Annotated in this window: 57 protein-coding genes (2 of these 57 cut by a window edge); 24 read left to right on the forward strand and 33 right to left on the reverse strand. The window is 65.4% G+C overall.

Annotated elements, in window-relative coordinates; all coding sequences use genetic code 11:
• The 4 genes from U1737_RS04005 to U1737_RS04020 all read right to left on the reverse strand — a co-directional run.
• A protein-coding gene (locus U1737_RS04005; RefSeq protein ID WP_187504463.1) for a CsbD family protein crosses the window boundary here: on the reverse strand, nucleotides 1-99 show its 5' portion. Its footprint begins 186 nt before the window's first position; the window shows 99 of its 285 coding nt (coding positions 1-99); the start codon lies at nucleotides 97-99; its stop codon lies off the left edge, out of view.
• A 40-nt stretch (nucleotides 100-139) separates the two neighbouring features.
• Entirely contained in the window at nucleotides 140-1,531 is a 1,392-nt protein-coding gene (locus U1737_RS04010; protein ID WP_248521885.1) for a mechanosensitive ion channel, read from the reverse strand.
• Between the two features lie 94 nt (nucleotides 1,532-1,625).
• On the reverse strand, nucleotides 1,626-1,991 hold the full coding sequence (locus U1737_RS04015; RefSeq protein ID WP_332795721.1) for a hypothetical protein: 366 nt from the start codon (nucleotides 1,989-1,991) through the stop codon (nucleotides 1,626-1,628).
• Between the two features lie 199 nt (nucleotides 1,992-2,190).
• The gene (locus tag U1737_RS04020; RefSeq protein ID WP_332795722.1) at nucleotides 2,191-4,779 is read right to left on the reverse strand and encodes a PAS domain-containing protein; all 2,589 of its coding nucleotides are present in this window, start codon (nucleotides 4,777-4,779) and stop codon (nucleotides 2,191-2,193) included.
• A gap of 155 nt (nucleotides 4,780-4,934) precedes the next feature.
• Here U1737_RS04020 and U1737_RS04025 point away from each other — a divergent pair, with 155 nt between their 5' ends.
• The 11 genes from U1737_RS04025 to U1737_RS04075 all read left to right on the forward strand — a co-directional run bounded on the left by U1737_RS04025 (nucleotide 4,935) and on the right by U1737_RS04075 (nucleotide 23,764).
• Entirely contained in the window at nucleotides 4,935-5,771 is an 837-nt protein-coding gene (locus U1737_RS04025) for a type 1 glutamine amidotransferase (RefSeq protein WP_248521888.1), read from the forward strand.
• A 95-nt stretch (nucleotides 5,772-5,866) separates the two neighbouring features.
• A complete protein-coding gene (locus U1737_RS04030) occupies nucleotides 5,867-6,547 on the forward strand; it encodes a DUF6445 family protein (RefSeq protein ID WP_248521889.1) in 681 nt (226 codons plus the stop codon).
• Between the two features lie 329 nt (nucleotides 6,548-6,876).
• A complete protein-coding gene (locus tag U1737_RS04035; RefSeq protein ID WP_332795723.1) occupies nucleotides 6,877-9,873 on the forward strand; it encodes a TonB-dependent receptor in 2,997 nt (998 codons plus the stop codon).
• Nucleotides 9,874-9,952: 79 nt separating this feature from the next.
• Nucleotides 9,953-11,467, forward strand: coding sequence for a tryptophan halogenase family protein (locus tag U1737_RS04040; RefSeq protein WP_248521891.1), 1,515 nt, complete (start codon nucleotides 9,953-9,955; stop codon nucleotides 11,465-11,467).
• Nucleotides 11,468-11,502: 35 nt separating this feature from the next.
• Complete coding sequence (locus U1737_RS04045; protein WP_332795724.1) at nucleotides 11,503-13,104, forward strand: alpha-amylase family glycosyl hydrolase; 1,602 nt, start codon at nucleotides 11,503-11,505, stop codon at nucleotides 13,102-13,104.
• Nucleotides 13,101-14,633 (forward strand): tryptophan halogenase family protein, encoded by a 1,533-nt coding sequence (locus U1737_RS04050; RefSeq protein ID WP_332795725.1) that lies wholly within the window; start codon nucleotides 13,101-13,103, stop codon nucleotides 14,631-14,633. Before U1737_RS04045 ends, U1737_RS04050 begins: the two co-directional genes overlap by 4 nt.
• Nucleotides 14,630-17,140 (forward strand): glycoside hydrolase family 31 protein, encoded by a 2,511-nt coding sequence (locus tag U1737_RS04055; RefSeq protein WP_332795726.1) that lies wholly within the window; start codon nucleotides 14,630-14,632, stop codon nucleotides 17,138-17,140. The genes U1737_RS04050 and U1737_RS04055 overlap by 4 nt, the downstream gene beginning before the upstream one ends.
• Before the next feature lie 506 nt (nucleotides 17,141-17,646).
• Nucleotides 17,647-18,288, forward strand: coding sequence for a Crp/Fnr family transcriptional regulator (locus tag U1737_RS04060; protein WP_332795727.1), 642 nt, complete (start codon nucleotides 17,647-17,649; stop codon nucleotides 18,286-18,288).
• A gap of 536 nt (nucleotides 18,289-18,824) precedes the next feature.
• Complete coding sequence (locus U1737_RS04065) at nucleotides 18,825-20,507, forward strand: ShlB/FhaC/HecB family hemolysin secretion/activation protein (RefSeq protein WP_332795728.1); 1,683 nt, start codon at nucleotides 18,825-18,827, stop codon at nucleotides 20,505-20,507.
• A 67-nt stretch (nucleotides 20,508-20,574) separates the two neighbouring features.
• Nucleotides 20,575-23,100 carry a two-partner secretion domain-containing protein gene (locus U1737_RS04070; protein WP_332795729.1) on the forward strand — a complete coding sequence of 842 codons (2,526 nt, stop codon included), beginning with the start codon at nucleotides 20,575-20,577 and terminating at the stop codon, nucleotides 23,098-23,100.
• Between the two features lie 43 nt (nucleotides 23,101-23,143).
• Entirely contained in the window at nucleotides 23,144-23,764 is a 621-nt protein-coding gene (locus U1737_RS04075; RefSeq protein ID WP_332795730.1) for a L,D-transpeptidase, read from the forward strand.
• A gap of 151 nt (nucleotides 23,765-23,915) precedes the next feature.
• Here U1737_RS04075 and U1737_RS04080 read toward each other — a convergent pair whose 3' ends face one another.
• Nucleotides 23,916-24,668, reverse strand: a complete 753-nt coding sequence (locus tag U1737_RS04080; RefSeq protein ID WP_248521906.1) for a prolyl hydroxylase family protein — start codon at nucleotides 24,666-24,668, stop codon at nucleotides 23,916-23,918.
• 216 nt (nucleotides 24,669-24,884) lie between these two features.
• Between U1737_RS04080 and U1737_RS04085 the strand changes: the two genes are divergently transcribed.
• The 10 genes from U1737_RS04085 to U1737_RS04130 all read left to right on the forward strand — a co-directional run bounded on the left by U1737_RS04085 (nucleotide 24,885) and on the right by U1737_RS04130 (nucleotide 34,972).
• Nucleotides 24,885-25,592, forward strand: coding sequence for an endonuclease/exonuclease/phosphatase family protein (locus U1737_RS04085; protein ID WP_332795731.1), 708 nt, complete (start codon nucleotides 24,885-24,887; stop codon nucleotides 25,590-25,592).
• Nucleotides 25,593-25,611: 19 nt separating this feature from the next.
• Complete coding sequence (locus tag U1737_RS04090) at nucleotides 25,612-27,900, forward strand: patatin-like protein (RefSeq protein WP_332795732.1); 2,289 nt, start codon at nucleotides 25,612-25,614, stop codon at nucleotides 27,898-27,900.
• 105 nt (nucleotides 27,901-28,005) lie between these two features.
• Nucleotides 28,006-28,368 (forward strand): LapA family protein, encoded by a 363-nt coding sequence (locus U1737_RS04095; RefSeq protein ID WP_332795733.1) that lies wholly within the window; start codon nucleotides 28,006-28,008, stop codon nucleotides 28,366-28,368.
• Nucleotides 28,365-29,039: an orotidine-5'-phosphate decarboxylase gene (gene pyrF, locus U1737_RS04100; protein WP_332795734.1), complete on the forward strand. Its 675-nt coding sequence runs from the start codon at nucleotides 28,365-28,367 to the stop codon at nucleotides 29,037-29,039. The genes U1737_RS04095 and pyrF overlap by 4 nt, the downstream gene beginning before the upstream one ends.
• Nucleotides 29,040-29,156: 117 nt before the next feature.
• Nucleotides 29,157-29,789 (forward strand): phosphoribosylanthranilate isomerase, encoded by a 633-nt coding sequence (locus U1737_RS04105; protein ID WP_248521916.1) that lies wholly within the window; start codon nucleotides 29,157-29,159, stop codon nucleotides 29,787-29,789.
• Nucleotides 29,790-29,886: 97 nt separating this feature from the next.
• Nucleotides 29,887-31,128: a tryptophan synthase subunit beta gene (gene trpB / locus U1737_RS04110; protein WP_248521917.1), complete on the forward strand. Its 1,242-nt coding sequence runs from the start codon at nucleotides 29,887-29,889 to the stop codon at nucleotides 31,126-31,128.
• Nucleotides 31,129-31,330: 202 nt separating this feature from the next.
• The gene (gene trpA, locus U1737_RS04115) at nucleotides 31,331-32,143 is read left to right on the forward strand and encodes a tryptophan synthase subunit alpha (RefSeq protein ID WP_248521918.1); all 813 of its coding nucleotides are present in this window, start codon (nucleotides 31,331-31,333) and stop codon (nucleotides 32,141-32,143) included.
• Nucleotides 32,140-32,991: an acetyl-CoA carboxylase, carboxyltransferase subunit beta gene (gene accD / locus U1737_RS04120; RefSeq protein ID WP_056486848.1), complete on the forward strand. Its 852-nt coding sequence runs from the start codon at nucleotides 32,140-32,142 to the stop codon at nucleotides 32,989-32,991. Before trpA ends, accD begins: the two co-directional genes overlap by 4 nt.
• 116 nt (nucleotides 32,992-33,107) lie before the next feature.
• Nucleotides 33,108-34,427: a bifunctional folylpolyglutamate synthase/dihydrofolate synthase gene (locus tag U1737_RS04125; protein WP_332795735.1), complete on the forward strand. Its 1,320-nt coding sequence runs from the start codon at nucleotides 33,108-33,110 to the stop codon at nucleotides 34,425-34,427.
• 68 nt (nucleotides 34,428-34,495) lie between these two features.
• Nucleotides 34,496-34,972 (forward strand): DUF6628 family protein, encoded by a 477-nt coding sequence (locus U1737_RS04130; RefSeq protein ID WP_332795736.1) that lies wholly within the window; start codon nucleotides 34,496-34,498, stop codon nucleotides 34,970-34,972.
• Nucleotides 34,973-34,974: 2 nt separating this feature from the next.
• Here U1737_RS04130 and U1737_RS04135 read toward each other — a convergent pair whose 3' ends face one another.
• Together U1737_RS04135 and U1737_RS04140 are read right to left on the reverse strand one after the other, a co-directional pair.
• On the reverse strand, nucleotides 34,975-36,306 hold the full coding sequence (locus U1737_RS04135) for an MFS transporter (RefSeq protein ID WP_332795737.1): 1,332 nt from the start codon (nucleotides 36,304-36,306) through the stop codon (nucleotides 34,975-34,977).
• Between the two features lie 85 nt (nucleotides 36,307-36,391).
• Nucleotides 36,392-36,823, reverse strand: coding sequence for a response regulator (locus tag U1737_RS04140; RefSeq protein WP_332795738.1), 432 nt, complete (start codon nucleotides 36,821-36,823; stop codon nucleotides 36,392-36,394).
• Between the two features lie 119 nt (nucleotides 36,824-36,942).
• Between U1737_RS04140 and U1737_RS04145 the strand changes: the two genes are divergently transcribed.
• Together U1737_RS04145 and rsmD are read left to right on the forward strand one after the other, a co-directional pair.
• A complete protein-coding gene (locus tag U1737_RS04145; RefSeq protein WP_332795739.1) occupies nucleotides 36,943-38,514 on the forward strand; it encodes a pseudouridine synthase in 1,572 nt (523 codons plus the stop codon).
• Nucleotides 38,514-39,056 (forward strand): 16S rRNA (guanine(966)-N(2))-methyltransferase RsmD, encoded by a 543-nt coding sequence (rsmD, locus tag U1737_RS04150; RefSeq protein WP_332795740.1) that lies wholly within the window; start codon nucleotides 38,514-38,516, stop codon nucleotides 39,054-39,056. The genes U1737_RS04145 and rsmD overlap by 1 nt, the downstream gene beginning before the upstream one ends.
• 33 nt (nucleotides 39,057-39,089) lie before the next feature.
• On the opposite strand, the gene U1737_RS04155 is transcribed toward rsmD, so the two are convergent.
• From U1737_RS04155 to rpsJ, 26 genes are all read right to left on the reverse strand, one after another.
• On the reverse strand, nucleotides 39,090-40,349 hold the full coding sequence (locus U1737_RS04155) for an MFS transporter (protein ID WP_332795741.1): 1,260 nt from the start codon (nucleotides 40,347-40,349) through the stop codon (nucleotides 39,090-39,092).
• Nucleotides 40,350-40,523: 174 nt separating this feature from the next.
• Nucleotides 40,524-41,873 (reverse strand): sensor histidine kinase, encoded by a 1,350-nt coding sequence (locus tag U1737_RS04160; RefSeq protein WP_332795742.1) that lies wholly within the window; start codon nucleotides 41,871-41,873, stop codon nucleotides 40,524-40,526.
• Between the two features lie 6 nt (nucleotides 41,874-41,879).
• Nucleotides 41,880-42,572: a winged helix-turn-helix domain-containing protein gene (locus U1737_RS04165; protein ID WP_187504653.1), complete on the reverse strand. Its 693-nt coding sequence runs from the start codon at nucleotides 42,570-42,572 to the stop codon at nucleotides 41,880-41,882.
• Between the two features lie 579 nt (nucleotides 42,573-43,151).
• Nucleotides 43,152-43,802: an adenylate kinase gene (locus tag U1737_RS04170; protein ID WP_332795743.1), complete on the reverse strand. Its 651-nt coding sequence runs from the start codon at nucleotides 43,800-43,802 to the stop codon at nucleotides 43,152-43,154.
• Nucleotides 43,803-43,854: 52 nt separating this feature from the next.
• On the reverse strand, nucleotides 43,855-45,219 hold the full coding sequence (gene secY, locus U1737_RS04175; RefSeq protein ID WP_055872627.1) for a preprotein translocase subunit SecY: 1,365 nt from the start codon (nucleotides 45,217-45,219) through the stop codon (nucleotides 43,855-43,857).
• 300 nt (nucleotides 45,220-45,519) lie between these two features.
• On the reverse strand, nucleotides 45,520-46,062 hold the full coding sequence (gene rplO, locus U1737_RS04180) for a 50S ribosomal protein L15 (RefSeq protein ID WP_332796037.1): 543 nt from the start codon (nucleotides 46,060-46,062) through the stop codon (nucleotides 45,520-45,522).
• A gap of 117 nt (nucleotides 46,063-46,179) precedes the next feature.
• Nucleotides 46,180-46,356, reverse strand: coding sequence for a 50S ribosomal protein L30 (gene rpmD, locus U1737_RS04185; RefSeq protein ID WP_055872633.1), 177 nt, complete (start codon nucleotides 46,354-46,356; stop codon nucleotides 46,180-46,182).
• A 6-nt stretch (nucleotides 46,357-46,362) separates the two neighbouring features.
• Nucleotides 46,363-47,154: a 30S ribosomal protein S5 gene (rpsE, locus tag U1737_RS04190; RefSeq protein WP_248521938.1), complete on the reverse strand. Its 792-nt coding sequence runs from the start codon at nucleotides 47,152-47,154 to the stop codon at nucleotides 46,363-46,365.
• Nucleotides 47,155-47,157: 3 nt separating this feature from the next.
• Nucleotides 47,158-47,514: a 50S ribosomal protein L18 gene (gene rplR, locus U1737_RS04195; protein WP_031393749.1), complete on the reverse strand. Its 357-nt coding sequence runs from the start codon at nucleotides 47,512-47,514 to the stop codon at nucleotides 47,158-47,160.
• Nucleotides 47,514-48,047 (reverse strand): 50S ribosomal protein L6, encoded by a 534-nt coding sequence (rplF, locus tag U1737_RS04200; protein WP_056047628.1) that lies wholly within the window; start codon nucleotides 48,045-48,047, stop codon nucleotides 47,514-47,516. Before rplF ends, rplR begins: the two co-directional genes overlap by 1 nt.
• Nucleotides 48,047-48,442, reverse strand: coding sequence for a 30S ribosomal protein S8 (gene rpsH / locus U1737_RS04205; protein WP_031393751.1), 396 nt, complete (start codon nucleotides 48,440-48,442; stop codon nucleotides 48,047-48,049). Before rpsH ends, rplF begins: the two co-directional genes overlap by 1 nt.
• A 10-nt stretch (nucleotides 48,443-48,452) precedes the next feature.
• A complete protein-coding gene (rpsN, locus tag U1737_RS04210; protein ID WP_056015537.1) occupies nucleotides 48,453-48,758 on the reverse strand; it encodes a 30S ribosomal protein S14 in 306 nt (101 codons plus the stop codon).
• 128 nt (nucleotides 48,759-48,886) lie between these two features.
• The gene (gene rplE / locus U1737_RS04215) at nucleotides 48,887-49,507 is read right to left on the reverse strand and encodes a 50S ribosomal protein L5 (protein WP_332795744.1); all 621 of its coding nucleotides are present in this window, start codon (nucleotides 49,505-49,507) and stop codon (nucleotides 48,887-48,889) included.
• Nucleotides 49,500-49,817 (reverse strand): 50S ribosomal protein L24, encoded by a 318-nt coding sequence (gene rplX, locus U1737_RS04220; RefSeq protein ID WP_056047623.1) that lies wholly within the window; start codon nucleotides 49,815-49,817, stop codon nucleotides 49,500-49,502. The genes rplE and rplX overlap by 8 nt, the downstream gene beginning before the upstream one ends.
• Nucleotides 49,817-50,185 carry a 50S ribosomal protein L14 gene (rplN, locus tag U1737_RS04225; RefSeq protein WP_031393755.1) on the reverse strand — a complete coding sequence of 123 codons (369 nt, stop codon included), beginning with the start codon at nucleotides 50,183-50,185 and terminating at the stop codon, nucleotides 49,817-49,819. Before rplN ends, rplX begins: the two co-directional genes overlap by 1 nt.
• 236 nt (nucleotides 50,186-50,421) lie before the next feature.
• Nucleotides 50,422-50,694: a 30S ribosomal protein S17 gene (gene rpsQ, locus U1737_RS04230; RefSeq protein ID WP_031393756.1), complete on the reverse strand. Its 273-nt coding sequence runs from the start codon at nucleotides 50,692-50,694 to the stop codon at nucleotides 50,422-50,424.
• Nucleotides 50,695-50,704: 10 nt separating this feature from the next.
• Entirely contained in the window at nucleotides 50,705-50,911 is a 207-nt protein-coding gene (gene rpmC, locus U1737_RS04235) for a 50S ribosomal protein L29 (protein ID WP_055872644.1), read from the reverse strand.
• Nucleotides 50,912-50,915: 4 nt separating this feature from the next.
• Nucleotides 50,916-51,350, reverse strand: coding sequence for a 50S ribosomal protein L16 (gene rplP / locus U1737_RS04240; protein WP_031393758.1), 435 nt, complete (start codon nucleotides 51,348-51,350; stop codon nucleotides 50,916-50,918).
• 15 nt (nucleotides 51,351-51,365) lie between these two features.
• Nucleotides 51,366-52,073 carry a 30S ribosomal protein S3 gene (gene rpsC, locus U1737_RS04245; RefSeq protein ID WP_055872646.1) on the reverse strand — a complete coding sequence of 236 codons (708 nt, stop codon included), beginning with the start codon at nucleotides 52,071-52,073 and terminating at the stop codon, nucleotides 51,366-51,368.
• Nucleotides 52,073-52,450 carry a 50S ribosomal protein L22 gene (rplV, locus tag U1737_RS04250; protein WP_056047621.1) on the reverse strand — a complete coding sequence of 126 codons (378 nt, stop codon included), beginning with the start codon at nucleotides 52,448-52,450 and terminating at the stop codon, nucleotides 52,073-52,075. The genes rpsC and rplV overlap by 1 nt, the downstream gene beginning before the upstream one ends.
• Nucleotides 52,450-52,725 carry a 30S ribosomal protein S19 gene (gene rpsS, locus U1737_RS04255; RefSeq protein WP_031393761.1) on the reverse strand — a complete coding sequence of 92 codons (276 nt, stop codon included), beginning with the start codon at nucleotides 52,723-52,725 and terminating at the stop codon, nucleotides 52,450-52,452. Before rpsS ends, rplV begins: the two co-directional genes overlap by 1 nt.
• A 1-nt stretch (nucleotide 52,726) precedes the next feature.
• A complete protein-coding gene (rplB, locus tag U1737_RS04260) occupies nucleotides 52,727-53,566 on the reverse strand; it encodes a 50S ribosomal protein L2 (protein ID WP_055872649.1) in 840 nt (279 codons plus the stop codon).
• A gap of 4 nt (nucleotides 53,567-53,570) precedes the next feature.
• Nucleotides 53,571-53,885 carry a 50S ribosomal protein L23 gene (locus U1737_RS04265; RefSeq protein ID WP_031393763.1) on the reverse strand — a complete coding sequence of 105 codons (315 nt, stop codon included), beginning with the start codon at nucleotides 53,883-53,885 and terminating at the stop codon, nucleotides 53,571-53,573.
• A complete protein-coding gene (gene rplD, locus U1737_RS04270) occupies nucleotides 53,878-54,516 on the reverse strand; it encodes a 50S ribosomal protein L4 (RefSeq protein ID WP_332795745.1) in 639 nt (212 codons plus the stop codon). Before rplD ends, U1737_RS04265 begins: the two co-directional genes overlap by 8 nt.
• Before the next feature lie 2 nt (nucleotides 54,517-54,518).
• Entirely contained in the window at nucleotides 54,519-55,265 is a 747-nt protein-coding gene (gene rplC, locus U1737_RS04275; RefSeq protein ID WP_056060507.1) for a 50S ribosomal protein L3, read from the reverse strand.
• Nucleotides 55,266-55,553: 288 nt separating this feature from the next.
• Nucleotides 55,554-55,862, reverse strand: a complete 309-nt coding sequence (gene rpsJ / locus U1737_RS04280) for a 30S ribosomal protein S10 (protein WP_007406109.1) — start codon at nucleotides 55,860-55,862, stop codon at nucleotides 55,554-55,556.
• Nucleotides 55,863-56,203: 341 nt separating this feature from the next.
• On the opposite strand from rpsJ, the gene U1737_RS04285 reads away from it, so the two are divergent.
• Nucleotides 56,204-56,522 carry the start of a hypothetical protein gene (locus U1737_RS04285; RefSeq protein WP_332795746.1) on the forward strand. The gene runs 806 nt beyond the window's last position, so the window shows 319 of its 1,125 coding nt (coding positions 1-319); its start codon is at nucleotides 56,204-56,206; its stop codon lies beyond the right edge, outside the window.

Genomic DNA, 56,522 nt, shown 5'->3' on the forward strand with positions numbered 1-56,522 from the left:
TTCGCTCTTCAGCGACTTGTCGCCGGTCGCGGTGCCGAGAGCTTCCTTGGCCTTGCCGCCGAAATCGGTTGCTGCGCCTGCGAGGGTATCGGTGTTCATGGATAGTCTCCTTGGTTGATAATGGTTTGAAGAGAGGTAATCAGAAACGAGGCGTGTCGGTAACGTCGCGCGCGTCGTTACGATCCTCGAACGATGCGGATTGCGGACGGTTCATCGAATCTGCCGTCGTTTCTTCGCCGAGCGAACGCTTGGTGGCGGCGTTGTCGCCAGCCTTGGCTCCATCAAGCATACGCTTAACCGCATTGCCCGCCGCATCGCGACCGCCCAACCCGAAAGCCAGTGCAAAAGCCACCGCGATCGCACCGAGCAGCAACCCGAACGCCAGGTTGATGATGTCGTCAGCCAGGCCCATGAAGCGCAGGCCGATCGCCGTGCCGAGCACGATGATCGCGATCCGCACGACCGGTGCCGCAACGCGCGTGCCCTGGTCGCCGTTACGCTCGACCGCATGGGCTACGATGCGCGCGATGACGACCGATGCGAAGATGATGATCGCACCGAACACGACCTGCCCGAACAGCGTCAGCACCTCGGCCATGATCTGCGAGCCATAGGCGAAGTTCAGCTGGCGGAAGGCTTCCATCAGGCCGAAGATCAGGATCGCGGCGAACGCGCCGGTGCCCACGGCCTTGGACGGCACGAGCGAGGGACCGGTCGTGCCGAGCTGGCGGTTCTCTGCGCTGCCGAAGATGCCGATCGAGCCGATCGTCCGGTCGAAACCGGTCGTGGCCAGGAACTGCGTCAACAGGCGCGACGCGAACTTGGCGATGACATAGGCGACGGCGAGGATCATGCCTGCGGCGATGACGTGCGGGATGGCATCGAGAATGATGCGCAGCATGGCAGTTGCCGGCTGCGAGATCGCCGCGATGTTCAGCGTGTCGAGCGCCGCGATCGACACCGGAATGATGATCAGCGCAAACACGATGCCACCGATGGTCCGGGGCAGCATGGTCGGATCGCTCGGCCTGGTCGCCCCGACATGCGTCGAGAAGCGCTCGACATGGCTGGCCGTGATGACCGCCTCGACCGCCTTCTTGGCGACCTTGGCAAGCACATAGCCCAGGAAGAAGATCAGCGCGGCGCCGATAATCCGCGGGACCGCCTGGCCGAACCCCTGAAGCATGTCACCAAGCGGGCCGGTCGCGCCGGCAAGCCCCAGCGGCTGCGTTGCGAGGAACAGCGCGATCAGCAGAACCACCCAATAGGCGGCATCGCCAACCTGCGCGCCGATCGTGGTCGGGTTGCGCGGGTTGGCGTTCGGTTCGTTGGCGTGAATCGCGAGCGGCGTCTTGTTGACGAGCTTGGCGACGCCCCACTTCACGGCGCGGGCGATCGCCCAGCCGATCATCAGGATGATCAGCGCGGCGATGATCCGCGGCGTCCAGATTTCCACGTAGCTCCAAGCTTGCGCCCCGAAGTCGCGGGTGTTCGATACGACCGTATCGCCCGCATAGGTTACGTCTTGCATGATAGTGTCCCTAGAAACCCTCTACGGGGCCTGGTTCCGGAAGATACGCGGCATCCTCCGAACGGACGCCGATGCCGCATCCGATCCTGTTACGTCAGAGCGGCGATGCCGGATCAGCCAGAATACCGCACGCCGCCGCGGCCTTGCCGACTTCGAGCGGTACCTTGGGATCCTTGACCTGGCCGGAAACGCGGATGAAATCGCTCACCGTCAGGCGTCCCGGCGTCGTGTCGCCTTCGCGCGATGCCTTGGCGGCACGGCCAAGTTGCTGGAGCTGCCCGAGCGACAGGTTTGCCTCGAGTCGGTCGCCGACGCACCGCGACTGCGCCGGCTGGAAGCCATAGCCCTCGAGCGAGGTCGCGATCTTTGCCGACGGGTTGACGCACGCGGACAGCGACAACGCGCCCATCCCGACCGTGAGAACCCCTGCGATGCATGCGAAACTACGATGCTGAATCATGATAAGCCCCTGTCTTCGGGCGCCATGCGGCTTCCGTCCGATCGGACGTAAAACCCATATTTCCCAAACGCATAACAAGCAGCCAGCGGGATGTATCCTAGGTAGTGATGCACTATCGGACCATGCGAATTATACCATCCGCGGACTGGGTCGATCGCGCGAACACGGCACCGGGCGGCGGACCGGCCGGTGCTGGATTTCAGCCGACAGCCTTGCTGAGGATGCGGGAAAGCTGCTCGACCGAATACGGCTTGTGAAGCAGTTCGAACCCGTGCGTGCCGTCCTGCGCCAGCACGTTGCTGTAGCCGGACGTCAGGACTACGGGCAGCGTCGGGTAGCAGTCACGGATCGCTTTTCCCAGTTCGATGCCATTCATCCCGGGCATGACCACATCGGAAAAGACGATGTCGAACCGGGTCGCGTTCGCAGCGAGTTCGGCCAATGCCTCCTGTGCGTCGCCCGCCCACACCGTCACGTACCCGAGTTCGGCGAGCGACTGGGTGGTGAAGATGCCGACCTCCTTATTGTCCTCGACCACCAGGACACAGGTGCCGTGGCCATCCGCAAGCCCCTCGCCCACCGCATCGAGTTCGGCCACCGCGCCTTGGTCGACCTGCGGGAGATACAGCGTGAACACCGTGCCTCGCCCGACCTCGCTCTCGACGGTGATGTCGCCACCGGATTGCTTGGCGAACCCGAACACCTGACTGAGGCCGAGACCGGTGCCCTGCCCAACGCCTTTGGTCGTGAAGAACGGCTCGAAGATGCGCTCCAGTTTGTCGGGCTCGATCCCCGATCCGCTGTCGGCCATCGCGATCGCGACATACCGCCCCTCGACCGCCGGGTGCGAGCGAACGGCGGGAATGCGCGTCGCCGACCGCACCGTGATGTCGATCCGCCCCGCCCCCTCCATCGCATCGCGCGCGTTGACCGCCATGTTGACCAGCGCGGTATCCAGCTGGCTCGGGTCGACGCTGGTAAAACAGGGCGTCTCAGGAATATCGATGGCGATGACGATTCGCGATCCGGTCAGCGTGCCGAGCATGTCGGAAATAACCCGCAGGCTTTGTCCGACATCGATCACCTCGGGCTGCAGCGCCTGACGGCGCGCGAAGGCGAGCAACTGACCCGTCAGCTTCGCGGCGCGATCGGCGGTATCGGAGATCGCATCGATATACCGCTCCCGCCGTTCGGGGCTGAGATCGGGACGCTTGAGTAGATCGGTAGCCGAACGGATCACGGTCAGCAGGTTGTTGAAGTCGTGCGCGACCCCGCCGGTCAACTGGCCGACCGCCTCCATCTTCTGCGACTGACGCAGGGCGTCCTCGGCGGTCTGCAGCTCGCTCGTCCGCGCTGCGACCTGCTGTTCGAGCGACGCCGCGAGCGTGCTCAACGCATGTTCCGAGCGGCGGCGTTCGGTGGCGATCCGCGTCCGCTCGGCAACTTCGCGAATGAATACGACCTCGTCCGGTCGCCAGCGTCGCGACGCCGCCGACCCGACGTACAGCATCGCCACGAGGCAGCTATTCTCCATGACCGGCATGTTGATGATCGCCCGCGCGTCGAGCGCTTCGAGCGCGATTGTCGTCGTGACGGTCCGCGGATCGGTCCGCGCGTCCTCGATGCAAACCTCGTCACCACGCTTCAGGTCGTCGATGTACGAGCCATAGCCGCGCAGCGCGAAAACGCCCTTGAGCGGCTTCACGGTGAGGGCGCTCCAGTCGCGGACGATCGTCACCGTCTCGGCCGAGAGGTCGATTTCGCCAAAGCCGGCGCGACTGGCCTCGAGCGTGCTGCCGATGATCCGTGCCGCAGCAAACGCAATGTCGTCCGGCTGATCGATATCGCGGAAGACGTCACCGAGTTCGACGAGGCCCGCGCGCATGATCTCGTTGCGTTGATGCTCGGTGATATCGGTCGACACGCCGGCGATCCGCAACGCCTCGCCCTTGGCATCATAGAAAGGCTGGCCGCGCGATGCGATCCAGCGCACCTCGCCGTCCGGCCGGAGGATACGATAGATGACGTCGTAGTCATTGCCCTCGGCGATGCACCGACGGACTTCGGCCGCGCTTTTTTCGCGGTCGTTCGGATGGATGACCTGCAACCGCTCGTCATAGGTGAAGGGTTGATCGAGCGGACGCCCAAAAATCTCTTTGCAGGTTTCCGACGCGATCAGTTGGCGACTGACCACATCGAGCGTCCAGGTGCCGAACCGTGCTGCCTTGAGCGTGAACGCCAGTTCGCGCTCATGCTCCTTTTGGAGCCGCAGGCGATCGGTCAGTTCCGCCATCAGCGACGCATTGCTGACTTCCAGGCCATGCAACTTCTCGCGCTCGATCGTCACGTCGACCTGGCTGGCGAAGAAATACGCCAGTACGCCCTCGGTATCGTACACCGGCGCCATCAACAGCCGGTTCCAGAACAGCTCGCCATTGCTGCGATGATTGCGGATATCGATCTCGATCGATTCGGCGCGGCGCACCGCATCGCGGATCTTCGCGACCGCATCCGGATCGGTTTCAGGCCCCTGCAGGAACCGACAGTTACGCCCGAGAATTTCCTCCCGCAGATAGCCGCTGAGCCGGCAGAACGCATCGTTGGCGAACACCACGGGATTATCCGGAAGGCGCGGATTGGTGATGATCATCGGCATCCGGGTCGCCCGCACCGCCGCGACGAACGGATCGGTCCCGACATCCTGCCCCAGCACCTGGGCCGCGATGCGCTCGGCGTCCGCCGTCATTTTCGGCACGCCCTGGACGGTGCTGTCGGTCGTATCGGTCAAAGCCCGCCTCGATTGTCGCTAAGTCCCTGACATCTAGGCGACGCCCCGGATGGCTGCAATGGAGCCTTGCTCGCCGAGATTTATCCGACCGCTGCCGTCGAACCGCGACGCGGCGCGTTGAGCACCCCGAGGACGTTTTTCATAGAGGATGGTCGTTGCCGAATTTTCTGGTGGCCGAAAGCGAGACGGCAGACGAGCGCGAGGCGCGGCGCCGACATGCGGGGAAGAGTTCGGGCGAGACCTATGCCGCGACGCTGCGGCAGCTCCGACCCGATGCCGCGATTACCATCGTTGCCCCTGCCGATGAGGGCGCACACGTGTTCGACGCCGCCGCGCTGCATGCCTTCGATGCGGTGTTCGTCACCGGATCGCCAATGCATGTCTATGACGACACGCCGGAAGTTCGCCGCCAGATCGCTTTCATGCGCATGGTCTTTGCATCGCGCACGCCATCGTTCGGATCCTGTGCCGGGTTGCAGATCGCGGTTGCCGCGGCCGGCGGCACCGTCCGTAGAATGCCCGAACGGCTCGAGGCCGGTATCGCGCGCCGCATCACGCCGACCGAGGCAGGCCGCGATCACCCCTTACTCGCAGGCCGGGCCGCGAGTTGGGACGCGCCGGCGATCCACGGCGACGAGGTCGAGACGCTTCCCGCGGATGCGACCCTGCTGGCCAGCAACGCGGTCACTGCCGTCCAGGCCGCGGAAATCCGCCATGACGGCGGGGTTTTCTGGGGCGTACAATATCACCCCGAACTGGCGCCGGGCGAGATCGCCATCGCGTTGCGTCGCCAGTCGTCCGACATCGTCGACGCGGGACTTGCCGAGAGCGATGCCGATGTCGAACGGCAGGCGGCGTTGCTCGACGCGCTTCACGACGCACCCGATCGCCGCTCGCTATTATGGGCCTTGGGCGTCGACCATGCCTTCGCCGAAGAGACGCTGCGCCGAACCGAGCTTATCAATTTCCTCGATCATCTCGCCGGGCGCTGACCGCGACCGCATGCAATCCCGACGAACGCGATGCCCCCCGGGGCGAATCGTATCGGGAACTTGCCTCTGGTCCTGACAACGGCATGGATAGGAAAATGACCGACGCATCCACCATCACGCTCCATCGCCAAGGCTTCGAACAGCGGCCGGTGATCGTTATCGACGATTTCTGGTCGGATCCCGACGCGTTGCGCGACGATGCCGCGAGCCTTCGCATGGGTGTGATCGGACCGCATTATCCCGGCGTTCGCGCGGCAGTACCCCCTCGACTGGCGGAAACGATGCGACGGAAGATCGCACCGTTGCTGGCCGAACATTTCGGGCTCGATTCCGCCCCGGCGATTTCCGAAGCCTATTATTCTCTCGTCACCACCGCGCCCGCCGACCTCGCCCCGATCCAGCGCCTGCCGCATTTCGATGGCGTCGAGCCGCGGCGCATCGCCGTGCTGTTGTTCCTTGGCCACGGCGAACAGGGTGGCACCGCTTTCTATCGGCAGCGCGCGACGGGCTATGAAAGCGTCGATGCGACGAGGTTCGACCGATTTACGGAAGCGCTGGATACCGCAGTCCAGGCGCACGGCCTGCCCGACGCGGCCTATATTACCGACGATACGCCGCTCTTCGAACGGATCGCGGTACAGCCCGCCGTTTTCAACCGGGCACTCGTCTATGCGGGCAATACGCTGCACTGTGCCTATCTGCCGCCCGAAACGGTCCTTACCGCCGATCCGTTGGCGGGACGGCTGACGCTCAACCTGTTCCTGTTCGACGACTGATCGCGCCGACGCGCGGCTTAGGGCAATGATCGCGCCGACGCGCGGCTGGGGCAGTGATCGCGCCGACGCGCGGCTTAGGGCAATGGTCGCGCCGACACGCGGCTAGGGCAGTGGTCGCGCCGACGCGCGGCTAGAGCATCCCCAGGTCTGTGTTCGTGCAGCGCGGCATAAGCTGCTGACACGGCTGTGAATACGTATGCTGATTCCTTTTGCCGGGCCCCTCTCGGGGATACAGCGGCTTCAGGACAATCGACGCGCATGCACGACGTCGAGGACACTGAAAAACACAGCCGAGGATGCGCGGGATCCGTCTCGCCGAAGGGGATTTCATGAGCAATTTCAAACCGTATCGCGGCCACGCGACGTTCGGACTGACGACGCACACGCGCCTCGCGCTCCGGGTCAGCGCAGCCGCGCTCGCCGCAGCGCTGATCCTGCCGGGACAGGCTGCATTCGCGCAGGTCGCACCCTCGACTGCGACACCCGGTACGCCGAACGCCAACCCGACCGCGGCTGCGCAGGTCGATGCCGTCACCACCGCTGCCGAGCCGACGCCGCAGCCGGCGGACGCGGTTCCCACCGCACCACAAGATGCTGCTGCACAGGCCGTTGCATCGCCGGACGACGCGTCCGACGGCGGTGACATCGTCGTGACCGGCATCCGCGCCGGCCTCGAATCCTCCGCCAAGATCAAGCGCCAGTCGGTGCTGATCGTCGACTCGATCTCGGCCGAAGACGTCGGCAAGCTACCCGACGTGTCGATCGCGGACTCGCTCGCGCGCCTGCCGGGCGTGACCGCACAGCGTCTCGAAGGCCGCGACCAGCGCCTGTCGATCCGCGGCCTCGGCCCCGATTTCTCGACCACGCTGCTCAACGGCCGCGAACAGGTCACGACCGGTGACAATCGCGGCGTCGAGTTCGACCAGTATCCGTCTGAATTCTTCAAGAACGTCAACGTCTACAAGTCGGCCGACGCCTCGCTGATCGCCGCCGGCATCGCCGGCACGGTCGACCTGCGGATGCTGCGTCCGCTCGACCAGCCCAACCGGATCGTCGCGATCAGCGCGCGTGGCCAGATGAACGGCATCGACAAGCTCAATCCAGACGGCACGCGCTACGGCTATCGCGCCTCTGCGACCTATGTCGACAAGTTCGCCGACGACACGCTCGGCATCGCGATCGGCGTATCCGCGACGCAGACGCCGTCGCAGAACGAGCGCTACAATGCGTGGGGCTATAGCGGCACCGGCACCGCAGCCGACCCGTTCCTGGTCAACGGCGCCAAGCCCTATGTCCAGTCGAACGAACTGAAGCGCTACGGCGGCGTCGCGACGATCGAGTGGCAGCCGTCCGACAGCTTCCATTCGACCTTCGACGCGCTGTATTCGCATTTCCAGGAAACGCAGATCCTGCGCGGCATCGAATTCCCGCTCGCGGGGCAGCTGGCCAGCGCCGGTACGGTCGGCGGCACGACGGTTTCGGGCGTGACGAGCAGCGACGGTTTCGTCACCGACGCAACGTTCGGCAACGTCTTCGGCGTGCAGCGCAACGATTATAACCAGCGCAAGGCGGACAATTACTCGTTCGGCTGGAACAACGATCTCAAGCTGACCGACACGATCCACCTGAACGTCGACGCGAGCTGGAGCCATGCGGACCGCACCGACTTCCTGCTCGAAACCAACACCGGCACCGGTTTCGCGAAGAGCGGCGCGGCCGACACCGTCACGGTCAAGCAGAACGGCAACGGCACCTACACCTTCTCGCCGACGCTGGATTACACCGACACCAACGTCTTCAAGCTGACCGATCCGCAAGGGTGGGGCAACAACGGCACGCAGCAGGTCGTCCAGACCGGCTTCCTCAACCGGCCGAGCTTCAAGGACGATCTGAAGTCGCTGCGCGCGAGCCTCAACGGCGAATTCTCGAACAGCGTCGTCAAGGGCTGGGAAGCCGGCGGCAACTATAGCCAGCGCAAGAAGACCAGCGCCTACACGTCCTATTTCCTGTGCCCGCCGGGCGGCGGCGTGGGCTGCACCGTGGCGAGCGGCTCGCCGCTCAGCAGCGACGTTCCCAGCGAGGCGCAGCTCGGGACCAATGTCGCGCTCGATTATCTCGGCATCCCGCAGATGCTGACACTCGACCCGCTCTATCTCTATAACAACACGCTGCAGTCGGCGTTCGATGGCCGGCCGTCTGCGCTGGTGCGCGACAATGTCGTGCTCGAAAAGGTGTGGACCGGCTACGCGAAGGTCACGATCGACGGCCTGGTCGGCGACAAGCCGCTCAAGGGCTCGATCGGCGCGCAGGTCGTGCATTCGGACCAGAGCTCGACCGGGCAGATCGCCAGCGTCGTCGGTGGCGCGGTGACGATCGCACCGGTGAAGGAGTCGGTGAAATACACCAATTTCCTGCCGTCGGCGACGATGTCGGTCGAACTGATCCCGCTGGGCTTCGTCAAGGTCGGCGCATCGCAGACGATGATCCGTCCGCGCCTGGACCAGGAGCGCGTCACGCAGGACGTCGCGATCAACCTGACCAACATCGGCCAGACGCCTGCCGGCCTGTTCCCGGTGTTCACCTCGACCGGCGGCAACGTCAATCTGAAGCCGTATCAGTCGACCAACATCGATCTGTCGTTCGAGAAGTATTTCAGCGGCGGCGGCTATGTCGCGCTGTCGAGCTACTTCAAGCACCTGACCGACTTCGTCGATCCGAACAACTCGCTGCCCTACGACTTCTCGGCGCTGCTCCCGTCCCTGACCGCGGCGCAGCAGGCGCAGGTGATCGCGGCCGGTCAGACGATCGGCAATGTCTCCTTGCCCGACAACACCGGTCGCGGCGAAGTGCTCGGCGTCGAAGCAACCCTGTCGCTGCCGTTCAAGGCGATCACGTCCGCACTCGACGGGTTCGGCATGTTCGCCAGCGGCAACTACACGCAGTCGACGATCAAGTATGGCAGCAACCCGACCGAGGCGATCACCCTGCCCGGCCTGTCCAAATGGACCGGCAGCGGCACGATCTACTTCGAGAAATGGGGCTTCCAGGCGCGCGCGAACTATCGCTACCGCTCCAGCTTCCTGGCCGAGGTCGCAGGTCTGTCGGCCAACCCGACCTATCGCACCGCCCGGGCGGAAGCGATCCTGGATGCGCAGATCGGCTATGAGTTCCAGTCCGGCCCGCTTCGCAACTTCGCGATCCTGGCACAGGCGAAGAACCTGACCGACCGGCCGTTCGTCACCTACCAGAACGACGATCCGCGCCAGGTGATCGACTATCAGCGCTATGGTCGTGATTACTATGTGGGCATCACCTACAAGTTCTGACCGGGGGGCGGGGCGGTGGATGCCGCCCCGCGAGGCCCTGCTGACGGGCACCTGACGGTTTGAAAACGGGACGCAGACTATGGCCGACCACCCCTTGCGCATAGTCATTGCCGGTGGCGGTACCGCCGGCTGGATGGCCGCCGCCACCTTCGCGCGGTTCCTGGAGACGGGATACGAGATCGACCTGATCGAGTCCGACGCGATCGGCACGGTCGGGGTCGGCGAGGCGACGATCCCGCAGATCCATCTGTTCAACGATGCGCTCGGGCTCGACGAGGATGCGTTCCTCCGCGCGACCGGCGGCACGTTCAAGCTCGGCATCGAGTTCGTCGACTGGTTCAAGCCGGGCCACCGTTACATGCACGCGTTCGGCGATGTCGGTCGCGACGTCGGCCTGTTGCCGTTCCACCAATATTGGCTGCGCGCGCGGTCGCTGGGGCTCGCCGGCGATCTCGGCGCCTATTCGCTGAACACGCACGCCGCGCTTGCCGAGCGGATGCAGCGGGGGCCTGCCCGTACCGCGCGGACGCTGCCGTCGATGCCGTACGCGTATCATTTCGATGCCGGCCTCTATGCACGCTACCTGCGACGCTATTCCGAGACCCGCGGCGCCAACCGGATCGAGGGCAAGATCGTCCGTGTCACGCGCGACGGTGAGAGCGGGGACGTCTCCGGCCTGGTTCTGGAGAGCGGCACGACCGTCGCCGCCGACCTGTATATCGACTGCACCGGCTTTCGCGGGCTGCTGATCGAGGAGGCGCTCGGCACGGGGTACGAGGACTGGACGCATTGGCTGCCGTGCGACCGCGCGATCGCGGTGCCATCGGCGCGCAGCGAAGCATTCACGCCGTACACACGCTCAACTGCCCATGCAGCGGGCTGGCAGTGGCGGATCCCGTTGCAGCATCGCACCGGCAACGGCGTGGTGTTCTCCAGCGCACACATGAGCGAGGACGAGGCGACCGCGACGCTGCTCAGCGGACTAGACACCCCGGCGATGGCCGATCCGCGGACGATCGCGTTCCGCACCGGCCGCCGCAAGCAGATGTGGAACCGCAACGTCGTCGCGCTCGGGCTGGCGGCGGGGTTCATGGAACCGCTCGAATCCACCAGCATCCACCTGATCCAGTCGGCGATCTCGCGGTTGCTCAAGCTGTTGCCGGGGCGCGTTATCGCCGATGCCGATCGCACCGAATTCAACCGCCAGAGCGACTTCGAATACGAGCGCATCCGCGACTTCATCATCCTCCATTACAAAGCGACGGAACGCGACGACTCGCCGTTCTGGCGCCAGTGCCGCGACATGGTGGTGCCCGACACGCTCGCCGCGAAGATCGAATTGTGGCGCGGCAGCGGGCACATCGTCCGCGAGCATGAGGAGCTGTTCACCGAGGTCGGTTGGCTCCAGGTGCTCGCCGGGCAAGGCATCGTGCCGCGCGGCCATCATCCCCTGGCGGATGCGATATCGACCGCCGATCTGGCCGAGTTCATGGACACGATCGACAAGCTGAACGCGCGCGAGGCAGGCCAGATGCAGGATCATGCCGCGTTCGTCGCCCAGCACTGCGCCGCCGCGGCGGGCCTGACCGCATGACCCCCGACGCCGACACCCTTTTACGATCGAGACCGATGACCGCTTCCGAGACCCCGACGCCCTGGTGGAAGGGCGCCACGATCTACCAGATCTATCCGCGCAGTTTCGCCGACTCGAACGGCGACGGCATCGGCGACCTTGCCGGCATCACCGCGCATCTCGACTATGTCGCCGCGCTCGGTGTCGACGCGGTGTGGTTGTCGCCGTTCTTCACCTCGCCGATGGCGGATTTCGGATACGACGTGTCGGATTACCGCGACGTCGATCCGATCTTCGGCACGCTCGCCGATTTCGACGCGCTGATCGCGCGCGCGCATGCGCTGGGCCTGAAGATCATCATCGATCAGGTCTATTCGCACACCTCGGAGGAGCATGACTGGTTCCGCCAGAGCCGCGCGTCGCGCAGCGGCGACAAGGCGGACTGGTATGTCTGGGCCGATGCCAAGCTCGATGGCACGCCGCCATCGAACTGGCAGTCGGTGTTCGGCGGCCCGGCCTGGACCTGGGACGCGCGACGCGGCCAATATTACATGCACAATTTCCTCAAGGATCAGCCGCAGCTCAACGGGCATAATCCCGCGGTGCAGGACGAGCTGATCGCGACCGCGCGGTTCTGGCTGGATCGCGGCGTCGACGGCTTCCGCCTCGATGCGATCAACTTCGCGATGCACGACCCGGCGCTGACCGACAATCCGCCCGCGCCCGCGACCAACCGCGCACGGACGCGGTCGTTCGATTTCCAGCTGAAGCTGCACAATCAGAGCCATCCGGACATCGTCGGCTTCATCGAGCGGATCCGCGCGCTGCTCGACGAATATGGCGCGGGGTTCACGGTCGCCGAAGTGGGTGGCGACGACAGCGACCGCGAGATGAAGCTGTTCACCGGCGGCAATGGCCGGCTCAACAGCGCGTACGGTTTCGACTTCCTGTACGCGGACCGGCTGACCCCCGAACTGATCGTCGATGCGGTCGGCAACTGGCCCGATACGCCGGGTCTTGGCTGGCCGAGCTGGGCGTTCGAGAACCACGACGCACCCCGCGCGATCTCGCGCTGGACGACGCCCGACCAGCGCGATGCCTTCGCGCGGATGAAGATCCTGCTGCTCGTCGCGCTGCGCGGGAACATTTTCTTGTACCAGGGCGAAGAACTGGGCCTCACGCAGGTCGACATCGCCTTCGCCGACCTGCTCGATCCCGAGGCGATCGCGAATTGGCCGCTCACCTTGTCCCGCGACGGGGCCCGCACACCGATGCCATGGATCGGCGCGGCACCCGATCTCGGATTCGGCAGCACCCAGCCGTGGCTCCCGTTCGGCGAGGATCATCGTGCAATCGCGGTCGATGCGCAGGAAGCCGACGCGACATCGCTGCTGCACTGGACGCGGACGCTGATCGCGGCGCGGAAGGCCCATCCGGCGTTGCGGCTTGGCAGCCTGCGGATCGTGCACAGCGACGATGCGGTGATCGCGTTCGAGCGCGAGTCCGACGACGAGACGCTGCTCTGCGTGTTCAATCTCGGGGACGACGCACGTGGCTGGCCGACCGGCATCGCCACCGATGGCGACATGCTGTTCGCAACCGATCACGCCGACACGACGACGCTGCCGCCGCTGTCCGGGCTGGTGCTGCAGCGGTGATCGACGGGCTCGGCCAGAACATCGTCATCCTCGGCGGCGGTACCGCCGGGTGGATGACCGCGTGCCTGGTCGCGCATCGTTGGAGCGCGCGCGGCGTTCGCGTCACGCTGGTGGAAAGCCCGGAGATCGGCATCGTCGGCGTCGGCGAAGGATCGACGCCGCAGTTGAAGCACTTCTTCGACACGCTCGGCATCGCTGAAGCCGAGTGGATGGCGGCGTGCGACGCGACCTACAAGCTCGGGATCGGCTTCGAGGGCTGGTCCGACCGCGCCGGGTACGAACGCTATTTCCACCCCTTCCCCACCGCGCTCGACGGCCACACCGCACCGCAATTCTTCTACAACACGCGCGCACGACGGACCGGTCGCGATGTCGAGGCGCACCCGGACCGGTTCCTGCTCCCTGCCCGCCTCGCTGCTCAGAACCGCGCACCGCAGCCCGCCGCGAACTTCCCGTTCGAGGTCAGCTACGGCTATCATTTCGACGCGTACAAGGTCGGGGCATTCCTGGCCAAGCATGCGACCGAGACGCTAGGCGTCGTCCACCTCCAACGCCGGATCGCCAGTGTCGAGCGTGCGCCTAACGGCGACATCGTCGCGCTGATCGATACCGATGGCGAGCGTATCGTGGGCGACATCTTCGTCGACGCCAGCGGGTTTCGCAGTACGATCTTCGGCGCGCTGGAAATGCCGTTCGTCAGCTATGCCGACGCGCTGTTCAACGACCGCGCGGTAGTGATGCCGACCGCGCACGCACCCGGCGCGCCGATCCCCAGCCAGACGCGCGCAACTGCGCTATCGGCTGGCTGGGCGTGGCACATCCCGCTGACCAGTCGAAACGGTAACGGCTATGTCTATTCCAGCCGTCACCTGACCGAAGCGCAAGCCGAGGCCGAACTCCGCGCCCATATCGGTGTCGACACCGGCGAAGCGCGCCACCTCAAGATGCGCGTCGGCCGCGTCCGCGACAGCTGGTCGCACAACGCGCTCGCGGTCGGGCTGGCACAGGGCTTCCTCGAACCGCTCGAGGCGACCGCGCTGCATCTCGTCATCGCCACCGTCGAAGCGTTCCTCGACATGGTCGATCAGGGCGGCGCGACTGACGCGGTCCGGACCGCGTTCAACACGCGGATTGCCGCGCGCTACGACGGAGTCCGCGATTACATCGTCGCGCATTACCGGCTGAACCAGCGCCACGACGATCCGACCGGCTATTGGGCGGAAGCGCGCAGCGTGGACGCCCTGTCCGACGACCTGAAGATGCTGATGTCCACCTGGTTCACCGGCGCCGACATGGTCGCGGCGATCGATCGCGCCGGGCTCGGCCGCTATTATTCGGCAATCAGCTGGCATTGCCTGTTCGCCGGCTACGGCACCTTCCCCGATGCCGCGCGGCTCGTCCCGCCCGGCGCCGATATCGATCCCATCGACCTGCCGAAGATCGACGATTTCCTGACCCGTTGCGCATCGAATTTCGGGTCGCACGCCTCTCGCCTCCGCCACCTGGCGGACCACAAGGATACCGTATGAAACGCCTAGCCCTCCTGCTCGCCGCCACCGCTGGCGTGTGCAGCGTTCCCGTCTACGCGCAAACGCCCGCAGCGGCCGCCATCCCCGCGCCAACATTGACTCCACGGAGCGACGGTATCGACGTCCATGTCGGCACGACCACCACGCGGATCACCGCGATGACCGACGGTCTGGTCCGCGTGCGCATCGACAAGAACGGCCTGTTTCCGGAAGACGCCAGCTGGGCCGTCCCCGCCGCGATCCGCCACCAGAAGATCGCCGTCACCGCCGCCCCCGACGGCTTCACCACCGCCAGCGTCCGCGTGCGGATCGGTGCCGGCGGCGCGATCACTTTCGAGACGCTCGACGGCAAGATCATCTCCGCCGACGCCGCCCCCGTCGCGACCGACGGCAAGGCGTTCGCGATCTCGAAGACGCTGCCGATCGCCGAGCATTTCTATGGCCTGGGCGACAAGACGCAGGGGCTCGACCGGCGCGGCCACGGTTTCGTCGACTGGAACACCGACGCGTTCGGGTTCAGCAGCGCCGACGATCCGATCTACAAGTCGATACCCTTCTTCATCGGCTCCGGCGGCGCGGGAGGCAGCTACGGCATCCTGCTCGACAACACCTACCGCACCTGGTTCGACTTCGGTCACCGCGACGCCGAGACGCTCTCGTTCGGCGGCCCCGACGGCCCGATCGACTATTATTTCATTGCCGGGCCATCGATGGCGGAGGTCACGCGGCGTTATGCCGACCTGACCGGCCACGCCCCGCTCGCGCCGAAATGGGCTCTCGGCTACCAGCAGTCGCGCTACAGCTATGGCAGCGCCGACGAGGTTCGCCAGATCGCCGCGCGCCTGCGCAGCGACCGCGTGCCGACCGACGTGATCTGGCTCGACATCGGCTATCAGGATCGCAACCGGCCGTTCACCACGGACGCCAAGACCTTCCCCGACCTCCCTAAGCTCGCCACCGAGATGAAGGCCGACGGGATCAAGCTAGTCGCGATCACTGATCTCCACATCGCCGCAGTCGAGCAGGGCTACGCGCCGTACCAGAGCGGCATGAAGGCCGATGCGTTCATCAAGAATGCGGACGGCACCCCCTATGTCGCGCCGGTCTGGCCGGGGCCGTCGGTATTCCCCGACTTCACCAAGACCGCTGCACGGACCTGGTGGGGCACGCAATATAAGGGCTTTCTCGACGCCGAGATCGCGGGCTTCTGGAACGACATGAACGAGCCGGCGATCTTCGAGACGCCGACCAAGACGATGCCGCTCGACACCCGCCACCGCATCGACAGCGACGATTTCACCGCGCGCATCACCGATCACCGCGAGGCGCACAACGTCTACGGCATGCTCAACACACGCGCGACGTTCGATGGCCTGCTCAAGCTGCGCCCCGACGAGCGCCCGTTCGTGATGACCCGCGCGAGCTATGCCGGCGGGCAGCGTTATGCGGTCACCTGGACCGGCGACAACAGCGCGACCTGGGATCATCTGAAGCTGTCGGTGCAGCAGATCATCAACCTCGGGCTGTCGGGCTTCGGCTACAGCGCCGCGGACGTCAGCGGGTTTGCGGGCGGCCCGAGCCCGGACCTGCTCACCCGCTGGACCGAGATCGGCGCGTTCACGCCGGTGTTCCGCAACCATTCGGCGACCGGCACCCCTCGCGTGGAACCCTGGGTCGACGGCCCCGACCATCTCGCGATCCGCCGCCGCTTCATCGAGGAGCGCTACCGGTTGATGCCGTATTTCTACGCGTTGGCGGACCAGAATGCGCGGTTCGGCGATCCGATCATGCGGCCGGTGTTCTACGATTATCCCGCCGCCGCGACCGCGTCGTGCGATCAGTCGATGGCGTTCACGCTCGGCAAGTCGCTGCTGATCGCGCCGCCGCCCAAGCCGGAGTCGCCGCAGGTCTATGACGTCTGCCTCCCCGCGGGCGGCTGGTATGATTACTGGACCGGACAGCGCGTCGGCACGCCCGAGCCCGCCGCTGCCGGCCCGATCCAGTCGGCGACGCAAGCAGTACCGACCGCGCGTACGCTCGGCGACCGGGTGACCGAAACGCCGCGGCTCGATCACCTGCCCGTGTTCGTCCGCGCCGGTACGATCCTGCCGCGCCAGCCTTTGGTCCAGAGCACGAGCGAAACCCCGAACGGTCCGCTCCGTCTCGACATCTATCCCGGCGCCGACTGCCTGGGGACGCTCTACGAAGACGATGGCCGCACGCTCGCGTACACCCGCCGCGGCTATTTCCGCCAGACGGTGCGCTGCACGATCACGCCGACCGGCCTGTCGATCGACTTCGCCAAGCCAGAGGGCGGGTTCAAGCCGTGGTGGAAATCGATTGCCGTCACCGTCCACAACTGGACCGGGAGCGGCGCCGCCACGGTGAAGGGCAAGCGCCTGGACATGGTCGGTGACGCCCAAGCTCTGACCGCGACCGTGACCGTTCCCGCGCAATCCGGTGCCACCACGATCGCGATCGACGGACGCACAGCGCGCACCAACTGATCGCGGAGCCGCCCCGCGCGTAGCGGAGTGTTGCTCAGCGAACACCCGACGACCATCCCGCGCGCACCGACGTGCGCGGGATGGTCGCGGCTGCCTTTAGCGGGAGCGCAGAAGAGCCTCGGCGCGTGCGGTGTACCGCCCTCCCCCATAGTGACGCGGTTCTAATCCCCTTGCCGGCACTAGAAATCCCGGTATCGCTTGCGGAACGGATTTACCCATACGGAAGAGCCAAGTATTCCCGTCGCTGACGATCAAATATAAGTTTACAAAAAATCTTTTTGATACTGATAATTGATCGCCTTGATCTCGCACACATCTGCTAAAGACCATCAATACCAAGTGTGACGCCGTCGAACCGGATGTCAGACACATACTCTGGTTTTTAGAGACACCGCGACATCGATACGACGCTCTCCAAGTTTTTCGACGGGCTTTCGCTCGGGGTCTCGCTCGCCGAAGATGACCGGAATCACGTTCTAAATCTGCCCTTTACGCGAAAGACATTCATGGCGTCGGGATATCTCGTACGCCAGGGTGACCGGTGTGATACCGTTTCGGTACTATTGGATGGCTATTGTTACGGCCAAAAGGACGATGGCGAGGGAAATTGCCAGATCGTGTCGCTTGCCATACCCGGTGATGTTATCGGCCTCGAGCATGTATACTTGCTGACGACCGATCATAACGTCCGCGCGCTCACGACGGTAGACGTCGCCATGATACCTTTATCCGCGGTCCAGCAACTCTCCGCGAGCCGGCCGGCGATCGCCCATGCCCTTGGTATTCATCAAGCGATAAACCATGCGATCGCCCGCGAATGGATCGTCAACATTGGCGCCCGAGACGGCTTGCGCCGCGTCGCGCATTTTCTGTGCGAATTTGCGGTCCGTTGCGACGCCTGGCGGAGCGATACCGCCGCCGGCTACGAGTTGCCGATGTCGCAAGAACAGATCGGCCAGGCGACGGGACTGACCGCGGTTCACGTCAACCGAATGCTGAAGACGCTTCACGCCGCCGGCCTGATCGAGCGCAGCTGGCGCAACGTCGTGTTCTCAAACTGGGAAGGGCTGCGCGACGTCGCCTGCTTCTCGTCGGATTATCTGCATCCAGGCCGGCAGGTGCCCGCCCCCAGCTACCGAACGGTCTAGTCCGCCTGATGTCGGCGCCGCGGTCGCTGCTCCGCCGACATAGACTCCAGCTCCAGCCGTTCTCGACGATCGAACTACAGAGATCTGACCGAATCGATAGACTCGGCCAGTGAAACCCAGGTTCGATCCTGAGTCACTTCGCGGGCTGGACACGAAATAATGTTATCTAAATCTTAATAGACGGTCTTAATTCCAGTCTTGCGCCGCCAGACCGATCGGCAAACCGTCTCAATCACCGCAAATTGTACGTTTTACACTATCATATCAAGTTTATAGCTTGATTTTTATTTGATAGACTTACATAGGTTAAGCAGACTTAGCGATCATACCGTGCGATCCTCGCGACCGGTCGACCGCTTGGGATACAATGCCCTGACCATATGGGTTTCGATGGCAGCGAGGTTCGACGCAGATCGATCCGCTGCAATCCGCTAAGGCTTCGTCCTCGCTTCGGGCGCTCTACCCCCTTCGAACGGCTCCCGCTGCTGCGGATGGGAGATCCGTGCCTTCCATCCGCGGTGACGATCGAGGTGTTCATGTACAAGTCGACCCTATGGGCGGCCGCGCTTGCGGCTGTGAGCCCGGCTGCCTTGCTGGTTTCCGCGCAATCCGCGCAGGCACAGGTTCCCGTCGGCGCCGGCGGACAGCTCCAGCAGATCCCACCGACTCCGCTGAACGAGACTCCCGCGCCCGATTTCGGGTTCGAGCGCAAGACGCCCGTTGTCGTCGCCGCAACCGGTGGCCCCAAGACGCTCGTCCGGTCGCTCCGCGTGACCGGTGCGACGCTGTTCCCCGAGGCCGACCTGATCGCCGCGTCCGAATTCACGCCGAACAGCGAGCTCGATCTGTCCGACCTCAAGACGCTCGCCGCGCGGATCACCGCCTATTACACCAGCCGCGGCTATTTCGTCGCGAACGCCTACCTCCCCGAGCAGGACGTGCAGAGCGGCACGGTCACGATCGCGGTGATCGAGGGGCGCTTCGGCGCAGTCGGCGTCAAGAACGAGTCGCGGCTCTCTGACAGCGTCGCGAACGGTATCCTCGCCGGGCTCGACGTTGGCGATCCGGTCGCGGTCGCCCCGCTCGAACGTCGCCTGCTGATGTTGTCGGACCTTCCCGGCGTGCGCGTGAAGTCGACGCTCAGCCCTGGCACCGCGGTCGGCACGTCGGACCTGCTGGTCGATATCACCCCCGGCCAGAGCATCACCGGCAGCGTCGAGGCCGACAATGCCGGCAACCGCTACACCGGCGCCTACCGCGTCGGCGGTTCGGTAAACTGGAACAACCCGACCGGATCCGGCGACGTGCTGAGCCTGCGCGCGTTGACCTCGTTCTCCGGGCTCGCTTACGGTCGCGCATCGTACCAGGCGCCGATCGGCCAGGTCACGCTGGGCGTCGCCTTCGCGCATCTCGAATATTCGCTCGGCAAGGAATTCGACAGCCTCGACGGCAGCGGCAACGCCGACGTCGCCAGCGTCTATGCCAGCTATCCGCTGATCCGTTCGCGCGACAACAATCTGTACGTGACCGTCGGCGGCGATGTGAAATGGTTCGAGGACAAGATCGGCATCGTCGATACCACCAGCTATCGTCGCGCGCAGGTGATCACCGCAGGGCTCAGCGGCGACGAGCACGACACCTTGCTCGGGGGCGGCTGGAGCGCGTACTCGCTCAGCTATTCGGTCGGCAATCTCGACATCCGCGGCGCGTACGAGCGTTCCATCGACGCGCTGACCGCACGCACCGACGGCAGCTACGGGAAGCTGCAGTTCAGCTTCGCGCGGTTGCAGACGATCGCCGGACCGCTGTCGCTGTTCGCCTCCGCCCGCGGGCAGATCGCGTTCAGCAACCTCGACATCTCCGAGCGGATGGAACTGGGCGGCGCCTATGCGGTGCGCGCCTATCCCGAAGGCGAGGCGTATGGCGACCAGGGTTACGTCGCCACCGCCGAGGCGCGGCTGGCGCTGCCGCAGGTCGTGCCGGGTGCGCTCCAGCTGTTCGGGTTCGTCGACGTCGGCGAGGTCGATTACGTCAAGCACCCGTATTTCACCGGCTCCAATCACGCGAAGCGCAGCGCGTACGGCGCAGGCCTGAGTTGGGCGGGACCGTACGGGATCGCCGCCCGGGCGACCTATGCGCGCAAACTCGGCGACGAGGACGCGACGTCCGCCCCCGACAAGTCGGGCCGCGCTTGGTTCCAGGTTTCGAAGACCTTCTGACCGCGCCGCCAAACGCTGCTGGCACCCGCAATTTTGCGGCCATCCGCCGCCACCAAGGATACCGCCCATGACCCCCATTCCCTCTTCGCTCAGAAACACCAGCCGCCTCGCTCCCTCCGTTACGCGCACGCGGCTTGGCGGGCTGTTCGGCACGACCGGGCTCGCGCGGTTCGCGTGGCTGATCGGGTTCAGCCTTGCTGGCACGATGGCTGCACGTCCGGTCGAGGCGCAGACGCTGCCGACCGGGGGTGAGGTCGTGGCGGGCCAGGCCAGCATCGCGGCCGGCAGCAAGTCGCTGACCGTGACGCAGACCAGCGACCGCGCGGCGATCAACTGGCAGTCCTTCTCGATCGGCAAGGGCAATAGCGTCGTCTTCGACCAGCCGACCAGCAGTTCGGTCGCGCTGAACCGCGTGCTGGGCACCGATCCGTCTGTGATCCTCGGCAATCTGTCGGCGAACGGGAAGGTGTTCCTGGTCAACGCGAACGGCATCCTGTTTGGCCAGACCGCGAACGTGAACGTCGGCGGGCTGGTGGCCTCGACGCTCAACATCTCCGATGCCGACTTCCTCGCGGGCAAGAACAGTTTCGCAGGGACGAGCGGCGCAGGCGTCCAGAACGACGGCCGGATCACCGCGAAGAACGGCTATGTCGCGCTGCTAGGCGCGAACGTCGGCAATAGCGGGACGATCAAGGCGAACTTCGGCACCGTCGTGCTGGCAGGCGGCGAGGCGATCACGCTCGACGTGGCGGGTGACGGGCTGCTCAACGTCGCGGTCGACAAGGGCGCGGTCGGCGCGCTGGTCCGCAACGGCGGGCTGATCCGCGCGGACGGCGGCAAGGTCGTGATGACCGCGCAAGGGGCCGGCGACCTGCTCCACACCGCGGTCAACAACACCGGCATCGTCGAGGCGCGCACGTTGCAGAACCGTGGCGGCACCATCCTGCTGCTCGGCGACATGAAGACCGGCACCGTCACCCTCGCCGGCACGCTCGACGCGAGCGCGCCGGTCGGCGGCAATGGCGGCTTCATCGAAACCTCCGCCGCGACCGTCACCGTGGCGGACAGCGCCAAGGTCTCGACCTACGCACCGGGCGGCATGACCGGCATGTGGCTGATCGATCCGCAGGATTACGTGATCGGCGCGGGCGGCAACATCTCGGGCGCGACGCTGTCGGCGCAGCTCGTCACGACCAGCATCACCATCAGCACGATCCCCACGGCGGGCGACACGACCACCGGCAATGGCGACATCTTCGTCAACGATGCGGTCGCATGGACCGCGTCGGGCGTACCGACGACGCTGACGATGAACGCGTTTCGCGACGTCAACATCAACGCGCCGATCACCGCGACCAACGGCAACATCGTCGCCTGCTGTGGTCGCGACGTGAACGTCAACGCGGACCTGACGACGACCAACGGCAGCATCCTGCTGAACGCCGGGCAGAACGTGAACGTGTTTCACGCGATCACGACGACCGACGGCAACATCGCACTGTGCGCCGGCCACGACGTGCTGATCGATGCGGCGGTCACGCTGACCCGCGGCACGACGATCCCCGCGCAGAGCCTGGGCCTGCCGGTCGGGCTGACGCTGATCGCCGGCGCGGACGGCACCGGGCCGGGCGTCAACGGCGGCACGATCGTGTTCTCCGCGCTGTCGCCGCCGACCACGGTCACTGCGGCGCCGGTGTCGATCAACTACAACCCCATTTCGTACACGACTCCGACCGACTTCACGACCGAGTTCGTGCTGACCGAGGGCGCGGCGATCACCCAGCGCATGCTGCTGTTCCCGACCGCGCAGAAGGTCGCCGACGGCACCAATGCGGCGGTGCTGAGCGGGTTCAACACCAACGGCACCTCGGGCACGCCGACCGGCGTATCGCTGGTCGCCGGCCCGGATGCGACCGCGACGTTCGACAGCACCGGCGAAGGCACGGGGATCGGCGTGAGCTTCAGCGGCTACACGCTGACCGGTGCGAACGCGGACCAGTACGCGCTGGCGAGCTCGTGCTGCGTCGCCGGGTTCCGGACGACCGGGACGATTACGGCTGCTCCGGCTCCTGCGCCAGCGCCTGCCCCGGCACCAGCTCCCGCTCCCGCTCCCGCTCCCGCTCCCGCTCCGGCTCCGGCTCCGGCTCCGGCTCCGGCTCCGGCGCCTGCCCCGGCACCAGCGCCTGCTCCGGCACCAGCGCCAGCTCCAGCTCCAGCTCCAGCACCAGCGCCCGCCCCGGCACCATCGCCAGCACCGTCACCGACGCCTACGCCTACGCCGACGCCTACGCCCACGCCGACGCCCACGCCGCCCGTCATCGTCACACCAACACCTGTGCCAAACCTGCCGACCGCGGCACGCCCGATCCTGGACGTTCCGCCCGTGATGGTCCGCGTCCCGTCACCACCGCCGATCGAGGTCGTCGAGGATGGCGTAGCATTCCCGCCGCCGATCCGTCCGGGTACGGTCATCGTCGAGACCCCGGGCACGCCGCAGGCCGTGCAGCCGACACCCGATCGTCCCTTCGTGCAACCGACCCCGCCGAACACGCCGGCCGTCCCCGACTATCCACGCAAGCAGGCGCGCCATTAAAGTGATCGGCCGGGACAGGATCGGACGGCAATGGCGCGGTACGTTGATAACGGGACTCGTTGCGCTCGCGGCGACCTCCCCAGGCGTGGCGCAGGCCGTACGCGCCGAACCCGTAGGACGGTTCGGGACCGAAGCGGTTTCGAACGATGCGCGCGACACTGCGGACTGGGTTGCCGCGTCGCACGATAACCAGGGCCTGCCGTTCATCGTCATCGACAAGGTGAACGCCGTAGTCTTCGCATTCGACGCCACCGGTGGATTGCGCGGTACGGCACCAGCCTTGCTCGGCATGGCGCGCGGCGATGCGAGCGTGCCCGGCATCGGCCAGCGCAAGCTCGCGACGATTACGCCGTCCGAACGCACGACCCCCGCGGGTCGGTTCAAGGCCTCGCTCGGTCGCGACTTCGAACAGGACATCCTGTGGATCGACTATGACGCCGCGCTGTCGATGCACCGCGTGATCGTCGGCCGCCGCGTCGACAATCGCGCCGGCCGGCTCGCCTCACCGACGCCGAGCGACAACCGGATCTCGTATGGCTGCGTGAATGTGCCGCCGGGGTTTTACGACGGGGTGGTGAAGCCGTTATTCACCGGGACCGTAGGGATCGTCTACATCCTGCCGGAGACGAAGCCGTTGCGAAGCGTGTTCGCCGTGCCGGACTGACAGACAGACAATAAAATCCTCCCCCGCCAGGGGGAGGTGGCTGGCGCTCGCCAGACGGAGGGGGAGGACACGGAACAAGAATTATCGCGCTCCGTCCCTCCAGCACTTCTCAGCCAAGTCTGGTGAAATTGCGCCCCGCCCGGCCCCTACGTCACCGGCACCAAGGCCTCTCGCGATACCATTTGGTCAGCACGTATTTGACGCCCTGCTCGACCGGCATGCCCTGGTGCAGCGACCCCGGGTTCGGCCGCCCCAGCGCATCCATGTTGTTCCAGATCACCAGATTGCCGGCCTTCGGTGCGATCATCACGCCGGCCGTCGGAAAGTTCGTCCGGCCGCCCAGTGTCGGTTCGTTGAGGAACGTCATCGCCGACCAAGTCCGCTGTCCGCCGATCGGCACCTGATTTCGCCAATAATGCTGCCCGGTATCGAAGAAATCATGGTGCGGCTTGAACTCTTGTCCGACCGCATAGCGCTGGCCCTGCAAGGCTTCACCGAAGACCGGATCGAGACCGGTCAGATCGTCGAGCTTGCTCTCGACGGCCGTTACCGCGTCGGGTCCGGGATAGAGATAGCAGGTTTCGCTCGTCCGATACGACGGTACGGGATCGTCGGAGACGACGGGCGACGGCACGCGATCGGTATCGATCAGCCGGATCAGCGCAGCGCATTCGCCAAGCGTGAGAAAATTGCGGACGACATAGAGTTCGACGCCGTTTGACGGGATCCGGACGGCCCCGGCGTAATGCGCGATCCGCTCTCGAATGCGCACCGCGGAGTCGGATCGGGCCAGGGCTTCCAGCTGCCCGTCGCGCAGATCGAGCGCCGACAATGGAGCCGACATCAACGACGCATTTTCAAACTTGTCGGTCGGCCAAGCGCCAGTATCTAGAAATTCGGACATGTTTCGATCGCTCTACTCATACGCCCTTTACTAGACCAATAGCAGACATCTTATCATATGTTTATATTTTTTTCTTGATATATCTCAAACGTTTACTTAGGCGATTGAGCTGTAGCGAACTTTGGCCAGGCCCGATTGTGCGATTATTCGCCACCGCTACCCCGCCATGGACCCCGCCGCAACCGGGATCACCCTGAGGCGTTATAGGGCCCACGTATGATCAAGGTCGCCAGCTACAATATCCACAAGGGCATCGGGCTCGACCGTCGGCGCAATCCCGAGCGCGTGGTCGAGGTTCTGCGCGAAATCGACGCGGACGTGATCGCGTTGCAGGAGGCGGACCGGCGGTTTGGCGCAAAGGCATGCGTCCTGCCGCATCATCTGCTGGAGGAACACAGCGACTGGAAACCGGTCGATTTCGGCCTCCGCGCGCTCAGTATGGGGTGGCACGGCAACGTCATCCTGGTCCGCAAATCGGCGTGTGTGATCGCCAGCGAACCGCTGCACCTGCCGGCGCTGGAACCGCGCGGGGCGGTGATGGCTGACGTGCAACTCGCCGGCGGTACGATCCGCGTGCTCGGCATGCATCTCGATCTGTCGGGGCTGTGGCGGCGCAAGCAGGCGGCGGCGATCATGAATCATGTCGATACCTGCGCGCATCGTCGTCCGACCGTGATGATGGGCGATCTCAACGAGTGGAGCGCGGGCGCCGGGTGCCTGCGCGACTTTGGGCGCGACTATGCGTTTGCCGAGACCGGCGCGAGTTTCCATTCGCGGCGGGCGATCGCGCGGCTCGATCGGATCATGGTCTCGCGCGAGTTGAACGTGGTCGATTGCGGCGTGCATGCCAGCCCCGCGGCGCGGAAAGCGTCTGATCATCTGCCGATCTGGGCTATGCTCGAACCCAGGGCAACGGCTCCATAATCGATACCGAGGATGTAGAATGCGCGAGAAGGAACTGCGACTGGCGCTCGTCTGCTATGGCGGGATCAGCCTGGCGGTCTACATGCACGGCATCACCAAGGAGATCTGGCGTCTCGTTTGCGCGAGCCGCGCGTTCCATGACGGCGAGGTGCAGAAGGGCGGCAGCCAGGGTGTGTATCACGCGCTGCTCCAGGAGATCGAGGATCACGCATCGATCCGGGTGCGGGTGCTCGCCGACATCATCGCCGGCGCGAGTGCGGGCGGGATCAACGGCATCTTCCTCGCGCAGGCGATCGCGACCGGCCAGAGCCTCGATCCGCTGACCGACCTGTGGATGACGTCGGCCGATGTCGAGGCGCTGATCGATACCGAGGCGGCGCCGAAATCGCGCTTTTCGAAGGCATGGGCGATGCCGCTCGCGTGGATGGCGGCGGGACGGAGCACGGACAAGGTCGAGGCGCTCGACGAACCGACCCGTGAGGAGGTGCGGACCAAGCTGTCGCATTTCATCCGGTCGCGTTGGTTCGAGCCACCGTTCGGGGGGAAGACCTTCACCAACCTGCTGCTCGATGCGTTCGACGCGATGGGTGCGAACGAGCGCGGGCCGCGGCTGTTGCCGCCTGGCCAGCCGCTCGACCTGTTCGTGACGGTGACCGATTTTTCCGGGCATCCCGAGCGGTTGCAGCTCAACTCGCCCGCCGAGGTGGTCGAGACCGAGCACCGGCTGGTGGTCGACTTCACCGATCATGGCGGCGCGACCGAGACCCTCGCGCCGCGCGCCGAACTGGCGTTCGCGGCGCGCGCGACATCAAGCTTTCCGGGCGCGTTTCCGCCGTTCACGGTCGCCGAACTGGACGGCGTGCTGGAGCAGCGCAAGATCGCGTGGCCGGGCCGCAGTGGCTTCCTCGCGCGCGTGCTGCCCCGTCATACCGCGGCCAACGCGGCGGAAAGCGCGGTGCTGATCGACGGCTCGGTGCTTGCCAATGCGCCGTTCCGGCCGGCGCTCGATGCGCTGAAGGAACGCCCGGCGCGGCGCCAGATCGACCGGCGGTTCATTTACATAGACCCGTCGCCTGGCATCAAGCTGCGGCTCAATCGCGGCGAAGGCACGCCCGGGTTCTTCCAGACGATCATCGGCGCGATCAGCGACATTCCGCGCCAGCAACCGATCCGCGACAATCTGGAGGCGATCGCCGAGCGTTCTGCCCGGATCGACCGGATGCGCGGGATCGTCACCGCGATCCGGCCGGAAGTCGAGGCGGACGTCGAATCGCTGTTCGGCCACACGCTGTTCCTCGACCGCCCGACCGCGCCGCGTCTGATCGCATGGCGGCGGCGTGCTCAGAAGGCGGCAGCGGCGAGTTCGGGCTATGGCTTCTTCGCCTATGGGCATCTGAAGCGCAGCGCGGTGATCGAAGCGATCGCAAGCCTGTTGTACGATGCGGGGCGGCATCACAGCCCGCGGCGGCTGGTGCAAATCCGGGCCGCGATCGTCGCGCGGGTCGCGGCGACGGGCGCGGACCAACTCGGGGCGGGCTTCGCCAACGGTGCCAGCCCTGCGTCGATCGCGTTCCTGCGAACCTTCGACATCGGCTTTCGCATTCGCCGGCTGCGGCTGATGGCGCGGCGGCTGTCGGAGGTGGAAACCGCCGCCGATGAGCCCGAGCTCGCGCCGATGCGCGACGCGATCTACGAATCGCTGTCGCCGTATCTGGATCGGCTGCGCGGCGAGATGCATGCCGGGATGCACGATGCGGTGCGCGCGATGAAGGGCGATGCGACCGCGGTGCTCGAGACGCTTGGGCGGACGTTCGATCTCGAACGGCTCGACGCGGAGACCGACCAGCGGCTGGCGGAGGCGTTCGCCGCGCTTGCCAAGCCTGCACGGCGGACGTTGTTGCTCGCCTATCTCGGCTTTCCGTATTTCGACACCGCGACGCTGCCGCTGTTGCAGGGCGAGGGGCTCGACGAGTTCGACCCGATCAAGGTCGACCGGATCGCGCCCGACGATGCGACCGCGATCCGCTCCGGCGGCGCGGAGGCGACGTTGAAGGGAATCCAGTTCGGCACGTTCGGCGCGTTCTTCAGCCGGGCCTACCGCGAGAACGACTATCTCTGGGGGCGGCTGCACGGGTCGGAGCGGATGATCGACATCACCGTCTCGACGTTGCCGCAGACCGTGCGGATGAAGCCGGGGCGGGTCGCGGCGATCAAGCGGGCGGCGTTCCTCGCGATCCTCGACGAGGAGGAACCGCGGCTGACCGCGATCCTGCCGCTGATCGCGCAGTTGCGGACCGAGATCGGCTAAAGCCCCTCTTGCTCGCCAGAAGACTGGCCAAAACGCCGATGTGGCGGTAGCTCTGGGTTTCCAACCGCGTTTCGGCGCGATTGGGGCACAATAGAGGGTCGCCGCATGCAGTTCCTGAAAATCCTGTTCTGGTGCCTGCTGGCGTTCGTCGCCGCAGTGTTCACCATAAGCAACTGGAACGCCGTCCAGATCCAGCTTTGGGGTGGGCTGATCGCAGACGTGAACCTGCCGCTGTTGCTGTTCGTGACGTTCCTGATCGGGTTCGTGCCGACGATGCTGTATAACCACGCGATCCGGTGGCGGCTGCGGCAACGGCTGTCGACGTGCGAGCGCGAATTGCTGGAACTGCGGACGCCAAGGCCAGAGCCGGTGGCGTTCGTGCCGGTCGAAACGCCGGTTGCGACACCGATGACGACGGTGACGGCACCGGTGACGCCCGCCGCCGTGCCGCCGGGTGACGTGCGATGAGCAACCGGATCTACGTCGCGCTCGACACGCCCGATCTGGCGCGCGCGAAAACGATCGCCGCGCGCGTCCGCCATCATGTCGGCGGGATCAAGCTGGGGCTCGAATTCTTCTCGGCGCACGGCCAGCCCGGCGTGCATGCGATGGCGGAGTTCGGCCTGCCGATCTTCCTCGACCTCAAATTACACGACATTCCGAACACGGTGGCGAAGGCGGTGCAGGCGCTCGGCGCGCTCGAACCTGCGATCCTCACGGTGCATGCCAGCGGCGGGCGGGCGATGCTCGAGGATGCGAAGGCCGCGGCGCCGATCGGCACCAAGGTGATCGCGGTGACGATGCTCACCAGCCTCGATGCGGCCGATCTCGCGGCCACCGGCGTTACCGGGAACGCGCACGACCAGGTCGCGCGGCTAACCGAACTGGCGCGCGAGGCTGGGGTCGACGGCATCGTCTGCTCGGGCGCCGAGGTCGCGGCGGCGAAGGCGATTTGGCCGAAGGGGTTCTTCGTGGTCCCCGGCGTGCGCCTGCCAGATGGCGCGATCGGCGACCAGAAGCGCGTGGTGACGCCGCGCCAGGCCAGGGACGCCGGTGCCTCGATTCTGGTGGTCGGCCGCCCGATCACGCAAGCCGAAGACCCCGACACCGCCGCTCGCGCCATGGCTGCGACGCTTTAGGCTTGCTCCGTCATCCTGACGAAAGTCAGGATCCAGAGTAACGAGCGTCGACTGCCATGGCTCTGGATCCTGACTTTCGTCAGGATGACGGGACGTGTTGCTGCCGAAGGAACCAGCATGACCACCGCCAAGATCTGCGGCCTTTCCACCCCCGCGACGCTCGACGCTGCGATCAAGCACGGCGCGAGCCATGTCGGGTTCGTGTTCTTCCCTGCTTCGCCGCGCCACGTGACGTTCGCGAAAGCCGCCGAACTCGCCGCACGCGTGCCGGGCCATGTCGCGAAGGTCGGCGTGTTCGTCGATCCGGAGGACGAGATGCTCGAGCAGGCGGTCGCATCGGCCGCGCTCGACGTGCTGCAACTCCACAAGGTGACGCCCGCGCGGACCGCCGCGATCCGCGCGAAGTTCGGGATCGAGACCTGGGTCGCGGTCGCGGTTCGGACGCGCGGCGATCTGGAGGCTGCGCACGGCTTCACCGGAGTCGCCGACCGGATACTCTATGATGCCAAGACCCCGGACTCGGCCGCATTGCCGGGCGGGATGGGCTTGCGGTTCGACTGGGACCTGCTCGATGGGTTTAAACATCCGCTGCCCTGGGCTCTGTCGGGCGGACTCGATCCGGCCAACGTGGCGGAGGCGATCCGCCGCACCGGCGCCAAACTTGTCGACGTGTCCTCGGGGGTCGAAAGCGAGCCCGGTATTAAGGACGAAACCAAGATCGCGTCGTTCCTCGCGGCTGCCCACACCTGAATTGTTCACCCGCGGAGGCGGGTGCCCAGACTGGATCGCCACCTTCGCGGGGATACAAGGGCTTGGCGCGACATTTCGAAGTGCTAAAGCGCTTCACATGAACGCTCCAACCCTCGCCCCCAACTCATACCGCGCCCAGCCCGACGAGCGCGGTCATTTCGGTGATTTCGGCGGCCGCTATGTCGCCGAGACGCTGATGCCGCTCGTCCTCGAACTCGACGAGGCGTATCGTGCCGCCAAGGCCGACCCTGCGTTCAAAGCGCAGTTCGACGACCTGCTCGAACATTATGTCGGCCGCCCGAGCCCGCTCTATTACGCCGAACGCCTCACCGAAGCGCTCCGCGAGTCTGCCCCCGAAGGCATGGGCGCGCAGATCTGGTTCAAGCGCGACGAGCTCAATCACACCGGCGCGCACAAGATCAACAACTGCATCGGCCAGATCCTGCTGGCGATGCGGATGGGCAAGACGCGGATCATCGCCGAGACCGGTGCGGGCCAGCACGGCGTCGCCACCGCCACGGTCTGCGCGCGCTTCGGCCTGCCCTGCGTGATCTACATGGGCGCGCGCGACATCGAGCGTCAGGCGCCCAACGTGTTCCGCATGAAGCTGCTCGGCGCCGAAGTCCGCCCGGTGACCAGCGGCGCGCATACGCTCAAGGACGCGATGAACGAGGGGATGCGCGACTGGGTCGCGAACGTCCACGACACCTTCTACATCATCGGCACCGCCGCCGGCCCGCATCCTTATCCCGAGATGGTCCGCGATTTCCAGAGCGTGATCGGTACCGAGGCACGCGCGCAGATGCTGTCGCGGGTCGGTCGCCTGCCGGACATGCTGGTCGCGGCGATCGGTGGCGGCTCGAACGCGATCGGGCTGTTCCACCCGTTCCTCGACGATGCCGACGTCCAGATGCTCGGCGTCGAGGCGGCGGGCCACGGGCTCGACAAGGAACATGCGGCCAGCCTCGCGGGCGGTTTCCCCGGCGTGCTCCACGGCAACAAGACGTACCTCTTGCAGGACGAGGACGGCCAGATCACCGAGGCGCATTCAATCTCGGCCGGGCTCGACTATCCCGGGATCGGCCCCGAGCATGCCTGGCTGCGCGATATCGGCCGGGTGGAATATGACAGCGCGACCGACCAGGAGGCGCTCGACGCGTTTCAGTTGCTGTGCCGGACCGAGGGCATCATCCCCGCGCTGGAGCCAAGCCACGCGATCGCGACCGTGGCGAAGAGGGCGCGCGAGATGCGGCAGGACCAGATCATCCTGGCCAATTTGTGCGGCCGCGGCGACAAGGATATCTTCACGGTGGCGGAAGCGCTCGGGGTGGCGATATGACTGGTGTCGCCACAAGCACCCTCGCCACACTTCGGTCGACGCTCCCCGCAGCCTTTATCCGTCACCCCAGCGAAAGCTGGGGTATCAATGGGGCGGGTGCCGTGATCGCCAACCGGGATACCCCAGCTTTCGCTGGGGTGACGGGTTTTGGCGTGGCTCGGGATATGCATCGAGCGACGAGCATTGCTTGTGAGGGGGGCAAGTGAGCCGCCTCGCCACCACCTTCGCCCGAACGGCATCGGAAGGCCGTGCCGCGCTTGTCGCGTTCGTCACCGCGGGTGATCCCACCACCGAGGCCACCGGCCCGATCCTCGACGCACTCGTCGCCGGCGGCGCGGATGCGATCGAGCTCGGCATGCCGTTCACAGACCCGATGGCCGACGGCCCCGCGATCCAGGCCGCGAACATCCGCAGCCTCGCGCAAGGCACCCGCACCGCGGACATCCTCGCCACTGCCACCGCGTTCCGCGCGCGCCACCCGGACGTGCCGCTCGTCCTGATGGGCTACGGCAACCCGATGCTCCGGCGCGGCGCGGACTGGTTCGCGCAGGCCGCTGCCAACGCTGGCGTCGACGGCGTGATCTGCGTCGACGTACCGCCCGAAGAAGACGATGCGCTCGGCCCGCAGTTGCGCGCCGCCGGAATCGACCTGATCCGCCTCGCCACCCCCACCACCGATGCCGCCCGCCTGCCGACCGTGCTCGATGGCGCGAGCGGGTTCCTGTATTACGTCTCGGTCGCCGGCATCACCGGGCTCCAGCAGGCACAGCAATCCTCGATCGAGGACGCCGTCGCCCGCCTGAAATCCCAGACCGACATCCCGATCGCGGTCGGCTTCGGCATCCGTACGCCCGAGCAGGCGGCCAACGTCGCGCGCGTCGCCGACGGAGTCGTGGTCGGCTCGGCGATCGTCGAACTGGTCGCGCAACACGGCACGGCTGCGGCCGAGCCGGTCCGCGCCTATATCAAGTCTCTCGCCGACGCCGTCGCTTCGGCCCGAAAGGTTCCCGCATGAGCTGGCTCAACAGCGTCCGCAACGTCCTGCCCTTCGTCGCGAAGCGCGAGACGCCCGAGAATCTCTGGCACAAGTGCAAGGGCTGCGGGCAGATGGTTTTCACCAAGGAGCTCGAGGACAATCTGTACGTCTGCCCGAAATGCGATCACCACGACCGCATCGGGCCGAAGATCCGCTTCGCGCAGCTGTTCGACGAAGGTAGCTGCAGCGAGCTGCCGGCCCCGAAAGTCCCCGAGGATCCGCTCAAGTTCCGCGACCAGAAGCGGTACACCGATCGCCTCAAGGCCGCACGGACCGACAATAGCGAGCAGGATGCGCTGATCAACGCACGCGGGGCGATCGACGGCCACCGGGTCGTGGTCGGCGTGCAGGACTTCGGCTTCATGGGCGGCTCGATGGGCCTCGCGGTCGGCGAAGCGTTTGTCCGCGGCGTCGAGGCGGCGATCGAGGACCGGGTTCCGTACGTGATCTTCACCGCGAGCGGCGGCGCGCGCATGCAGGAGGGCATCCTCAGCCTGATGCAGATGCCGCGCAGCACGGTCGCGATCCAGATGCTGCATGACGCCGGCCTGCCGTACATCGTCGTGCTGACCGACCCGACCTCGGGCGGTGTGATGGCGGCGTATGCGATGCTCGGCGACGTGCAGATCGCCGAGCCCAAGGCGACGCTCGCCTTCACCGGCCGCCGCGTGATCGAGAGCACGATCCGCGAAAAGCTGCCCGAGGATTTCCAGACGTCGGAATATTATCTCGAACACGGGATGATCGACATGGTCGTCCACCGGAAGGACCTGCGCGAGCAGCTCGGCACGGTCATCGGGTATCTCAGCGCGCGCGAAGCTGCGTAACATACTCCCTCTCCCCTCCGGGGAGAGGGTCGGGGTGAGGGGCGGCCCAGCAGTGCAGCGCCCGCAACAGCCCCTCACCCCAGCCCTCTCCCCAGAGGGGAGAGGGAATTAGAAGAATGCCTGACCACGCCGTTTCCTCCTCCCCTGCCGTGCAAGCCCAGCTCGACCGACTGACCGCGCTGTCCCCCGGCGCCGACATCCTCGGCCTCGAGCGCATAACCGCGCTGCTAGCCCGCCTCGGCGACCCGCACCTGAGCCTCCCCCCTGTGTTCCACGTCGCCGGCACCAACGGCAAAGGCTCGACCTGCGCCTTCCTCCGCGCTGCGATCGAAGCCGCCGGGCATAGCGTCCACGTCTATTCCTCCCCACACCTCGTCCGCTTCAACGAACGCATCCGCCTCGCGGGCAAATTGATCGACGACGATCTTCTCGCGGCCTTGCTATCGGAAGTCCTCGATCAAGCCGCCGACCTGCAAGCCAGCTTCTTCGAAGTCACCACCGCCGCCGCCTTCCTCGCCTTCGCCCGCACGCCAGCGGCGGCGACGATCGTAGAGGTCGGCCTCGGCGGCAGACTCGATGCGACCAACGTCATCCCCAATCCCGTCGTCACCGGCATCGCCGCGCTCGGCATCGATCACCAGTCGTTCCTCGGCGACACGCGGCTGGAGATCGCCGGCGAGAAGGCGGGCATCGCCAAGCCCGGCGTACCCCTCGTCACGATGGACTATCCCAAAGCCCTCCGCGCAAAGATCGCCGCGGTAGCCGCCGCCGCGGGTGCCCCCGTCCACGCGCGCGGCACCGCTTGGACGAGCGAGACCGCACGCTCGACCGTCCGCTACGAGGATACCGGCTTCTCGGTCGTCACCAACCGCCCCCGCCTCGTCGGCGCACATCAGTCGCGCAATCTCGCGCTGGCGATCGCGATGCTGCGGCATCAAGGCGTTGTGCACATTCCGGAAGCGGCGATGCGCGCCGCCGCCGACTGGGCGCATTGGCCGGCACGCATGCAGCGCCTGTCCGACGGCCCCCTGCTCGCGCGCCTGCCACAGGGCAGCGAGCTATGGCTCGACGGGGCGCATAATCCCAACGCCGCGCAACCGGTCGCGCGGGCGCTGCGGACGCTGGCGAAGGGGCGTCCGGTCACGCTGATTTTCGGGATGCTCGCGAACAAGGACGCCGAGGCGGTGGTCCGCATCCTGTCGCCGTCGGTCGGGCATGTCGTCGCGATCCCGGTGCCGGGGCACGCGCATCACGCGCCCGAGGCACTAGAAGCGCTCGCACGAAGCTTCGGGAAGACCGCCGAAACGTCGTCGACTCCCGCCGACGCGCTCGACCTGATCGGGACTCGGAGCGCCGTGCCCAACCTCGTCCTGATCGCTGGTTCGCTCTACCTCGCCGGTGAAGTGCTCGCAGCGAACGACCAGCCGCCGGACTGAGTCCTTATTGCTATTGACTATCAATAACGTACACGCGAGTTTGTGGACTCAACCACGGAGTCGCGTGAATGACCGATACCCGCCCCAGTTCGACGCCCAGTTCGACGCCCGCCTCGACCACCCTGCTCGCCAGCGCGACGGCGTTGCTGCCGCATCCACTACCGCCTTGTGAAAATGCGCTAATCGCCCTGTTCGCAATGCGCCGGATGGGCGCGCATGGGCTCGCCGACGCACGCGCCGCGCACACGATGTTCACCGCCTTCGGGCAGAGCTTCCGTCGCCCGCTGGTGCTGTTGCGCGCGCTGATGGCGGACCTCGCGGGCACCTCGGCGGGAACGATCGCGATCGCGCCCTGCTGCTGTGCGCGGATGACCCCGGCCGAGTCGGCAATGTTGTCGATCCTCGCGCGGGTCGAGATCGCGCCTGGGACAGCCCGCTATCTGATGACCGATCTCCTCGGCGTCCGCCGCGTCGACGGCGTCCTCGCCAGCGCCGCGGCCGTCGCCGCCGCGTTTGCCGACGAGGGGCGACCGGTCACGATGTAAGGTTAAACGGACTCGCCAGCCCGCGCGTCGCCCTCTCCCTCGACGCCGGCGCTGCCGATCGAGCGGTCGATCATCCCCGACCGGCTCATCCACCAGAACAACACGATCCCCGGTACCGCGAGCACCGTCGTCAGCAGGTAGAAGTCGACATAGCCGAACGCCTCGATCAGTGCGCCGGCGGTCGTGCCGGTGACGATCCGTCCGACGATGCTCGCTGCTGCCGAGATCAGCGCGAACTGCGCGGCGGTGAAGCGGAGGTCGCAGAGCGCGGAGAAATAGGCGATCACGACAACGCCGCCAAAGCCGCTCGACGCGTTCTCGAAGCCGATCGCCGCGGCCATGCCGAAGTTTGAGTGCCCGGCCGCCGCCACCGCCGCGAACGACAGGTTCGAGACGCCCATCAGCACGAGCGACAACAGCACCGATCGCTTCATCCCCATCCGCGCGTACAGGATGCCGCCGATGAAGATGCCGACCAGATACGCGATGAAGCCGATCCCGACATCGTAGAACGCGATCTCGTCGCCGGTGAAGCCAAGGTCGTCGAACAGCAGCCGCAACGTCAAATTGGCCAACGTATCGCCGACCTTGAAGATCAGGATGAAGGCAAGGACGACGAACGCGCCCTCGCGCGAGAAGAACTGGACGAACGGCCCCCAGATCGCGCGGAACCCCTCGGCGAGACCACGCCGTTCGATCGGCGGGCGGCGGCGTTCGGGCTCGCCCAGCGCCAAGCCGGCGAGTACCGCGGGTAGTGCGAACACCACGCACGCCAGATAGGCGGCGTTCCAGCCGGCCCGTTCAGCGACCACCAGCGCCAGCGCGCCCGAGCCTGCCGAGCCGATCCGCCAGCCATATTGGCTCATCCCCGATCCGACGCCCAATTGGCGCGGTTCGAGCGTTTCGATCCGGAACGCGTCGATCACGACGTCGAACGTCGCGCCCGCCGCGCCGACCAGGATCGCCGCGGTTGCAGTCGAGGCGATGCTGGCCGCCGGGTCGATCAGGGCCAGATTGACCACCGCGGCGACGACCAAAGCGGCGGTGACGATCAGCCACGAGACACGCTGGCCCAGCCTGCCGATGATCGGAAGCCGGACGCCATCGACCACCCACGCCCACAGGAATTTCAGATTATAGACGAGGAACGCAAGGCTGAACGCGGTGACTGTCTTCTTGTCGATGCCGCTCGCCGCCAGCCGCGTGGTCAACGTCGCCCCGATCATCGCGTAAGGGAAACCCGACGAGACGCCTAGCGCGAGCGCGGCCAGCGGCGCCTTTTCGACATACGGCCGAAACCCGTCGCGCCAGCTTTTGCCTTCGGTTCCGTCCATCGCACTTACGCTCCCACTCGCTTGCGCGGACCCTAACGGGAAATCGCCGATGCGCTACCCGTCAGGCGATGGAAGGCGGCAAACGTCAGGCCTTTGCTTCGAACAGCGTGAACCCCGACGGCACGCGCTTCGGCTTTTTGCCACCGATCATCGCCTCGATCGCCTCGATCGCAGCGATCAGATCGCGTGGTGCGTAGGGCTTGGCCATGCAGCCGTGCGCTAGCGTGGTTGCCTCGACCGGGCAGCTTCCGGTCACGAACATCACCGGCACGCCGCCAGCCTGCGCCGCACGGGCGACGTCGATGCCCGATCCGTCGGCGAGGTTCACGTCGACCAGGACCAGATCGACCACGGTGTCGCTTTCCAGGATCAGCAGCGCCTCGGCGACCCGGTCGATCGTCGCGACGATCGTGAAATCCGCCTCGGCCAGGAAATACTCGGTATCGAACGCCACCAACGGCTCGTCCTCGACCACGAGGAGCCGGACGATCTGCCGCTTCTTCTTCCCGAACAACATTGCCGAAAGGCCCCCGGACGCTAACGAAAGGTCGTTACGCTCGCGTGCCTTAACGCGCCGCAGCACGAACGGTCGCAAATATTTCGCGCTTCGAGGCGATCCATAGTATCAGCCGCGCCATGACGACTTCAAAAGACGATAGCCCGACTGCCAGCCCGTCGCCCGACGCGCCTGCAACTACTGCAACACCGGTAAAGGGCGACCGCATCGCCAAGCTGCTCGCGCGTGCCGGGATCGCCTCGCGCCGCGATATCGAGCGGATGATCGCCGAGGGGCGCGTCGCGCTCAACGGCTCGACACTCGACACGCCCGCGACGATCCTGCGCAATCTGAACGGCGTGACGGTCGACGGCGATCCGGTCGAAGCACCGAGCGCCGCGCGTCTGTTCCTTTATCACAAGCCGACCGGGCTGCTCGTCACCGAGCGCGATCCTGCCGGCCGCACGACGATCTACGATCGCCTGCCGCAGGATTTGCCGCGGCTGGTGCCGGTCGGTCGGCTCGATCTCAACACCGAAGGGCTGTTGCTGATGACCACCGATGGTGGCCTCAAGCGCCAGCTCGAACTGCCCGCGACCGGCGTCGAACGCGCCTATCGCGCACGCGCTTACGGCAACATCACGCAGCCGCAGCTCGAGGAACTGATCGAGGGGATCGAGATCGAGGGCGTCCGCTACGGCTCGATCAACGCGAATATCGAGCGTCGGACCGGCGCGAACGTGTGGATCGAAATGATCCTGACCGAGGGCAAGAACCGCGAAGTCCGCCGCGTGCTGGAGCATCTGGGGCTGCAAGTCTCGCGGCTGATCCGGACGCGGTACGGGCCGTTCGTGCTCGGCGACCTGCCGCCGGGGCAGATCGGCGAGGTCCTCCAGCACGACGTCGTCGCGTTCCAGAAGGAGCTGGCCAAGGGTCGGCCGGAGGGTCCGGGTGCGCGCGCGAACATCGGGATCAGCGCGAGTGCCGGCGCGGGCGCCGGGATCGGTGCGCGGTCGAGCCAGCGGGGCAGCAATGCATCGCGACCTGCCGCAACGCGCCCGGCGCCGGGTGCTCGACCTGCCGCTGGCGGTGCACGAACGCCGGTTCGGAGCCCGTACACAGCGCCCGCAAGCTCGGGGTTCACGAGCGGTACGGTGCCGACCGATCGTCCGTCGCGGCCTGCACGACCCGAGCGGATCCGTCCGACTGCGGCGATGCAGCGCGGCGACGTCAACGATCCGTGGGCACGGCCGGATGCGCGCAATGCCGCTCGGCCGACGGGAACGCATCACGCCCGGCCGACGAGTGGCGAAATGTCCAAGCCCTATGTACGGCAGGAACGGGCGGATCGTGGCGAGGAGCTGAGCACCAGCCCGAAGATCAAACATTTCCGAGCCGCCAAGCCGCCACGCGATCGTGCAGCCCCGTCGCGAGTCGGCGCCGGGGGCACTGTGACGCCACGTCGCGCGGAAACGCCGCAGCGTCAGGAGCCGCAGCGTGGTTTCCGTCCGCAGGCCGATGATTCGCGCGGCCGCAGCTCGCTCGACAAACGTGCCGCGCGCAGTGCGTCCGGGCGTCCGGGTGCCGAGCCACGGCCGGTTCGCGATGCACCGGCACGGCCCGAGCGGGGGACTCGTCCTACGGCGCCCGGCAAGGGTCCGTCGGGAGGGCGCGGTCATCCGCCCCGTACACCACGTGGAGGGAAGCGCTGATGCGTATCATCGCAGGGCAGTATCGCGGCCGTCAGATCGCCGCACCCAAGGGTGACACCACCCGCCCGACCGCCGACCGGATGCGCGAGACGTTGTTCTCGATGCTGACGAGCCGCGTCGGCAGCTTCGAGGGGTTGGCGGTCGCCGATCTGTTCGCAGGCTCGGGCGCGCTCGGGATCGAGGCACTCTCGCGCGGCGCGGCGACGTGCATGTTCGTCGAATCGGACAAGCTGGCGGTCGACGCGCTGAAGGCGAACCTCGCCAAGCTGGAAATCCGCGGCGATGTCCGCGCGACGTCGGTGATGGCGCTCGGGCCCGCACCGTCGCCGCTCGACGTGATCCTGATGGATCCGCCGTACGCCACCGGTGCGGGGTTAGTTGCGCTCGACAAGCTGTCGCGGCTGGGTTGGGTCGGGCCGGCAACGTGGATCAGCCTGGACACGGCGAAGGCCGAGGTTGTCGAACTGGCGGGCTTCGAGGTCGACGCCACGCGCGTGCACGGCAAGGCGCGGCTGACATTGTTGCGGCCAGCGTCAGCGTAAGGGCATGTTCTCCCGCGAAGGCGGGAGAACACATTAGTTCCGCGGGGTGCGGCCGAGGATCAGCAGCCCGCCAAGGCTCAGCACGCCCGCGGCCATCAGATACGCGCCAACCAGCCACAACCCGCGCGGCGCGAGCGCCTCCGCCACGATCGGCGCGAGCGCACCGCCGAGCACGCCGCCAAGATTGAACGTCATCGACACGCCGGTGTAGCGCACTCCGGCGGGGAACAGGCTCGGCAGCCATCCGCCGAGCGGTCCGTAGGCGAACCCCATCACGAATAGCGCGCCCGACAGCCACAGCCACACCGTGAACAGCGATCCCGAGCCCAGCATCGGTCCCATCATTGCGCCGACGCCGATGCACCCGGCAAACCCGATCGCCAGCATCCGCGCCGCCGAATGCCGATCCGCCAATACGCTCGCGACGATGACCCCGCCTGCTAGGAACCAGATCGCTACCAGCTCGACTGCAAGGAACGCCTCGCGCGAATAGCCGAGGGTCTTGGTGCCGTAGCCAAGCGCAAACGCCGTCGCGAGGTAGAACAAAGCGAAGCACGCGATGACGCCGAACGTGCCCGCCAACGTCGCGCGCAGATGCTGCGTGAGCAACGTCGCGATCGGCACCTTGGGGAGCGCTTCGGTCGCCTCGGCTTCGAGGAAGGCGGGCGTCTCGGTCAGCTTGAGACGCACCCACAGGCCGAGCCCGACGAGGATCGCGCTCAGCAGGAACGGGATCCGCCAGCCCCACGCCAGAAACTGCGCATCGTCCAACACCAGGCCGATCAGCAGGAACAGCCCGTTGGCGGCGAGGAATCCGACCGGCGCGCCGAGCGGCGGGAACATGCCCCACGTGTTCTTGCGGTGCGGCGGTGCGTTCTCCACCGCGAGCAACGCCGCCCCACCCCATTCGCCGCCAAGGCCCAGCCCCTGCCCCAATCGCATCAGGCAGAGCAGCGCGGGCGCGATCCAGCCGACCTGCGCATAGGTCGGCAGGAACGCGATCCCGACGGTCGATCCGCCCATCAGCAACAGCGAGGCGACGAGTGTGGACTTGCGCCCGACGCGGTCACCGAAATGCCCGAACACGATCGCCCCGACCGGCCGCGCGACGAAGGCGAGGCCGAACGTCGCGTAGCTAAGCAGCAACTGCGCCGAGTCGGACTGCCCCGAGAAAAACAGGGGGCCGAACACGAGCGCGGCGGCGGTGGCGTAGATGTAGAAATCGTAGAACTCGACCGCGGTGCCGACCAGGCTGGCGGCGAGGATGCGGCGGTTTGAGGCTAAGGTCGTCATCCCGATGGCATCGCCCCGCTCGCCATTCCGGTCAACCGATTGCCGCGCCCTCTGATCCTCCCCCGCCAGGGGGAGGTGGCTGGCGCTTGCCAGACGGAGGGGGAGGAAAGGGTAACGCCCTGCTCCGTATCCTCCCCCCGTCGCTTCGCGCCACCTCCCCCTGGCGGGGGAGGATCAGAGAGGCAGGACGATCCTGGCGACAAGCCCCGGGGCGTTGTCGGCGAGTTCGAAATGACCGTCGTGCAACCGCGCGACCGCTTCGATCAGCGCCATCCCGAGGCCCGCACCGGGGGTGGATCGCGCGCTGTCCAACCGCCCGAAGCGCTTCAACGCCTGCGCTCGGTCGGCGGCGGCGATGCCCGGGCCGCGATCCTCGACCTGGATCGCGACGCCGTCGGTGCGGTGGACGATCCGCAGCGTGACCTCGCCGCCCCCCGCGCCGTGGCGGAGCGCGTTGTCGATCAAATTGGTGATCGCCTGGCTGATCAGTTCGCGGTGCAGCTTCATCGGCGGCGGGCGATCGTCGATCGCGATCGTGAAGACGAGCCCGGCATCCTCCGCGACGGGCGCGTAGAGCTCGCCAATCTCTTCGAGCAGGTTCGCGGGCGATACCTCGATGAAACGATCGCGCGAGACCGAACCCGAGCGGCTGATCTCGATCACCATCGTCAGCATCCGCATGACGAGATCGGTCTCGACCAGCAGCCCGCCGAGCGCCGCCTCGCGCGCATCGGGATCGGCGATCAGCACCGCCTGCTCGGTCTTGGTGCGCAGGCGGGCGAGCGGCGAGCGCAGGTCGTGGGCGAGGCTGTCGGTGACGATCCGAAGTTCGGCCATCACGCCTTCCAGTTTCCCGAGCATGACGTTGAGCCGTGCGGCAAGGCGATCGAACGCGTCTCCACCGCCAGCGATCATATCCACGCGCCGCGAGAGATCCCCCTCGCCTGCCGCCTCGATCGCCTTGGCGATACCGTCGAGCCGGCGACTGACATAGCGCGTGAGGACCAGGCCGCCGATCACGCCGAGCGCCAACGACAGGAAGACGGCCACTGCAAGCGCCCGCTCGATCGCGCGCTCCTCGGCCGCGATCAGGTCGAGGTTGCGGCCGGTGAGCAGCCAGTAATCGCCGAGCGGGTGGAGCGCATAGCCGGTCTCTCGCGCGGACCAGAGTTCGTCGGAGCCAAGTCGCGCGATCCGGAACTGGGTCACGCGGAGGGGGACGGCGAGGCGCGCAGGCGAAATACCGACGACCGCGCGGCCCTTGGGATCGATCACGGCCAGCACCAGCGAGACGTCGCCGGGAACGACCGCGCTGTCGATCGCCTGCCGAACTGCGATCAGTCCGCCGCTGCGCCATACCGCGCGCAGGGCCTCGGACTGTTCGGTGGTTTCGCGGCGGATCGCGTCGATCGCGTCGGCGCTAGTGGTCTTCCAGACAAACCCGACCAGCGCGAGGTTCGACACCAGCGCCAGCGCGATCGAAAGCAACGCGATCCGGGCTGTTACCGAAAGGCGGATCGCCACCGCTGATCAGCCTTCGACGGCGAGCCGGTATCCTGCCCCGCGCACCGTATGCAGGATCGGCGTGGGGAAGCCGTCCTCGAGCTTGCGGCGGAGGCGACCGATATGGACGTCGACGACGTTCGAGCCCGGATCGAAATGATAGTTCCAGATCTTCTCGAGCATCATCGTGCGCGTCACGACCTGGCCGGCGTGGCGGGCGAGGAATTCGAGCAGGTTGAACTCGCGCGCGCCGAGCGGGATCGAGCGGCCCGCACGCGAGACGGCGCGGGCGAGCAGGTCGATCTCGAGATCGCCGACGGAGAGCTTGGTCTTTTGCGGCTCGGTGGCAGCACGGTCGGAGCGGCGGAGCATGGCCTCGATTCGGGCCGACAGCTCGGCGAACGAAAACGGCTTGCAGAGATAATCGTCGGCGCCGGCCTTGAGGCCATCGACGCGGTCGTCGACGGCGGCAAGCGCGGACAGGATCAGGACGGGCGTGGCGATGCCGGCGGCACGAATGGCGCTGACCATAGACAGGCCGTCTAACCCCGGCAGCATACGGTCGGCGATGATGAGGTCGAAGATACCCTCGCTGGCGAGGAACAGGCCGTCACGGCCATCCGCGCAAACCTCGATGGCATGGCCGGCCTCGGCCAAGCCCTTGGCAAGATAGGCGGATGTCGAGGCATCATCCTCGACAATCAGAATCTTGCGGCTCAACGCGGTCTTACCTTCCCTGTCACCGAAATCGGTCACTATCTCCGACCCTTATAAACGGAAAGGCCGGCGGAAAGAAGTCTTCCCACCGGCCCCCACGGTACCCCCGGGAGTGACGGGCACCGATCTCTGGAAACGCGTGCGGCCGTTGCTGGCCACGGGTTGGTTCTAGGATCGGATGGGGGTCAGGGCGATGACCGAGGGGTGACAATTTCGTCATGTTGGTGGGTGTTTTTCGGCGGGCGCAGTCACGAAAGCGAGTGCGCTATTGGCGGGCGCTGATGCCGGGGTCGCCTTGGTAATCGGAAAACATTCAATCACGCCCTCTCCCTCGTCATCCCGGCGAACGCCGGGACCCATGGTTGGGGGGTTGGTGGTGGTCGTACGCCATCGCCTGGTCCGCCGTATCCATGGGTCCCGGCGTTCGCCGGGATGACGGAAAGGGGGCGCCACCAGATATCCGAATGCGGGCGCGAGGACAGGGACAGAAAATCGAGCCGGTAATGTCGTCGTACCCGCCATCTTGTTCCCCCGCGAAGGCGAGGGCCCAGTCTGGTCCCCCGCCTTCGCGGGGGAACAAGCCTACTTACCGTCGAGGATCGCCGAGATCGCGGCACCGACATGCACAATGTCCGCCATCCCATCGACACGGTGCACCAGCCCCCGAGCGTCGTAGATCGGCAGGATCGGGGCAGTCTTCGCCCGATATTCCGCCATGCGATTATGAACCGTCTCGGCATTATCATCAGGACGGCGCTTGAATTCGGTCGAGCCGCAAACGTCGCAGACGCCTGCCACGACCGGCTTCTTGTAGCGATCGTGATAGCCCGTGCCGCACTTGGCGCAGGTGTAGCGGCCGACGACGCGGTCGATCAGTGCGGCTTCGTCGACGCCGAGTTCGATGACGTAATCGAGCGTGCGTCCACGATCGGCGAGCAAGCCGTCGAGCGCCTCGGCTTGCGCGGCCGTACGCGGATAGCCGTCGAAGATGACGCCGTTCGCGGTATCCGGCTGGTCGAGACGCTCGCCGATGATGCCCGAGACGATCTCGTCCGAGACCAGACCGCCGGATTCCATGACCGACTTGGCCTGAAGGCCGACCGGCGTTCCGGCGGCGACCGCTGCACGCAGCATGTCGCCGGTCGAAAGCTGCACCATGCCGCGGTCTGAAACCAGCGTAGCAGCCTGGGTGCCCTTGCCCGCGCCAGGCGGTCCAAGAAGGATGATATTCACGAAACGCACTCCCCTCGTTCGTGCAGGATTTTTACCGCGTTAGACGCGCGGCTTAGCGAAGTCGATTGCCCTTGAGCTTCGCCTTCTTGATCAGGTCGCCATACTGGTGCGCCAACAGGTGCGACTGGATCTGCGTCACCGTGTCCATCGTCACGTTGACGACGATCAGCAGGCTGGTGCCACCGAGGTAGAACGGGATCTGCAACGCGGTCACCAGATATTCGGGCAACAGGCAGATGATCGTCAGATACGCCGCACCGATCACGGTGATGCGCGTCAGCACGTAGTCGAAGTAATTCTCGGTGTTCTTGCCCGGGCGGATGCCGGGGATGAACCCGCCATTGCGCTTCAGGTTGTCGGCGGTTTCCTCGGGGTTGAAGACGACCGCGGTGTAGAAGAACGAGAAGAAAATGATGCCGGCGCCGTACAGCAGCATGTACACGGGCGAGCCGTGCTGCAGGTACTGGTTGAGCGTGATGATGAAGTCACCCCACTTCGACTCGCCTGCGACGCGCTGGCCGGCGAACTGCGAGATCGTCAGCGGCATCAGCAGCAGCGACGACGCGAAGATCGGCGGGATGACGCCGGCGGTGTTGATCTTCAGCGGAAGATGGCTGCGATCGGCCTGCATGCCGCGCTGGGTCTGGCGCTTGGGATACTGGATCAGGATGCGGCGCTGGGCGCGCTCCATGAAGCAGATGAACAGGATCAACACGACCACCGCGACGACGATGCCGATCAGCTTGATCGGATCGAGCGAGCCCGAGCGGCCGCCTTCGAGCAGGTTGACGAGCGTGACGGGCAGATGCGCGACGATGCCGGCCATGATGATCAGCGAGACGCCGTTGCCGATGCCGCGGCTGGTGATCTGCTCGCCGAGCCACATCAGGAACATCGTACCGCCGATCAGCGAGATGACCGCGGCGACGCGGAACATCATGCCGGGCTCGATGACCGCCTGGATGCCCTGTGCTGCGCCAAGCGTCTCAAGGCCGACGGCGATGAAATAGCCCTGCACTGCGGTCAGGCCGACGGTGCCGTAGCGCGTGTACTGGTTGAGGCGCTTGCGACCCGATTCGCCGTCCTTCTTGATGGCGGCGAGCGTCGGCGACAGCGAGGTCGCGAGCTGCACCACGATCGAAGCGGTGATGTAGGGCATCACGCCGAGCGCGATCAGCGACATGCGGCTGAGCGAACCGCCCGAGAAGGTGTTGAAGAAGTCGAGCACGCCACCCTGCGTCTGCTGCGAGAGCAGGCCGAGCGCGGTCGGGTCGACACCCGGCAGCGGGACATAGCTGAGCAGGCGGAAAATGATCAGCGCACCGATCGTGAACCACAACCGCTTCTTGAGATCGGTCGCCTTCGCGAATTTCGAAAGGCTGATGCTTTGCGCCATCTGGTCGGCTGCGGATGCCATGCGTGTGATCGTCCTGGAAACAAAGAAGGCGGGATGCGTTGTGACCGCCCCCGCCGCTCATATAGGCGCAGGAGCGCGCTTGTCTAATGCCTAGACGAATTCCGGCCGCCCCCTGTCCCGTTCGTCCTGAGCGAAGTCGAAGGACATTGCCCAAAGTGACGTACCCTTCGACTTCGCTCAGGGCGAACGGAGGAAGAGAGGTCCCTGATAGGGATCGACAGGAAGTCGGCGGCGAGAAGACGCTAAGTCAGGCAAATAAAAAGGGGGCCGGCGCTTTCGCCCCGCCCCCTTTCGTTCGGCTTAAGCCTTGAACGACGCCTTGTGCGCCGCACGCTCCTTGTACTTCACGCCCTTCTTGGCGGCAGCCTTCTCGGCTGCGGGGACGAAGTGGATCACCTCGACCTTGCCGCCGATCTTCTCGACCGCTTCGATCGCGCCCTTCGACGCGCCGTCGACGGTGAACGAAAGGACCGTGGTCAGCTCGCCCTTGGCGAGGAGGCGGACGCCGTCCTTGCCGCCGCGTGCCAGGCCAGCGGCCTTGAGCGCGTCGTGGTCGAGCGTGGCGTTCACCTCGATCTTGCCGGCGTCGACCGCGAGCTGGATCGCGCCGAGGTTGACCTCTGCGAAGTCCTTGCGGAAGATGTTGTTGAAGCCGCGCTTAGGCAGACGCATGTGCAGTGGCATCTGGCCGCCTTCGAAGCCGGCGATGGACACGCCCTCGCGGCTCTTCTGGCCCTTCTGGCCGCGGCCTGCGGTCTTGCCCTTGCCCGAGCCGATGCCGCGTCCGACGCGCATCTTGGACTTACGGGCACCCTGGTTATCGCGGAGTTCGTTGAGCTTCATGGTCATGCACTCGCTTTCGCTTGTTACGCGCTGGTTGGATTCACGGTTGGAAACCGGAAATGAGGAAGGGGGCCGTTAGCCCCCTTCCCGGTATTTGTCACTAGGTAGCGTGAAGGGTCAGCCCTCGACCGACACCATGTGCTGCACCTTGCGGATCATGCCGCGGACCTCTGGGCTGTCTTCCAGCTCGCGGGTCTTGTGCATCTTGTTGAGCCCGAGACCGATCAGCGTTGCGCGCTGGTCCTTCTCGCGGCGGATCGGCGAACCGGTCTGCGTGATCTTGATGGTTGCCATGATCGCTTACTCCGTGATCGCAGCTGCATCGGCCTCGGCGGTCTTCGAACCACCATGGCCGAGCAGGTCGGCGATCTTCTTGCCGCGACGCTGTGCGACGGCCTTGGGCGAGGTCTGCTCGCCAAGGGCCTCGAACGTGGCGCGGATCATGTTGTAGGGGTTCGACGTGCCGACCGACTTGGTCACAACGTCCGCAACGCCCAGCGATTCGAAGACGGCGCGCATCGGGCCACCGGCGATGATGCCCGTACCCTGAGGCGCCGAGCGCAGCGTGACCTTGCCGGCACCGAAGTGACCGTTGCCGTCATGATGTAGCGTGCGACCGTCCTTCAACGGAACGCGAACCATCTTCTTCTTGGCAGCAGCCGTCGCCTTCGAGATGGCTTCCGGCACTTCGCGTGCCTTGCCATGACCGAAGCCTGCACGACCCTTGCCGTCGCCGACGACGACGAGCGCTGCGAAGCCGAAGCGCTTACCGCCCTTGACCGTCTTCGAGACGCGGTTGATGTGCACCAGCTTCTCGATCAGCTCTTCGCCGCCATCGTCCGAACCCGGACGACCGCCACGATTGTCGCGACCACCGCGACCGCCGTCACGACCACCGCGGTTGCCGCCCGGGCCACCGCTGCGACCGCCACCGGGGCCACCACGACCGCCACCGCCGCCGCCACCGGGACGACCACGGCCACCGCCGGTGTTGCCCTGGTAGCCAGTGCTCTGCGGGACGTTCTGAGCCGTGACGTCCTGTGCGGTCGTCTCGGGAGCGATTACTGCCGGCGTGTTGTTTTCGTCAGCCATGTCTTAGAACTCCAATCCGGCTTCGCGCGCGGCATCGGCAAGAGCCTTCACGCGACCGTGGTAGAGGAAGCCGCCGCGATCGAACACGACCTGGGTCACGCCCGCTGCCTTGGCAGCCTCGGCGACGCGCTTGCCGACCGAAGTCGCCGCGTCGATGTTGGCGCCGGACGTGCCGCGCACGTCCTTCTCCAGCGTCGAGGCCGATGCGACCGTCGTGCCAGCGGCATCGTCGATCACCTGGGCATAGATGTGCTTGCCCGAGCGATGCACCGACAACCGCGGACGGGTGCCTGCACGTGCGCGGAGCGCGGTACGGTTGCGGCGACGCCGCTTGGCGAAAAGAGAAAGTCCCTTGGTCATTACTTCTTCTTCCCTTCCTTGCGGAAGATGAACTCGCCGTCGTACTTGATACCCTTGCCCTTGTAAGGCTCGGGCTTGCGCCACTGACGAATTTCCGCGGCCAGCTGACCGACCATCTGCTTGTCCGAACCCGAGATCTCGATCGTCGTGTTGTCGGGAGTCTTGACTTCGATCCCCTCCGGCACGTCGATGTTGACGTCATGGCTGTAGCCGAGCTGCAGCTTGAGGTTGCGACCCTGCGCTGCGGCACGATAGCCGACGCCGGTGATCAGCAGCTTCTTGGTGAAGCCTTCCGACACGCCGGTGACCAGGTTCTGCACCATGGTCCGCTGCATGCCCCAGAACGCGCGAGCGCGCTTGGTGTCGTTGGCCGGCTGCACCGAAATGCCGCCGTCTTCGATCGTGTAGCTGATCTCGTCGCGAAGCGGCATCTTGAGGGTGCCCTTGGGGCCCTTCATCGTCAGCTGCTTGTTCTCGATGGTCGGCGTGATGCCCGCCGGTACGGTGACCGGCTTCTTACCAATGCGGCTCATCAGAACACCTCCGCGAGGACTTCGCCGCCGACGTTCTGCTCACGCGCTTCGGAATCCGAGAGCACGCCGCGGGGCGTCGAGACGATGGTGATGCCGAGGCCGTTACGGACGCGCGGGAGTTCCTGCGAGCCGGAATAGACGCGACGGCCGGGCTTCGAGACGCGCGCGACATGCTTGATCGCAGGCTGGCCCTCGAAATACTTCAGCTCGATGCGAAGGCCGGCCGCGGGGCCCATCTGCTCTTCGCTATAGCCACGGATATAGCCTTCGCGCTGCAGAACGTCGAGCACGCGGACGCGCAGCTTCGACGCCGGCGTGAGGACGGAGTCCTTCTTCGCGCGCTGGCCATTACGGATACGGGTGAGCAAATCACCCAGGGGATCGGTCACTGCCATGATTTAGTCCTTACCAGCTCGACTTCGTGACGCCGGGGATGAGGCCCTTGTTGGCCAGATCGCGCAGCTGAATACGGCAGAGCCGGAACTTGCGGTAATAGGCGCGCGGGCGACCGGTCAGCTCGCACCGGTTACGGATGCGGGTCGGGTTCGCGTTGCGCGGCAGTGCCGCCATCTTGAGGCGAGCGATCAGACGCTCACCGTCGTCGAGCGTCTTGTCCGCTGCGATCGCCTTCAGTGCCGCGTACTTCGGGGCATACTGCTTGACCATGCGCTTGCGGCGCTCGTTCTTGTTGACTGAACTCAGTTTCGCCATCGACTTAAGTTCTTTCTTTGCTAGCTCCCCTCCCGCTTGCGGGAGGGGTTGGGGGTGGGAAGGACCAACGCCTGTTCGGCGCGAGGCCCCTCCCCTGACCCCTCCCGCAAGCGGGAGGGGGACTTAGATTAAGCTGCCTTCTTCTCGTCGGCAGCGTCGCCTTCGATCGGGAACGGGAAACCGAACAGACGGAGAAGCTCGCGAGCCTCGTCGTCGGTCTTTGCGGTCGTCGTCACGATCACATCCATGCCGCGGATCTTGTCGACCCGGTCATAGCTGATTTCTGGGAACACGATCTGCTCCTTGATACCGCAGGCATAGTTGCCGCGGCCATCGAAGCTCTTCGGATTGAGACCGCGGAAATCGCGGACGCGGGGAAGAGCGATCGTGATGAAACGGTCGAGGAACTCGTACATGCGCTCGCGGCGAAGGGTGACCTTCACGCCGATCGGCATGCCTTCACGCAGCTTGAACTGCGCGATCGACTTCTTGGCCTTCGTCACGACAGGCTTTTGGCCGGCGATCAGCTCCATTTCGGAAGCAGCCTGGTCGACCTTCTTCTTGTCCTGCGTGGCTTCGCCAACGCCCATGTTCAGCACGATCTTGTCGAGCCGCGGGATTTCCATGACGTTCTTGTACCCGAACTTCTCGGTCATCGCCTTGATGATCATCTCGTCGTACAGTTTCCGCATGCGTGCGACGTAGACGGTCTCTGCGCCGTTCTGCTCGCCAGTGTTCTGATCAACCATTGATCTTCTCCCCGGTCTTGACAGCGACGCGGACCTTCTTGCCGTCCTGCTCCTCGAAGCGGACGCGGGTCGGCTTGCCGTCGGCGGTCACGTGCGCGACCTTCGAAACGTGCATCGGTGCTTCCTTGCGGATCAGGCCACCCTGCGGGTCACCCTGAGTCGGCTTGGTGTGGCGCACGGCGATGTTGACGCCCGATACGACGACCTTGTCGGTCTTCGGCATGGAGACGGTGACTTCACCGGTCTTGCCCTTGTCCTTGCCGGACAGGACGATGACCTTGTCACCCTTCTTGATACGCTGCGACGCCATTACAGCACCTCCGGCGCGAGGCTGATGATCTTCATGTGCTTCTTGCCGCGCAGCTCGCGAACGACTGGGCCGAAGATACGGGTGCCGATCGGCTCCTCGTTCTTGTTGACCAGCACCGCGGCATTGCCGTCGAAGCGGATGACCGTACCGTCTGCACGGCGGATATCCTTGGCGGTACGCACGATCACCGCGCGGTGAACGTCGCCCTTCTTCACACGGCCACGTGGCTGCGCTTCCTTGATGCTGACGACGATGATGTCGCCAACGCCTGCAACACGACGCTTGGAACCCCCAAGCACCTTGATGCACTGCACCCGCTTCGCGCCGCTGTTGTCAGCGACGTCGAGATTGGACTGCATCTGGATCATGGATCCGTATCCCTTCTCTGTCTCTGGGGTCGATACCGACCGAACCCCGCCTAAAAAATCACCCCGCCACGGACGAACCGCAACGGGGAGGAGCGGCCGCTTAGCCGTTCCACTCGTATTTCACAAGAACGATCTCGTTACCGTCATCCCAGCGAAAGCTGGGATATCCCGGTAACGAAGTCCGTCCCTGCCGCACGAGACCCCAGCTTTCGCTGGGGTGACGTACGTTTGAAAGTTCAGCCCTCGGCAGAAGCCCGCTCCGGCGTCGCGTGGGTGTTGACCCGCTCGATCACCTTCCAGGTCTTCAGCTTGGAGATCGGTGCGGTCTCTTCGATCCGCACGGTCTCGCCCTGCTTGAACTCGTTGCTCTCGTCATGAGCATGATACTTCTTCGAGCGACGGATGATCTTCCCGTAGAGCGGGTGCTTCACCTTACGCTCGACGTTCACGACCACCGTCTTGTCGCCCTTGTCGGACACGACCAGACCGGTCAGCACGCGCTTCGGCATGATACGTTCCTTACTTCGCGGCTTCAGCGCTGGTGCGCTGAGCCTGCAGGGTCTTGATGCGAGCGATGTCGCGGCGGACCTCACGAACGCGGCTCGGCTTTTCGAGCTGGTTCGTGGCGGCCTGGAAGCGCAGGTTGAACTGCTCGCGCTTCAGTTCGCCGAGCGACTCCGACAGCTGGTCGTCGCTCTTGGTCTTCATGTCGTCGATACGAGCCATGATCTTACTCGCCTCCCAGATGCGAGGTGTCACCCAGGCGGGCAACGACCTTTACCTTGATCGGCAGCTTCATGGCCGCCCGCTCGAACGCCTCGGCGGCAATCTTGCCATCGACGCCGTCGAGCTCGAACAGGATCCGACCCGGCTTGACGCGAGCGGCCCAATATTCCGGCGCGCCCTTGCCCTTACCCATGCGGACTTCGGCTGGCTTTCCCGAGACCGGAAGGTCTGGGAAGATGCGGATCCACAAACGCCCCTGGCGCTTCATGTGACGCGTGATCGCGCGGCGAGCCGCCTCGATCTGGCGTGCGGTGATCCGGTCGGGTTCCATCGCCTTGAGGCCGTAGGAGCCGAAATTGAGCGAGAAGCCACTCTTGGCGTCGCCCGAAATCTTGCCCTTGAAGGCCTTCCGGAACTTGGTCTTTTTTGGTTGCAGCATGTCTGTTCCTGCCCCTTAGCGACGATCGTCGCGCTGCGGCCGCACGCCGGAGGTCTGAGCCTCCATCATGATGCGGTCGTACGACGTCGGATCGTTGCCGAGAATCTCGCCCTTGAAGACCCAGACCTTCACGCCGCAAACGCCATAAGACGTGTGCGCCGTAGCCTCGGCATAATCGATGTTCGCGCGCAGCGTGTGCAACGGAACCCGACCCTCACGATAGCTCTCCGACCGTGCGATCTCGGCGCCGCCAAGACGGCCACCGCAGTTCACCCGGATGCCCTCGGCACCGAGACGCATCGCCGACTGGACCGCACGCTTCATGGCGCGACGGAAGGCAATACGACGCTCGAGCTGATCGGCGATGCCCTGCGCGACGAGACGCGCATCGACTTCCGGCTTGCGGATTTCGACGATGTTCAGCGACACGGTCGACGACGTCATCTTGCCGATCGTCGAACGCAGCTTCTCGATGTCCGCACCCTTCTTGCCGATGATCACGCCGGGGCGTGCAGCGAAGATGGAGATACGGGCCAGCTTGGCCGGACGCTCGATGACCACCTTGGAGATCGCGGCCTGCGGCAGCGTCTTCATGATGAATGCGCGGATCTTGAGATCCTCGAGCAGGAGCCGACCATAGTCGGCGCCTTCGGCGTACCAGCGGCTATCCCAGGTACGGTTGATCTGCAGACGCAGACCGATGGGGTTGCTCTTCTGACCCATTATGCTTCTTCCTGCTCGCGCACGACGATGCGCAGACGGCTGAATGGCTTGAGGATGCGGGTCGACTTGCCGCGGCCGCGGGTAGCGAAGCGCTTCATCGTGATCGACTTGCCGACCGAAGCCTCGGCGACGACGAGTGCGTCGACGTCGAGGTTATGGTTGTTCTCAGCGTTGGCGATGGCCGAGGCCAGCACCTTGCGCGCTTCGATCGCCATGCCCTTGGTCGAGAAGGCGAGGATGTTCATCGCATCGCCGACCTTCTTGCCACGGATCAGCGCAGCCACGAGGCCGAGCTTCTGCGCGGAACCACGGATCTGCGTACCGACCGAAAGCGCCTCGTTGTCCGCGACCTTACGCGGGCTGACTTGCTTAGACATCAGCGCTTGCCCTTCTTGTCGGCGGAGTGGCCAGGGAAGTAGCGCGTGGGCGCGAACTCACCGAGCTTCATGCCGACCATGTCTTCGTTGACGGAGACGGGCACGAACTTGCGGCCGTTGTAGACGTTGAACGTGAGACCCACGAACGACGGCAGGATCGTCGAGCGACGCGACCAGGTCTTGATCGGCGAACGCGCGTTGGTGTCCTGGGCGGTTTCTGCCTTCTTGAGCAGATGAAGGTCCACGAAGGGGCCCTTCCAGACTGAACGAGCCATGTTAGCCCTTCCTCTTCGTCGAATGACGCGACCGGATGATCATCTTGTCGGTCGACTTGTTATGACGCGTGCGCGCACCCTTCGTCGGCTTGCCCCAAGGCGTAACCGGATGACGGCCACCCGAGGTACGGCCTTCACCACCGCCGTGCGGATGGTCGACCGGGTTCTTGGCGACGCCGCGCGTCAGAGGACGGATGCCCATCCAGCGCGAACGGCCTGCCTTGCCCAGGTTCTGGTTCTGGTTATCGGGGTTCGAGACCGCGCCAACCGTCGCCATGCAATCGCTGCGGATGTAGCGCTGCTCGCCCGAGTTCAGGCGGACCATCACCATGCCCTTGTCGCGACCGACGACCTGCACGTACGTGCCGGCCGAACGGGCGATCTGGCCACCCTTCATCGGCTTCATCTCCACGTTGTGGACGATGGTGCCGACCGGCATCTGACCGAGTTCCATGGCATTGCCTGGCTTCACGTCGGTCTTCTTTGCCGCGAGAACCTTGTCGCCGACGGCCAGACGCTGTGGCGCCAGGATGTAGGCGAGTTCCTCGTCCGGGTACTTGACCAGGGCGATGAACGCGGTGCGGTTGGGATCATACTCGATCCGCTCGACGGTGCCTTCGACGTCCCACTTGCGACGCTTGAAGTCGATGTAGCGGTACTTCTGCTTGTGACCGCCGGCGATGCCGCGCGAGGTCACATGGCCCTTGTTGTTACGACCGCCGGTCTTGTGCTTACCTTCGGTCAGCGCCTTGACGGGGCGACCCTTCCAGAGCGACGACTTGTCGACCAGGATGAGACCGCGGCGTGCCGGCGATGTCGGATTATAATGCTTGAGTGCCATGGCCTCAGATCCCCGTCGTCACGTCGATGGACTGACCGTCCTTCAACGTCACGATTGCCTTTTTCATGTCCGAGCGCGAGTAGTTCGTGCCCTTCCACTTCTTGGTCTTGCCCTTCTGGACGAGCGTGTTCACGCCGACGACGTTCACGTCGAACAGCGCCTCTACGGCCGCCTTGATCTCGGGCTTCGTGGCGTCGTTGGACACCTTGAACACCACCGCGTTGTGCTCCGACAGGGTCGTCGTCTTCTCGGTGATGTGCGGGGCCAGGATAACGTCGTAATGACGATTATCGATGCCCGCCTTCTGCTTCTTAGCCATGGAAGCGCGCCTCCAGCTTTTCGACAGCGGCGCGCGTCAGCACCAGCGTGTCATGCTTCAGGATGTCGTAAACGTTCGCGCCGGCAGCCGGCATCACGTTCACTTCGTACAGGTTGCCCGCAGCGAATGCGAAGCTGGTGTCGACCATGTCGCCGTCGATGACGAGCGCACGCTTGCCGAAGCCGAGCTTTGCGAGATCGCCCTGCAGCGTCTTGGTCTTGCCACCCTCGACAGCTAGGCTGTCCATGATGACCAGCGAGCCCGCCTTGGCGTGGCTGCTGAGAGCCATCCGCAGGCCGAGCGCGCGAACCTTCTTGTTCAGCGACGGGTTGAAGTCACGGACGCGTGCGCCGTGCGCCTTACCACCACCGATGAACACAGGTGCGCGACGATCGCCGTGACGAGCCGTACCGCCGCCCTTCTGGCGACCGAACTTCTTGCCGGTGCGGGCGACGTCTGCGCGCTCACGGGTGCCACGAGCCGTCTCGCGACGCTTCTCGAGCTGCCAGGTGACGACACGGTGCAGGATGTCGGCGCGCGGATCGAGGCCGAAGACCTCGTCGTTGAGCTCGATGTCCGCTGCGTCCCCGTTCTGGGGGGTGCCGGCGAAAGATGAAACCTTGATCTTCACGCTCAGCCCTCCTGGCCGTCGGCTGCAGGTGCGTCGGTCGTTTCGGCCGGCGTGTCTGCTGCGGTGTTGCTGTTTGCGGTCTTGAGACCGGCGGGGAACGGTGCGTCGGCGTGGCGCGCGACCTTCACCGAATCCTTGACGAAGAGCCAGCCGCCCTTGGAGCCAGGAACCGAACCCTTGACGAACAGAAGACCACGCTCGACGTCCGTCGATACGATCTCGAGGTTCTGCTGGGTGCGATACTTGTCGCCCATGTGGCCGGCCATCTTCTTGTTCTTGAAGACCTTGCCTGGATCCTGGCGCTGACCGGTCGAACCGAGCGAACGGTGCGAGACCGACACGCCGTGGGTTGCCCGCAGACCGCCGAAGCCCCAACGCTTCATGCCGCCCTGGAAACCCTTACCCTGGGTCTTGCCCTGGATATCGACGATCTGGCCTGCGACGTAGTGGTCGGCCGAGATTTCGGCGCCGACGTCGAGCAGGCCGTCTGCGTTCACGCGGAACTCATGGACGACAGCCTTGGGCTCCACTTCGGCCTTGCCGAAATGGCCACGCTGCGGCTTTGCGACATTCTTCGACTTGGCGACACCTGCACCAAGCTGGACGGCAGTGTAGCCGTCACGATCCATTTCGCGAACGGAAACGACCTGATTGCCTTCGAGTGCCAGAACGGTGACCGGCACGTGCCGACCATCTTCCTGGAACAGGCGGGTCATCCCCATCTTCTTCGCGATCACGCCAGTACGCATGATCTTGTCCCTTCCTAGACAGAGGCCCCGTCGGACTATTCCTCGGGGGCTTGCGGACCATGTCCGGAGCGAACTCCATGATGCGTCCACCTGACCCCATCCCCGGCAAAAGCCCTGAATGGAGTCGGTTCAACCCGGTAAATACGAAACGTGCCCCCGTCCCGGGCTGGTGCTTCCGCAAGTGCGGAAGCGTGACGGGGGACGCTGCCCCGTCGGCTTTCACCGACGGCGGTATCCCAATGTAGAGCGGCGCGGGACCATTGCTGGTCGACCGCGCCGCGCCAGCCCTTAGGCCAGCTTGATCTCTACGTCCACCCCTGCTGCGAGGTCCAGCTTCATGAGCGCATCGACCGTCTGCGGCGTCGGCTGGACGATATCCAGCATACGCTTGTACGTGCGCACCTCGAACTGCTCGCGCGACTTCTTGTCGATGTGCGGGCCGCGGTTCACGGTGAACTTTTCGATGCGCGTCGGAAGGGGAATCGGACCGCGGATGAGCGCGCCGGTGCGGCGTGCGGTGTCGGCGATGTCGCCAGTGGCCTGATCGAGCACACGGTGATCGAACGCCTTCAGACGAATGCGGATATTGCTGTCCATAGTCCCTACCGATGCGAAAGAGCGGGCCCGTTTCCGGGCTCTTGCTGGTTGATGTTTAAACCGAAGGCGGGCCATTACGGGAGAGTCGGCGAAAACGCAACTGGGGGGAGGTTTTTTTAAGCGACCTGCGATCGGCCATCATCGCTTTTGTTCCGCTACCTCTATCAACGTCCAATTGCTGCTTCCGCCCTATAAAGGCATGGTTCCCGGTAATGAGGTACTTGCCGACCAACCCAGCTCACGCCGTTGAGCTCCTTTTGCAATCCGTTTTCCAATCTCGGCCATTCGCAGCAGGCCGGGATAGTAGCGCCCACGTCTCTTTCCCTCAGAACGGCACTGAGATGCATTTCGAAGCGTCTGCGCTACTCGATGCAGCGCTATTTATTCGTCGGAACGCTTCTACCCATCTGCGATCGCTTTCAGTCGCAGATTTGCAAACAATGCTCGTCGAATTCATGACTAACCAAGTTCAACTCGGCGAGTTCGGCTGGTGGGATCTGCCCGACGACGAGCCGTTAGCGTCTCACGTCACTGCCGAAGGACGGGCGGCGTTGACCCAGGAGATGGAGCGCTCACCAATCTTCAACCCGCCTGACACGTTATTCCTCTACCCATTGAGAATCGCCAGGGTCGAGGCTTCATTCCGTACTGAGTCATTCA

The sequence above is a fragment of the Sphingomonas fucosidasi genome (assembly GCF_036663855.1).
GTDB classification, from domain to species: Bacteria; Pseudomonadota; Alphaproteobacteria; order Sphingomonadales; family Sphingomonadaceae; genus Sphingomonas; species Sphingomonas faeni_B.

What these genes read in the sequence shown, in the direction of transcription:
- rpsC (WP_055872646.1), bottom strand. Translation starts at nt 52,073, where the DNA reads ATGGGTCAGAAGAGCAACCCCATCGGTCTGCGTCTGCAGATCAACCGT.
- rplP (WP_031393758.1), bottom strand. Translation starts at nt 51,350, where the DNA reads ATGCTGCAACCAAAAAAGACCAAGTTCCGGAAGGCCTTCAAGGGCAAG.
- U1737_RS04105 (WP_248521916.1), top strand. Translation starts at nt 29,157, where the DNA reads ATGACCACCGCCAAGATCTGCGGCCTTTCCACCCCCGCGACGCTCGAC.
- U1737_RS04055 (WP_332795726.1), top strand. Translation starts at nt 14,630, where the DNA reads ATGAAACGCCTAGCCCTCCTGCTCGCCGCCACCGCTGGCGTGTGCAGC.
- rplN (WP_031393755.1), bottom strand. Translation starts at nt 50,185, where the DNA reads ATGATCCAGATGCAGTCCAATCTCGACGTCGCTGACAACAGCGGCGCG.
- U1737_RS04140 (WP_332795738.1), bottom strand. Translation starts at nt 36,823, where the DNA reads ATGTTGTTCGGGAAGAAGAAGCGGCAGATCGTCCGGCTCCTCGTGGTC.
- rpmC (WP_055872644.1), bottom strand. Translation starts at nt 50,911, where the DNA reads ATGGCTCGTATCGACGACATGAAGACCAAGAGCGACGACCAGCTGTCG.
- rplO (WP_332796037.1), bottom strand. Translation starts at nt 46,062, where the DNA reads ATGAAGCTCAACGAACTCCGCGATAACCAGGGTGCCCGTAAGTCCAAG.
- rplR (WP_031393749.1), bottom strand. Translation starts at nt 47,514, where the DNA reads ATGACCAAGGGACTTTCTCTTTTCGCCAAGCGGCGTCGCCGCAACCGT.
- U1737_RS04060 (WP_332795727.1), top strand. Translation starts at nt 17,647, where the DNA reads ATGGCGTCGGGATATCTCGTACGCCAGGGTGACCGGTGTGATACCGTT.
- U1737_RS04065 (WP_332795728.1), top strand. Translation starts at nt 18,825, where the DNA reads ATGTACAAGTCGACCCTATGGGCGGCCGCGCTTGCGGCTGTGAGCCCG.
- rplC (WP_056060507.1), bottom strand. Translation starts at nt 55,265, where the DNA reads ATGCGTACTGGCGTGATCGCGAAGAAGATGGGGATGACCCGCCTGTTC.
- accD (WP_056486848.1), top strand. Translation starts at nt 32,140, where the DNA reads ATGAGCTGGCTCAACAGCGTCCGCAACGTCCTGCCCTTCGTCGCGAAG.
- U1737_RS04040 (WP_248521891.1), top strand. Translation starts at nt 9,953, where the DNA reads ATGGCCGACCACCCCTTGCGCATAGTCATTGCCGGTGGCGGTACCGCC.
- secY (WP_055872627.1), bottom strand. Translation starts at nt 45,219, where the DNA reads ATGGCATCCGCAGCCGACCAGATGGCGCAAAGCATCAGCCTTTCGAAA.
- U1737_RS04130 (WP_332795736.1), top strand. Translation starts at nt 34,496, where the DNA reads ATGACCGATACCCGCCCCAGTTCGACGCCCAGTTCGACGCCCGCCTCG.
- pyrF (WP_332795734.1), top strand. Translation starts at nt 28,365, where the DNA reads ATGAGCAACCGGATCTACGTCGCGCTCGACACGCCCGATCTGGCGCGC.
- rpsE (WP_248521938.1), bottom strand. Translation starts at nt 47,154, where the DNA reads ATGGCTGACGAAAACAACACGCCGGCAGTAATCGCTCCCGAGACGACC.
- rpsS (WP_031393761.1), bottom strand. Translation starts at nt 52,725, where the DNA reads ATGGCTCGTTCAGTCTGGAAGGGCCCCTTCGTGGACCTTCATCTGCTC.
- rpmD (WP_055872633.1), bottom strand. Translation starts at nt 46,356, where the DNA reads ATGGCAACCATCAAGATCACGCAGACCGGTTCGCCGATCCGCCGCGAG.
- U1737_RS04035 (WP_332795723.1), top strand. Translation starts at nt 6,877, where the DNA reads ATGAGCAATTTCAAACCGTATCGCGGCCACGCGACGTTCGGACTGACG.
- U1737_RS04080 (WP_248521906.1), bottom strand. Translation starts at nt 24,668, where the DNA reads ATGTCCGAATTTCTAGATACTGGCGCTTGGCCGACCGACAAGTTTGAA.
- U1737_RS04125 (WP_332795735.1), top strand. Translation starts at nt 33,108, where the DNA reads ATGCCTGACCACGCCGTTTCCTCCTCCCCTGCCGTGCAAGCCCAGCTC.
- rpsQ (WP_031393756.1), bottom strand. Translation starts at nt 50,694, where the DNA reads ATGCCGAAGCGCGTGCTGACCGGTCTGGTCGTGTCCGACAAGGGCGAC.
- rplE (WP_332795744.1), bottom strand. Translation starts at nt 49,507, where the DNA reads ATGGTTGATCAGAACACTGGCGAGCAGAACGGCGCAGAGACCGTCTAC.
- rplF (WP_056047628.1), bottom strand. Translation starts at nt 48,047, where the DNA reads ATGAGCCGCATTGGTAAGAAGCCGGTCACCGTACCGGCGGGCATCACG.
- U1737_RS04090 (WP_332795732.1), top strand. Translation starts at nt 25,612, where the DNA reads ATGCGCGAGAAGGAACTGCGACTGGCGCTCGTCTGCTATGGCGGGATC.
- rplV (WP_056047621.1), bottom strand. Translation starts at nt 52,450, where the DNA reads ATGTCTAAGCAAGTCAGCCCGCGTAAGGTCGCGGACAACGAGGCGCTT.
- U1737_RS04135 (WP_332795737.1), bottom strand. Translation starts at nt 36,306, where the DNA reads ATGGACGGAACCGAAGGCAAAAGCTGGCGCGACGGGTTTCGGCCGTAT.
- U1737_RS04145 (WP_332795739.1), top strand. Translation starts at nt 36,943, where the DNA reads ATGACGACTTCAAAAGACGATAGCCCGACTGCCAGCCCGTCGCCCGAC.
- trpB (WP_248521917.1), top strand. Translation starts at nt 29,887, where the DNA reads ATGAACGCTCCAACCCTCGCCCCCAACTCATACCGCGCCCAGCCCGAC.
- U1737_RS04030 (WP_248521889.1), top strand. Translation starts at nt 5,867, where the DNA reads ATGACCGACGCATCCACCATCACGCTCCATCGCCAAGGCTTCGAACAG.
- U1737_RS04155 (WP_332795741.1), bottom strand. Translation starts at nt 40,349, where the DNA reads ATGACGACCTTAGCCTCAAACCGCCGCATCCTCGCCGCCAGCCTGGTC.
- U1737_RS04265 (WP_031393763.1), bottom strand. Translation starts at nt 53,885, where the DNA reads ATGGCTAAGAAGCAGAAGGCGGGCATCGATAATCGTCATTACGACGTT.
- rplB (WP_055872649.1), bottom strand. Translation starts at nt 53,566, where the DNA reads ATGGCACTCAAGCATTATAATCCGACATCGCCGGCACGCCGCGGTCTC.
- U1737_RS04095 (WP_332795733.1), top strand. Translation starts at nt 28,006, where the DNA reads ATGCAGTTCCTGAAAATCCTGTTCTGGTGCCTGCTGGCGTTCGTCGCC.
- rsmD (WP_332795740.1), top strand. Translation starts at nt 38,514, where the DNA reads ATGCGTATCATCGCAGGGCAGTATCGCGGCCGTCAGATCGCCGCACCC.
- U1737_RS04015 (WP_332795721.1), bottom strand. Translation starts at nt 1,991, where the DNA reads ATGATTCAGCATCGTAGTTTCGCATGCATCGCAGGGGTTCTCACGGTC.
- rpsN (WP_056015537.1), bottom strand. Translation starts at nt 48,758, where the DNA reads ATGGCGAAACTGAGTTCAGTCAACAAGAACGAGCGCCGCAAGCGCATG.
- U1737_RS04045 (WP_332795724.1), top strand. Translation starts at nt 11,503, where the DNA reads ATGACCGCTTCCGAGACCCCGACGCCCTGGTGGAAGGGCGCCACGATC.
- U1737_RS04070 (WP_332795729.1), top strand. Translation starts at nt 20,575, where the DNA reads ATGACCCCCATTCCCTCTTCGCTCAGAAACACCAGCCGCCTCGCTCCC.
- U1737_RS04085 (WP_332795731.1), top strand. Translation starts at nt 24,885, where the DNA reads ATGATCAAGGTCGCCAGCTACAATATCCACAAGGGCATCGGGCTCGAC.
- rpsH (WP_031393751.1), bottom strand. Translation starts at nt 48,442, where the DNA reads ATGGCAGTGACCGATCCCCTGGGTGATTTGCTCACCCGTATCCGTAAT.
- rpsJ (WP_007406109.1), bottom strand. Translation starts at nt 55,862, where the DNA reads ATGGACAGCAATATCCGCATTCGTCTGAAGGCGTTCGATCACCGTGTG.
- rplX (WP_056047623.1), bottom strand. Translation starts at nt 49,817, where the DNA reads ATGGCGTCGCAGCGTATCAAGAAGGGTGACAAGGTCATCGTCCTGTCC.
- U1737_RS04010 (WP_248521885.1), bottom strand. Translation starts at nt 1,531, where the DNA reads ATGCAAGACGTAACCTATGCGGGCGATACGGTCGTATCGAACACCCGC.